Annotated in this window: 67 protein-coding genes and 3 pseudogenes (1 of these 70 running past the window's edge); 47 read left to right on the top strand and 23 right to left on the bottom strand. The window is 70.8% G+C overall.

Going from position 1 to position 54,283, the window contains the following annotated elements:
• The 7 genes and pseudogenes from HCK00_RS23335 to HCK00_RS23305 form a co-directional block, all read left to right on the top strand.
• Window positions 1-354: pseudogene (locus HCK00_RS23335) on the top strand (hypothetical protein); the annotation flags it as partial.
• Window positions 351-542 (top strand): hypothetical protein, encoded by a 192-nt coding sequence (locus HCK00_RS23330; RefSeq protein WP_168103982.1) that lies wholly within the window; start codon window positions 351-353, stop codon window positions 540-542. The pseudogene HCK00_RS23335 and the gene HCK00_RS23330, both read left to right, overlap by 4 nt.
• Before the next feature lie 148 nt (window positions 543-690).
• Entirely contained in the window at window positions 691-861 is a 171-nt protein-coding gene (locus HCK00_RS23325) for a hypothetical protein (RefSeq protein WP_311765444.1), read from the top strand.
• Complete coding sequence (locus tag HCK00_RS27960; protein WP_240966038.1) at window positions 858-1,484, top strand: plasmid mobilization protein; 627 nt, start codon at window positions 858-860, stop codon at window positions 1,482-1,484. The genes HCK00_RS23325 and HCK00_RS27960 overlap by 4 nt, the downstream gene beginning before the upstream one ends.
• Window positions 1,481-3,190 (top strand): relaxase/mobilization nuclease domain-containing protein, encoded by a 1,710-nt coding sequence (locus HCK00_RS23315; RefSeq protein ID WP_168103980.1) that lies wholly within the window; start codon window positions 1,481-1,483, stop codon window positions 3,188-3,190. The genes HCK00_RS27960 and HCK00_RS23315 overlap by 4 nt, the downstream gene beginning before the upstream one ends.
• 84 nt (window positions 3,191-3,274) lie before the next feature.
• Window positions 3,275-3,724: a hypothetical protein gene (locus HCK00_RS23310; RefSeq protein ID WP_168103979.1), complete on the top strand. Its 450-nt coding sequence runs from the start codon at window positions 3,275-3,277 to the stop codon at window positions 3,722-3,724.
• A 74-nt stretch (window positions 3,725-3,798) separates the two neighbouring features.
• Window positions 3,799-4,497, top strand: a complete 699-nt coding sequence (locus tag HCK00_RS23305; RefSeq protein ID WP_168103978.1) for a hypothetical protein — start codon at window positions 3,799-3,801, stop codon at window positions 4,495-4,497.
• Window positions 4,498-4,893: 396 nt separating this feature from the next.
• Here HCK00_RS23305 and HCK00_RS23300 read toward each other — a convergent pair whose 3' ends face one another.
• The gene (locus HCK00_RS23300) at window positions 4,894-5,715 is read right to left on the bottom strand and encodes an SPDY domain-containing protein (protein ID WP_168104001.1); all 822 of its coding nucleotides are present in this window, start codon (window positions 5,713-5,715) and stop codon (window positions 4,894-4,896) included.
• Between the two features lie 15 nt (window positions 5,716-5,730).
• Entirely contained in the window at window positions 5,731-6,021 is a 291-nt protein-coding gene (locus HCK00_RS23295) for a hypothetical protein (RefSeq protein ID WP_168103977.1), read from the bottom strand.
• A gap of 538 nt (window positions 6,022-6,559) precedes the next feature.
• Between HCK00_RS23295 and HCK00_RS23290 the strand changes: the two genes are divergently transcribed.
• Window positions 6,560-7,084: a hypothetical protein gene (locus HCK00_RS23290; protein WP_168103976.1), complete on the top strand. Its 525-nt coding sequence runs from the start codon at window positions 6,560-6,562 to the stop codon at window positions 7,082-7,084.
• 855 nt (window positions 7,085-7,939) lie between these two features.
• Here the strand turns inward: HCK00_RS23290 and HCK00_RS23285 are convergent.
• Entirely contained in the window at window positions 7,940-8,401 is a 462-nt protein-coding gene (locus tag HCK00_RS23285; RefSeq protein ID WP_240966037.1) for a TSCPD domain-containing protein, read from the bottom strand.
• Between the two features lie 486 nt (window positions 8,402-8,887).
• Here HCK00_RS23285 and HCK00_RS23280 point away from each other — a divergent pair, with 486 nt between their 5' ends.
• Window positions 8,888-10,171: an MFS transporter gene (locus HCK00_RS23280; RefSeq protein ID WP_240966035.1), complete on the top strand. Its 1,284-nt coding sequence runs from the start codon at window positions 8,888-8,890 to the stop codon at window positions 10,169-10,171.
• A 164-nt stretch (window positions 10,172-10,335) separates the two neighbouring features.
• Here the strand turns inward: HCK00_RS23280 and HCK00_RS28270 are convergent, their stop codons facing one another.
• The 20 genes and pseudogenes from HCK00_RS28270 to HCK00_RS23185 all read right to left on the bottom strand — a co-directional run bounded on the left by HCK00_RS28270 (window position 10,336) and on the right by HCK00_RS23185 (window position 24,579).
• Window positions 10,336-10,464: a hypothetical protein gene (locus HCK00_RS28270; protein WP_277348294.1), complete on the bottom strand. Its 129-nt coding sequence runs from the start codon at window positions 10,462-10,464 to the stop codon at window positions 10,336-10,338.
• 92 nt (window positions 10,465-10,556) lie between these two features.
• Window positions 10,557-11,585 carry a SpaA isopeptide-forming pilin-related protein gene (locus HCK00_RS23275; protein WP_168103975.1) on the bottom strand — a complete coding sequence of 343 codons (1,029 nt, stop codon included), beginning with the start codon at window positions 11,583-11,585 and terminating at the stop codon, window positions 10,557-10,559.
• A gap of 61 nt (window positions 11,586-11,646) precedes the next feature.
• Entirely contained in the window at window positions 11,647-12,141 is a 495-nt protein-coding gene (locus HCK00_RS23270; protein ID WP_168103974.1) for a hypothetical protein, read from the bottom strand.
• A 37-nt stretch (window positions 12,142-12,178) separates the two neighbouring features.
• Window positions 12,179-13,046, bottom strand: a pseudogene (locus HCK00_RS23265) (SPDY domain-containing protein).
• A 33-nt stretch (window positions 13,047-13,079) separates the two neighbouring features.
• Entirely contained in the window at window positions 13,080-13,715 is a 636-nt protein-coding gene (locus tag HCK00_RS23260) for an HAD family hydrolase (RefSeq protein WP_168103973.1), read from the bottom strand.
• The gene (locus HCK00_RS23255) at window positions 13,712-14,869 is read right to left on the bottom strand and encodes an MFS transporter (RefSeq protein WP_168103972.1); all 1,158 of its coding nucleotides are present in this window, start codon (window positions 14,867-14,869) and stop codon (window positions 13,712-13,714) included. Before HCK00_RS23255 ends, HCK00_RS23260 begins: the two co-directional genes overlap by 4 nt.
• Entirely contained in the window at window positions 14,866-16,089 is a 1,224-nt protein-coding gene (locus tag HCK00_RS23250) for an ATP-grasp domain-containing protein (protein ID WP_168104000.1), read from the bottom strand. The genes HCK00_RS23255 and HCK00_RS23250 overlap by 4 nt, the downstream gene beginning before the upstream one ends.
• 91 nt (window positions 16,090-16,180) lie before the next feature.
• On the bottom strand, window positions 16,181-16,504 hold the full coding sequence (locus tag HCK00_RS23245; RefSeq protein WP_240966033.1) for a hypothetical protein: 324 nt from the start codon (window positions 16,502-16,504) through the stop codon (window positions 16,181-16,183).
• Between the two features lie 32 nt (window positions 16,505-16,536).
• Complete coding sequence (locus tag HCK00_RS23240) at window positions 16,537-17,760, bottom strand: MFS transporter (protein ID WP_277348292.1); 1,224 nt, start codon at window positions 17,758-17,760, stop codon at window positions 16,537-16,539.
• Complete coding sequence (locus tag HCK00_RS23235) at window positions 17,760-18,242, bottom strand: hypothetical protein (protein WP_168103970.1); 483 nt, start codon at window positions 18,240-18,242, stop codon at window positions 17,760-17,762. Before HCK00_RS23235 ends, HCK00_RS23240 begins: the two co-directional genes overlap by 1 nt.
• Window positions 18,239-19,099 carry a winged helix-turn-helix transcriptional regulator gene (locus HCK00_RS23230; RefSeq protein WP_168103969.1) on the bottom strand — a complete coding sequence of 287 codons (861 nt, stop codon included), beginning with the start codon at window positions 19,097-19,099 and terminating at the stop codon, window positions 18,239-18,241. Before HCK00_RS23230 ends, HCK00_RS23235 begins: the two co-directional genes overlap by 4 nt.
• Window positions 19,100-19,140: 41 nt before the next feature.
• Window positions 19,141-19,509, bottom strand: coding sequence for a hypothetical protein (locus HCK00_RS23225; RefSeq protein ID WP_375781998.1), 369 nt, complete (start codon window positions 19,507-19,509; stop codon window positions 19,141-19,143).
• A 58-nt stretch (window positions 19,510-19,567) separates the two neighbouring features.
• Complete coding sequence (locus tag HCK00_RS23220) at window positions 19,568-20,014, bottom strand: hypothetical protein (protein WP_168103967.1); 447 nt, start codon at window positions 20,012-20,014, stop codon at window positions 19,568-19,570.
• Window positions 20,011-20,496 carry a hypothetical protein gene (locus HCK00_RS23215; RefSeq protein ID WP_168103966.1) on the bottom strand — a complete coding sequence of 162 codons (486 nt, stop codon included), beginning with the start codon at window positions 20,494-20,496 and terminating at the stop codon, window positions 20,011-20,013. The genes HCK00_RS23220 and HCK00_RS23215 overlap by 4 nt, the downstream gene beginning before the upstream one ends.
• Window positions 20,497-20,582: 86 nt before the next feature.
• A complete protein-coding gene (locus HCK00_RS23210; protein ID WP_240966031.1) occupies window positions 20,583-20,936 on the bottom strand; it encodes an SH3 domain-containing protein in 354 nt (117 codons plus the stop codon).
• 149 nt (window positions 20,937-21,085) lie between these two features.
• Window positions 21,086-21,808 carry a hypothetical protein gene (locus HCK00_RS23205; protein ID WP_168103965.1) on the bottom strand — a complete coding sequence of 241 codons (723 nt, stop codon included), beginning with the start codon at window positions 21,806-21,808 and terminating at the stop codon, window positions 21,086-21,088.
• Window positions 21,809-21,834: 26 nt separating this feature from the next.
• Window positions 21,835-22,533: a hypothetical protein gene (locus tag HCK00_RS23200; RefSeq protein WP_168103964.1), complete on the bottom strand. Its 699-nt coding sequence runs from the start codon at window positions 22,531-22,533 to the stop codon at window positions 21,835-21,837.
• 18 nt (window positions 22,534-22,551) lie between these two features.
• The gene (locus HCK00_RS23195) at window positions 22,552-23,031 is read right to left on the bottom strand and encodes a hypothetical protein (protein WP_168103963.1); all 480 of its coding nucleotides are present in this window, start codon (window positions 23,029-23,031) and stop codon (window positions 22,552-22,554) included.
• On the bottom strand, window positions 23,028-23,585 hold the full coding sequence (locus HCK00_RS23190) for a DUF4913 domain-containing protein (RefSeq protein WP_168103962.1): 558 nt from the start codon (window positions 23,583-23,585) through the stop codon (window positions 23,028-23,030). Before HCK00_RS23190 ends, HCK00_RS23195 begins: the two co-directional genes overlap by 4 nt.
• Window positions 23,586-23,823: 238 nt before the next feature.
• Window positions 23,824-24,579 (bottom strand): DNA-methyltransferase, encoded by a 756-nt coding sequence (locus tag HCK00_RS23185; protein ID WP_168103961.1) that lies wholly within the window; start codon window positions 24,577-24,579, stop codon window positions 23,824-23,826.
• 512 nt (window positions 24,580-25,091) lie between these two features.
• On the opposite strand from HCK00_RS23185, the gene HCK00_RS23180 reads away from it, so the two are divergent.
• The 38 genes and pseudogenes from HCK00_RS23180 to HCK00_RS23000 form a co-directional block, all read left to right on the top strand.
• Window positions 25,092-26,210 (top strand): C40 family peptidase, encoded by a 1,119-nt coding sequence (locus HCK00_RS23180; RefSeq protein ID WP_168103960.1) that lies wholly within the window; start codon window positions 25,092-25,094, stop codon window positions 26,208-26,210.
• 98 nt (window positions 26,211-26,308) lie between these two features.
• On the top strand, window positions 26,309-26,620 hold the full coding sequence (locus HCK00_RS23175) for a DUF6112 family protein (RefSeq protein WP_206320777.1): 312 nt from the start codon (window positions 26,309-26,311) through the stop codon (window positions 26,618-26,620).
• Window positions 26,620-27,309: a hypothetical protein gene (locus HCK00_RS23170; protein WP_168103959.1), complete on the top strand. Its 690-nt coding sequence runs from the start codon at window positions 26,620-26,622 to the stop codon at window positions 27,307-27,309. Before HCK00_RS23175 ends, HCK00_RS23170 begins: the two co-directional genes overlap by 1 nt.
• A 16-nt stretch (window positions 27,310-27,325) precedes the next feature.
• Window positions 27,326-28,690 carry an SCO6881 family protein gene (locus tag HCK00_RS23165; protein WP_168103958.1) on the top strand — a complete coding sequence of 455 codons (1,365 nt, stop codon included), beginning with the start codon at window positions 27,326-27,328 and terminating at the stop codon, window positions 28,688-28,690.
• Between the two features lie 84 nt (window positions 28,691-28,774).
• Entirely contained in the window at window positions 28,775-30,247 is a 1,473-nt protein-coding gene (locus HCK00_RS23160; protein ID WP_168103957.1) for an SCO6880 family protein, read from the top strand.
• A gap of 631 nt (window positions 30,248-30,878) precedes the next feature.
• Window positions 30,879-31,334, top strand: a complete 456-nt coding sequence (locus tag HCK00_RS23155) for a DUF6238 family protein (protein ID WP_168103956.1) — start codon at window positions 30,879-30,881, stop codon at window positions 31,332-31,334.
• A gap of 28 nt (window positions 31,335-31,362) precedes the next feature.
• The gene (locus HCK00_RS23150) at window positions 31,363-32,877 is read left to right on the top strand and encodes a VirB4 family type IV secretion system protein (RefSeq protein WP_168103955.1); all 1,515 of its coding nucleotides are present in this window, start codon (window positions 31,363-31,365) and stop codon (window positions 32,875-32,877) included.
• Between the two features lie 161 nt (window positions 32,878-33,038).
• Window positions 33,039-33,749: a ParB/RepB/Spo0J family partition protein gene (locus HCK00_RS23145; protein WP_446459021.1), complete on the top strand. Its 711-nt coding sequence runs from the start codon at window positions 33,039-33,041 to the stop codon at window positions 33,747-33,749.
• Complete coding sequence (locus HCK00_RS23140) at window positions 33,746-34,255, top strand: hypothetical protein (protein WP_168103954.1); 510 nt, start codon at window positions 33,746-33,748, stop codon at window positions 34,253-34,255. The genes HCK00_RS23145 and HCK00_RS23140 overlap by 4 nt, the downstream gene beginning before the upstream one ends.
• A gap of 228 nt (window positions 34,256-34,483) precedes the next feature.
• Complete coding sequence (locus HCK00_RS23135; protein ID WP_240966030.1) at window positions 34,484-35,173, top strand: hypothetical protein; 690 nt, start codon at window positions 34,484-34,486, stop codon at window positions 35,171-35,173.
• Window positions 35,157-35,705, top strand: a complete 549-nt coding sequence (locus HCK00_RS23130) for a hypothetical protein (protein ID WP_168103952.1) — start codon at window positions 35,157-35,159, stop codon at window positions 35,703-35,705. Before HCK00_RS23135 ends, HCK00_RS23130 begins: the two co-directional genes overlap by 17 nt.
• A gap of 210 nt (window positions 35,706-35,915) precedes the next feature.
• A complete protein-coding gene (locus HCK00_RS23125) occupies window positions 35,916-36,299 on the top strand; it encodes a hypothetical protein (RefSeq protein ID WP_240966028.1) in 384 nt (127 codons plus the stop codon).
• Window positions 36,296-36,775 carry a hypothetical protein gene (locus HCK00_RS23120; RefSeq protein ID WP_168103951.1) on the top strand — a complete coding sequence of 160 codons (480 nt, stop codon included), beginning with the start codon at window positions 36,296-36,298 and terminating at the stop codon, window positions 36,773-36,775. The genes HCK00_RS23125 and HCK00_RS23120 overlap by 4 nt, the downstream gene beginning before the upstream one ends.
• Window positions 36,776-36,791: 16 nt before the next feature.
• Window positions 36,792-37,580, top strand: a complete 789-nt coding sequence (locus HCK00_RS23115) for a hypothetical protein (RefSeq protein WP_206320776.1) — start codon at window positions 36,792-36,794, stop codon at window positions 37,578-37,580.
• A gap of 29 nt (window positions 37,581-37,609) precedes the next feature.
• Window positions 37,610-38,140 (top strand): hypothetical protein, encoded by a 531-nt coding sequence (locus HCK00_RS23110; protein ID WP_311765443.1) that lies wholly within the window; start codon window positions 37,610-37,612, stop codon window positions 38,138-38,140.
• A 96-nt stretch (window positions 38,141-38,236) separates the two neighbouring features.
• The gene (locus HCK00_RS23105; RefSeq protein ID WP_311765442.1) at window positions 38,237-39,235 is read left to right on the top strand and encodes a DUF8094 domain-containing protein; all 999 of its coding nucleotides are present in this window, start codon (window positions 38,237-38,239) and stop codon (window positions 39,233-39,235) included.
• Between the two features lie 2 nt (window positions 39,236-39,237).
• Complete coding sequence (locus tag HCK00_RS23100) at window positions 39,238-39,969, top strand: hypothetical protein (protein WP_168103950.1); 732 nt, start codon at window positions 39,238-39,240, stop codon at window positions 39,967-39,969.
• Between the two features lie 113 nt (window positions 39,970-40,082).
• Window positions 40,083-40,502, top strand: a complete 420-nt coding sequence (locus tag HCK00_RS23095) for a hypothetical protein (RefSeq protein ID WP_240966026.1) — start codon at window positions 40,083-40,085, stop codon at window positions 40,500-40,502.
• A gap of 123 nt (window positions 40,503-40,625) precedes the next feature.
• On the top strand, window positions 40,626-41,141 hold the full coding sequence (locus HCK00_RS23090; RefSeq protein ID WP_168103992.1) for a hypothetical protein: 516 nt from the start codon (window positions 40,626-40,628) through the stop codon (window positions 41,139-41,141).
• Between the two features lie 54 nt (window positions 41,142-41,195).
• The gene (locus HCK00_RS23085) at window positions 41,196-41,948 is read left to right on the top strand and encodes a glycosyltransferase family 2 protein (RefSeq protein WP_168103991.1); all 753 of its coding nucleotides are present in this window, start codon (window positions 41,196-41,198) and stop codon (window positions 41,946-41,948) included.
• Window positions 41,948-42,481 carry a hypothetical protein gene (locus HCK00_RS23080; RefSeq protein WP_168103948.1) on the top strand — a complete coding sequence of 178 codons (534 nt, stop codon included), beginning with the start codon at window positions 41,948-41,950 and terminating at the stop codon, window positions 42,479-42,481. The genes HCK00_RS23085 and HCK00_RS23080 overlap by 1 nt, the downstream gene beginning before the upstream one ends.
• A 448-nt stretch (window positions 42,482-42,929) precedes the next feature.
• On the top strand, window positions 42,930-43,271 hold the full coding sequence (locus HCK00_RS23075; RefSeq protein WP_168103990.1) for a hypothetical protein: 342 nt from the start codon (window positions 42,930-42,932) through the stop codon (window positions 43,269-43,271).
• Between the two features lie 89 nt (window positions 43,272-43,360).
• Window positions 43,361-44,458 (top strand): hypothetical protein, encoded by a 1,098-nt coding sequence (locus HCK00_RS23070; RefSeq protein ID WP_168103947.1) that lies wholly within the window; start codon window positions 43,361-43,363, stop codon window positions 44,456-44,458.
• A gap of 52 nt (window positions 44,459-44,510) precedes the next feature.
• Window positions 44,511-45,011, top strand: a complete 501-nt coding sequence (locus HCK00_RS23065) for a hypothetical protein (RefSeq protein ID WP_206320775.1) — start codon at window positions 44,511-44,513, stop codon at window positions 45,009-45,011.
• Window positions 45,012-45,113: 102 nt separating this feature from the next.
• Window positions 45,114-45,551: a hypothetical protein gene (locus tag HCK00_RS23060; protein WP_168103946.1), complete on the top strand. Its 438-nt coding sequence runs from the start codon at window positions 45,114-45,116 to the stop codon at window positions 45,549-45,551.
• Window positions 45,552-45,723: 172 nt separating this feature from the next.
• Window positions 45,724-46,590, top strand: coding sequence for a relaxase/mobilization nuclease (locus tag HCK00_RS23055; protein WP_168103945.1), 867 nt, complete (start codon window positions 45,724-45,726; stop codon window positions 46,588-46,590).
• 384 nt (window positions 46,591-46,974) lie between these two features.
• The gene (locus HCK00_RS23050) at window positions 46,975-47,748 is read left to right on the top strand and encodes a hypothetical protein (RefSeq protein WP_168103944.1); all 774 of its coding nucleotides are present in this window, start codon (window positions 46,975-46,977) and stop codon (window positions 47,746-47,748) included.
• Window positions 47,748-48,149, top strand: coding sequence for a hypothetical protein (locus HCK00_RS23045; protein ID WP_240966057.1), 402 nt, complete (start codon window positions 47,748-47,750; stop codon window positions 48,147-48,149). The genes HCK00_RS23050 and HCK00_RS23045 overlap by 1 nt, the downstream gene beginning before the upstream one ends.
• A gap of 91 nt (window positions 48,150-48,240) precedes the next feature.
• On the top strand, window positions 48,241-48,402 hold the full coding sequence (locus tag HCK00_RS23040; RefSeq protein WP_168103943.1) for a hypothetical protein: 162 nt from the start codon (window positions 48,241-48,243) through the stop codon (window positions 48,400-48,402).
• Window positions 48,403-48,425: 23 nt separating this feature from the next.
• Complete coding sequence (locus tag HCK00_RS23035; RefSeq protein WP_168103942.1) at window positions 48,426-48,806, top strand: hypothetical protein; 381 nt, start codon at window positions 48,426-48,428, stop codon at window positions 48,804-48,806.
• Entirely contained in the window at window positions 48,803-49,606 is an 804-nt protein-coding gene (locus HCK00_RS23030; protein ID WP_168103941.1) for an SPDY domain-containing protein, read from the top strand. The genes HCK00_RS23035 and HCK00_RS23030 overlap by 4 nt, the downstream gene beginning before the upstream one ends.
• Window positions 49,607-49,637: 31 nt before the next feature.
• Window positions 49,638-49,994: a hypothetical protein gene (locus HCK00_RS23025; RefSeq protein WP_168103940.1), complete on the top strand. Its 357-nt coding sequence runs from the start codon at window positions 49,638-49,640 to the stop codon at window positions 49,992-49,994.
• A complete protein-coding gene (locus HCK00_RS23020) occupies window positions 49,985-50,812 on the top strand; it encodes an SPDY domain-containing protein (RefSeq protein WP_168103939.1) in 828 nt (275 codons plus the stop codon). Before HCK00_RS23025 ends, HCK00_RS23020 begins: the two co-directional genes overlap by 10 nt.
• A gap of 81 nt (window positions 50,813-50,893) precedes the next feature.
• A complete protein-coding gene (locus tag HCK00_RS23015) occupies window positions 50,894-51,442 on the top strand; it encodes a hypothetical protein (protein ID WP_240966020.1) in 549 nt (182 codons plus the stop codon).
• Window positions 51,439-51,702, top strand: a pseudogene (locus HCK00_RS28565) (SPDY domain-containing protein); the annotation flags it as partial. The gene HCK00_RS23015 and the pseudogene HCK00_RS28565, both read left to right, overlap by 4 nt.
• 113 nt (window positions 51,703-51,815) lie before the next feature.
• Window positions 51,816-52,223 carry an SPDY domain-containing protein gene (locus tag HCK00_RS28560; RefSeq protein WP_240966017.1) on the top strand — a complete coding sequence of 136 codons (408 nt, stop codon included), beginning with the start codon at window positions 51,816-51,818 and terminating at the stop codon, window positions 52,221-52,223.
• Between the two features lie 35 nt (window positions 52,224-52,258).
• Window positions 52,259-54,052, top strand: coding sequence for a type IV secretory system conjugative DNA transfer family protein (locus HCK00_RS23005; RefSeq protein ID WP_168103938.1), 1,794 nt, complete (start codon window positions 52,259-52,261; stop codon window positions 54,050-54,052).
• Window positions 54,053-54,150: 98 nt separating this feature from the next.
• A protein-coding gene (locus tag HCK00_RS23000) for a hypothetical protein (RefSeq protein WP_168103937.1) crosses the window boundary here: on the top strand, window positions 54,151-54,283 show its 5' portion. It continues 347 nt past the right edge of the window; the window shows 133 of its 480 coding nt (coding positions 1-133); its start codon is at window positions 54,151-54,153; the stop codon falls past the right edge of the window.

Genomic DNA, 54,283 nt, shown 5'->3' with positions numbered 1-54,283 from the left:
GACACGGGGACCGACCCCACCGGGGACCGGGAACACAAGGTCCCCCCTCTCCGGCGGAAGCCGACCAAGAAGGCCAAGAACAAAGGCCGGCGCGGTGGCCGAACGCGCAGCCCGCAGACGCAGCGCCCTTCGCACGAGCTGGAGCAGTCCGTGGACCAGCTCGTCCAGCAGGTCCGCCCCCACGTCCCCGCCCTGCTCGCACGGGACGGCAACGAGGCCATCACCCGGGTCCAGCTAAGGGAGATCATCCGGCGCGAGGGCCTGACGGGCGGCCGGAACGAGCGACTCGGCCTCGTCCTCCAGCGCCTGCGGAGCGAGCAAAGCACCACGACAGCAAGGAGCACCACCCGATGAAGACCTGCAAGCAGTTCACGGCCCTCCGTGAGGAGTACGAGCGTGAGATCGGCTACCTGAGCGCCCACTCCGAGCGGCATGCCGGCAAGCCGGCAGCGAAGTCCAGCGCCACGACCGCCGCATCGACGAAGGCACGAATGGCCAGGGCGCTCAGCGGCCACGTCGGGCGCTGCCCCGAGTGCGGCTGACAGCGAAGCAGCAGCTCAAACCCCCTATCCGCTACGGGTGGCCCCGCTCCCTGCCGGGCGACCCCCTCTAGGAGGAACCCCTTTGCTCCCTCGTACCCCTCGCTCGTCTCTACCCACAGCCGACGAGGCCAGCGCGTGGGCGGACGTCTTGGTCCACCGACGACTCCTGCACACCGCCGTCCTCGCCCCGACCGGCCAGTGGCTCGTCCAACACACGGCCAACGGGCCCGTCCACGTCCTCGACGATCCAGCCGACATCGTGGAGCTGGCCGCCGCCATCCAGCACGCCATCCGCTCCGCGAGGCCCGAAACCCGATGACGAACCCGAACGAGAACGGCACCGCCCCGGGACCTGCGGCTGACCTCAACTCGGTCTCGGAGCGAGCAAGTTGGGGCGGAAGCGTAGCTTCCGCCAACCCCGCCCCCAAGGGGGACGGGGAGGACCTGCACCGGGGGGCGCAGGTCCAGGAGGCTTCGACCGAGGGTGGATCGAAGCCGGGACAGGAGGAGCAGCCAACCACACGTCGCAACCTCCGTGAGCGCGCTGCCCGCGCTCGTCAGCGTCCGCGTCAGCCGCGCGCCACGAAGCGCCTGCACCAGCCCAACACCCGTTTCAACGAAGAAGAGTTCGCTCTGATCAAGTCCGCCGCCGCCCGGTGCAACCTGTCCGTCGCCGGTTTCCTCGCCCGCGCCGCGCTCGCCGCAGCCCGTGACCTCGACCGCACGAGCGCCGAAATCGCCGACGAACGTGAAGTGATCACGGCGCTGTTCGACAGCCGCCGCAAGCTCGGCTGGGCCGGCAGCAACCTCAACCAGGCAGTCAAGGCACTCAACTCCGGTGCGGACGCCCCCCAGCTCGAAGCGGCCGTCGCCGCCGTACGGCGGGCCGCCGACACCGCGCACGAAGCCGCCACACGGCTGATCGAGCACCACAGCTCATGATCCCCAGCGTCAACAACACAGGATCACGGACCATCGGTCTCCTCACATACCTCTACGAGACCGGCAAGTACGAGGACCACACCGACCCCCACCTCGTGGCCTCCTTTGACGGCATGTCCCCGGACCCCGGCCGCGACCCGAACGCCACGCTCAAGGACCTCCAGCAGCTCCTGGACCAGCCAGTGATGGCCCTCCCGGAGCACAAGCGGCCGGCCAAGCACGTCTGGCACACCTCCGTACGCGCGACCGCGGACGACCGGATCCTGTCCGACGAGGAGTGGGGTGAGATCGCCCGCCGGATCGTGGCCGCCACCGGCATCGACCCCGGCGGCGGCCAGCCCGGCTGCCGCTGGGCCGCCGTACGCCACGCCGACGACCACATCCACATCGTCGCCACCCTGGTGTGCGAGGACGGCAGCCGGCCTGACGACTTCCGCTCCGGCAAGCGCGCTCAGGCCGAATGCCGTCTCATCGAGAAGGAACTCGGCCTCCACCAAGTCGCCCCCGGCGACGGCACCGCCGCCCAGCGGCCCACCAGCGCCGAACGCCACAAAGCCGAGCGCCAGGGCCGCGAGCGCACCGCACGGGAAGAGCTGCGCGAGACCGTGCGCCGCGCGGTGGCCGGCGCGACCAGCGAGGAGGAGTTCTTCGACCGACTAGCCGCCGCCGGTCTGCTGATCCGCAAGCGGCACGCCCCATCCGGGGACCTGCTCGGGTACAAGGTCGCCCTGCCTGATGACCGCAACGCCCAGGACGAGCCAGTGTTCTACCCCGGCGCGCGCCTCGCGCCGGACCTGTCCCTTCCCCGCATCCGGGAACGCTGGTCCGCCGACAGCCACACCCCGGACACCGCGCCGAGACAGTCGGCACCGGGCGGCCCAGCCTCCGCGCGCCGGCGTACGGCCTCGGCCGCATGGGAAGCGGTGCTGGTCGTCGAGCACGGCGACGACGCGGTGGCCGCCGCGTACATCGCGGCGGCCGGCGAAATCCTGGACGCGCTGGCGAAAACCTCCGCCGCCCACACCCGCCGCGAACTGCGCGAAGCGGCCTGGGCGTTCGAGCGGGCCTCCCGCTCACACGTCAAGGCCCGGCGCGGGCACGACCAGGCCCTGCGGCAGGCCGCACGCGACCTCGTCCACAGCGGTCCCGCGCTCGGCCGTGGCGAGGACGGCGCGACCACCGCGATGGCGATCGACATGCTGTTCTTCCTCATCACCGCCGCCATCCACTGGCACGCGAAGAAGGGCCACGCACAGCAGGCCGCCGCGGCCCACCAGGCCGCCGAACATCTGCGCGCCGCATACCAGGCCGCCGCAGCCCAGCCCCTCGGCGCCCTCTACCAGCGCGGCCGACGCCTCAACCGCCCCCTGCAGCAACGGCAGACGGCCGTACTGCGCGAGGCGCTGCCGGAGCTGGCCGAGCAGATCCTGGCCGAACCCGGCTGGTACGCCCTCGCCGCCACCCTCGCCGACGCCGAGAGCGCCGGCCACGACCCAGCCGTCCTCCTCACCGAGGCAGCTGGGCGACGGGAATTGGAGAGTGCGGAGTCGGTCAGTGACGTGCTCGTGTGGCGGCTACGCCGCGCCGCTGGCCTCCCCGCAGACACCACCGACATGGCACTCGGCGATCACCCAGCAGACCGGGGCACGCACCGCGCGAAGCGGTCCGAACAGGGGCGATCCGGATCTCGTAGCCGCAGGCAATAACTACAGACTTTTTGAATGGAAGCTGGTCCTGCCGTTGCGAGACGATCATCGTGTGTGCAGGGACGAGACGAGGGAGGACCACGGTTGTTCCACCGGATACGGCGCCGTCGCGCGGAGGCAGAGATGGCCGAGATACTGCGCAAGCACGCGGAGTTCGAGGCGCGGATCATCGCGAACCAGAGGCCCCCGCACCCCGCGGCCATCGCCCCAGAGTCGGTCGCTGAGCCGGCACCGGTGGTGGACGACTTCCTGCCGGCGGATTTGCGGGTGCCCAGCCACGACCAGGTCGAGGGCCGGATGATGCCGTGGCCCTGGCCGATCGTCCTCGACAATGAGGTCGTCGCCTGCGCCGAGTGCGCCACGTACCGGGACTGGCTCATCATCTCCACCCGCGGCCAGGTGTGGCTGCGCTGCCGCGCCGGACACCAGCAGCTCGAACCACGGCTCGACACCGCTTGGTTCAACCGGCACTCCGGCCCCTCGGACGCGACGCACGCGACGTTCGAGGACTGCCTGCGCCATCTCGGCCACTGACCCCCTCCCCTGCGACCCCTCCGGGCCCACGGGCCCGCACTGCCCAACCGTCACCTAGCACAAGGGGTCTCTCCGTGCGTGTTCGCGTCGCCACCACCGCCCTCGGCCTCACGGCCGTCACCGTCCTCGCCCTGCCGGCCTGCTCCACCCCCTCCAGCCAGACCAAGCCCGCCGCCTCATCCGCCACCCGCACCGGCACTGCGGTGAACGGCGAGCGGCAGACGGCGCCGCTGTCGTCGGCCGCGCTGGAGCGTCTCCTGCTCGACGAGAGCGACCTCGGCAGCGGCTACACCCGCAGGCCCCAGCGCCCCGCCCGGCATGACGACGTCACCGTCCTCGGCTGCCCCGCCCTGGACAACCTCGGCGGCGACGCGGTCACCGGAAGCTCGCTCGACTTCCCCCACAAGGCGAAGGCGTCCTTCACCTACAGCGGCGACGGCGACTCGGCAGTGTCCGAGGGGCTGTACAGCGACACCGCAGGCAAGCTCTCCGACAGCACCAGCCGGATCTTCGCCGCGATAACCGGATGCCCGGATTTCCAGCTCCTTTCCGGCAGCACCGCGATCGACGTCACCACGCAGCGCTTGTCCGCGCCCGAGCTCGGCGACGAGCGGTGGAGCATGCTCCTCACCTTCTCCGCCGACGGGCGGGACAGCGTGGTCAAGCAGACCGCGATCCGCTCCGGGAACGTGCTGCTGACCGTCTCGGGAGCGCCGGCCCTCGTCGACCAGCACCTCGACAAGGCTCTCACCAAGGTGACGGCAGCCCGTTGACGCCCTGCCACGCCACAGCGCCCCAGGCCAAGCGAATGGCCGGGGCGCTGTTGGTGTATCTGCGCCAGGGCCCTTCAGGGGAAGTGGCTGAGGAGAGGTTAGGAGCCAGCCGGTAACAGCAAACTGGCCGTGACGTTGTTCAGCGGCCCCACTGTGACGGCTTCGGCCGGTCCCATTTTGTGAAGGGACGGTTTGCGATGGCCCCACCCTCTTATGCTGCTGATCTGCGCCGACTCTCAAGTGGAGCCACCTCAAGCCGTTATCGATGTTCACGATCCGGGTCCAGTGCTGGCCGTCACGGCGGGGCCGGAGAACGACGTCAGAGCCAAGCAAACAGCCCGGTCTCCCGAATGACTCGGGAAACCGGGCTGTCGGATGCAAACGGTGCGCCGGCACTCAGCTGGCCGGGGCGCGCAGGAGTCGGTCCCGCGTGCTCTCGGGCAGCACCCGGCGCAGGACCGGTGCGGTGGAACTGAGGGATGCGGCGAAGGCGGCGACGAGGTCGTGCGGCACGCTGGCGCTGAAGGACCCCGCCCACAGGCACGGCGCGCCTAGCACAGGCTCTGCCCATGCCTGCCATCCGACAGGCCCCGCCTCGTCCGCCTCGACGGTCAGGGCACGGGGATCACCGTCCTGGATGAGGGGCGGCACCTCGCCGAGGCTGAGGTGGGAGGTGAAGGTCGGATCCGTCGCCCCGGCGTCGAGCTGGTCGACGTCGCGGAGCCAGCCGTGCGCGGTGACGGCGTCGAGAACCAGCTCTGGCCCGGTGAACGCGGCGGTGGGCTGATCGCGGGCATCGAGCGCCACGAGGAATTCGGCTAGGACCTCGCCTGGGACGTCGGGGGTGAAGTAGGCGGACCACTGCGCGAGCGGCGTGGTCACGTCCTGACGGGCACAGACCTGCCAGGCGATCGGCAGCCCGCCCAGGTGAAACGGCTCGTCCGGCAGCACCCATTGAGCCCACCGCAGGGTGTCGGGGCTGACGTGGAGCACGGTGCTGCGCAGGACCTGGCGGTCCTCGGGTGCCTCGTCAGGCGCCTGGCGTCCGCGGACGATTGCCAGGCTCGTCCAATTCAGGCCCGCCAGCGTGTCGGCGACAGCGTCGTAGAGACGTCCGTCGTCACCGGCGAGGTGTCGAGGGCCGACCCAGTACGCGGGCTGAGCGCGGTTCGGGGTAGACGGGCCGAGCGAGTGGCTGGGGTTCAGGGGCGCCTCCAGGGGCTGGGTGCGGATCTACTTTCCGCGGGCGGTACGGCGGGGGCGGCGCGGGGGCGCCTGGACAGGGGCCTGCCAGGTCAGGGCCACGGCTACCTCGGGCGGCAGATGCCCGAGCTGGCTGTCCGCGTCCCGTCCCTCGGCCACGTAGACGACGGGCCGTCCGGCCTCATCGCACGCTTCGACGACCTGCGCCGGGCGATGGGCCATGGGGAAGAACGGGTTCATCGCCAGCCGCAAGGGCGCGGTCCGGTCGCAGGCGGACAGGCGGTCGATGAGGTCACCGACGGTCATCTCCGAGGGCTCCACGGGAAGTCTCCTTACATGCAGGGAGGGGGCGTACGGGACGGCGGAGGTCGCGCCGCTCAAGGTTGGGCAGAAGGAGCGCGGTGCCGTGTGGAATCTCCTGGCGCCTACTCGACTTTGTCCTTCACAGGGGCCGGGGGTCTCCAGCACGCGTGACACGACGGGACGATATCGGCAGGCGTCTCCGTGGCTCACGGGAGCCACAGCCACGGACAATCACCTCTCTGACCTGGCTGTTTCCGGGAAGGGTCGTCTACGTTGACATAGGTCTACGCGCGTTGGCCAGTCTTTCCCGGCTCTTTCCTGTCTGCCCCGGGCGAACTGTGGTCCGTGGACATCGCACCCAGTCGTTTTGCCATCTGTCCGTTGTCACCCAACTCAGTCGTCATACCACCGCGACTGACGCTCCGTGTCAGCCAACCCAGTCGCGGTAGTCACGGACGTGGAGTTCCCTCCGTCCACACATCGAGCACACTCCGGCCCCGTCCTCGGCTCGCGATGTACGCTCGCGCGCACAACGCGCATTAGGGGGAAAAGCACCGTGGACGTCATCAGTACTTCGGACCTACTCGTCTGGCGTAACGAACACCGAGGGCGCCAGCTCAAGCAGCTTCTCGCGGATCGGGAAGCCTACGAGCTGCGGCGCAGTCAGGCAGCGCAAGCTATCCGCGAGCGGTGCATGACTCACGAGACCGACGCCGACCGCCTCCTGTTCCAAGACAGCGGAGAGAGTCAGCGCGTTCGAGGACTGGCACGCGCGGACTTCGCTACCGCCCTCGACCCGATCCCCAGTGAACGTCAAGCCCTCGAAGCACGGGAGGCAAGCCTAAGGGCCCATTGGAACGACCCCGTTGTCTGGACCCGGACCACCATCGGCGCTGCCCTCAAGATCTACCACTACAGCATGAGCTGCGGCCGCGTCTCCGGTGCCGGGCGGCATCCTGACTCGTTCCACACGCAGTTCGAGTCCGAAGCCGAGGCGCGTGGTCTGACCCCCTGCGGTGTGGACCACTGCCGCTGGGCCCGTGAAGAGCTGGATCGCCTGCTCCCGCGTGCGCGAACCTGACCACGGCGTTTGACATTCAATCCAGTCGTCGCAGATCAGAGAGTCGCCCCCGACTAACTTCGCTGTCCAAGGACACCATCGGACCGAGTCGTGCCGCATCCGGCGTGCCCAGAACCACGACACTAACGAGGGCCAACGGGAAGCCGTCGGCCCTCTGGCCAGCTATCCCACAGCACAGCACGCCCTGCTACCCATCAGCCGCCGAGAGTCCCCATGCACGTCATGCACCGACTCGTCGCCCGCAGCCGCGCGTTCCCCCCAGTGGCGATCGCTGGGCTGCTTTCGCTGATACGGTCCCAATCTCCGGGCGCCGGATCGAGGATCCAACCCCACTTCGGGGGCTGCACCTCGTCTTCTGTCATGTGATCGCAGGCGCCCGGAACGTGCGCCTTACCATTCTGTTTGATCAAGATGGCGTTGCCGGGGAACCGCCGCCACTCCTGTCGAACACGCCTTTCCTCCGGGTGTGCCTTGGGCACGCTGCCATCAGGAGGACAGGCGCACCCCATGCCGATGATGTTGTCGCACCGCTCGCAGCGCACCTCTTTCATGTGAACAAGTCTCCCATCCGAGAGTGCGCAGCCCACGCGTAGCGGCATGGCCACGGTGTCCATTGCGGCGACACCGAGAGATCACCGCTATTCGACTGGGTTGGATGGCAGAGCGGCTGGCTTCGCTGACAACAGACGACTGTCCCTCGTCATCCGATCGAGGCGTTTGGCAGCGAACCCAGCTGTCCCGTCTCGAAAGATCTGGCTTTCCGTCTCGAGTGGTCTGGCCCGATTCGATTGTGGTCTCAGGCGATCTGGCGCAGTTCGTCCGTTCCACGGCTGCGTTCGGGCCGGGGGGGGAGGGTCAGCTACGGCGTGGTCGTGCCACGAGGGGAGCGGACATGGACAGGCCCACCATGTCGGTCCACACGGCGTCGCCGACTCCGTCGATGGCTTCCTTGGTGGCCCGCTCTTCGGTGGTGAGGACGTTGAGTTCCACCCGGAGGTCGTAGGGCAGGTAGTCGAGGGCCAGGCGGCGGCCGACGTAGTCCATGACGGAACTTGCCTGCTTGACCTCTGGGTCGTTGGTGAGGCCGGCGGGCTCGAAGCGCATTCCGACGTAGTCGGTGACGAACGCCCTGAGCGGAACGCCATGCCGGAGGCCCTGGGTGATGGTTGAGGAGAAGGCGTCCATCATGCCCGCGAGCGTGGAGCCCTGCTTGGCCATACGGATCAGCACTTCGGCGGGGGCCCCGTCCTCGGTGCATGCGACGGTCAGGTACCCCTTGCCCTCGCCGACCGTGAACGACCGGGTCGTCGACTGCATGCGCCGCAGAGGATGCTGCTGGGTCGGCTCGACAGCGTGCTCCCCGCTGCGCGTTCGCGTCGTGCTGTCACCGAACCGTTGGGCCATGGAATGATCCCCATCCTTACTCGCGAATCTGAGCAGAGCGCAAACGAATACACAAACTGTGGGCATCAAATCGATGTTGACCACAACATGTTGGGGTTACCGTAAAGGTGGGAGGCAGACAGCGCCAAACGCGGCACGCCGAGCGAGCCCCCTGAAGCCACGAGAGGCACACTGACTCCAACACATCGAATGCACAGGGGAGTTGGGGTTCTGCGATCGTGCCGGTAACCCAGGCTTCCGGGGCGGTACCGTTGCCACGGGCCGTCTCCCGTGCTGCGAGACGCGAGCGCGTGACAGCAACGCACGTGCACGGGCTCACGAACAACGCCCGCAGGCTCATATCCGCAGGCGCCGGAAATCCCCTGGGGCGTTGTCGGTGCCGGCCTCTAGCGTCGTCCCATGAGCTACCGCGACGTCGCCTCGAGGCAGGTCCTGATCTGGTCCTGTACCACCGTCGGCGCCCGCATGCCGGTGGCCATGGCTCCGTTGGCCCTGGTCTTCCTGGTGCGCGAACGCCCTGGCGGCTACTCCCTGGGCGCGATCCTCGCGGCGGCCTACGTCATCGGCGAGATCATCGGCGCCCCCGTCCTCGGGATGCGCCTGCGCCCCGACCGCGCCCGTGTTCACCTGGCCGTCGGGCTCGCGGTCGGAGCCGGCGCCTTCACGGGCCTCGGGGTGTTCCCCGGCGTGCATCCGGCGGTCCTCGCCGGGTTTGCGTGTCTCGCCGGTGCCGCCCCGACCGCTACCACCGGTGGCCTGCGCACGCTGCTCACCGTGCTCGTCCCGGAGCGTGCGACAGCGCAGGCGCTATCCATCGAGTCGATACTGACGGCCGGCATCTGGGCCGTCTCCCCGGCAGCGGTTGCCGGTCTGGCCCTCGGTGTAGCATCACCCGCCCCGCTGATCCTCGGTGCCGCCCTGATGGCGTCGTCGGTCGCGGGCCTGTGGCTGCTTCCGGCCAGCTGGGGCGCGGACGACACGGGCGGCGAGGACCGGACGAGTGCGTCGCTGCTGCGACTCCTGACCGGCGCCTGGCCGGTGTACGTCACGGGCGCGGCCAGTCTGGCCCTGCTCGGTCTGTCCGAACTCGTGCTGCCGGCCCTGCTCGAACAGCGCGGCGTCGGCGTCGGCTGGTCCGGTCCGCTGCTGACCGGGATGGCGGTGGGCGGGGGGCTCGGCGCCTTTGTCCACGGTCTTCGGTCCTGGCCCGGGCGGCTGCGCACCCGCAGCCTGGTGTTGATGGCCGGGACATCGGCGTGCGTAACCCTTGCGGCACTGACGCATCACCCGGCCGGGATCGCCGCCGCGCTGGTCGTGGGGGGCACACTTCAGTCGTGTGCGATGCTCACCCGCAACCTGTCTCTGCGCGAGGCGCTTCCGCCGGGCGCTCTGGCCGCAGGTTACTCCGTGATGTACGCGGCGGCGGGTGCAGGCTACGCGGCGACAGGGTCGCTCGCCGGGGCCCTCCTCAAGGCGGTGGCACCGTCCACGGCCATCCTGGCCGGAGTCGGCCTCACCCTGGTGCTGACGGGGGTCGGCTGGTGGGGCGAGGCGCGCCGAGCCGGCCGTTCAGTGCCGGGAGCCGACACCGCCGTAGCTCTCGGCTCTGCGGCTTGCAATCCCGTCGCCCCCGGCCCGCAAGGTCCGGCAACGGGCGGTCGAAGTGGTGCCGAGCGCCTTTAAATGCTGCCGCGTCGACTGGGCCAGCCGTGCCGAACACCAGCAATCAGGCCCCCAACAGAACACAGTCGAGGTTCCGTCGCGCCTGACCCCCGCTCGTACGGCCTGTGGGCCTACGAGTGTGGAGGGGCTCCGCGGGGGCGTCCGACGTGTCCAGCCGCGGTTGGTCACTCGGGACGGCCCTGCTGGTCCGGTGGCGGAACAGGCAGGCGCCAGTGCTCGGTGTCTCGCTTGCCCTCCAGCGCGGCGAGCAGGACGTCCTCGTCGTCGGCCAGGTCCCAGAAGGTGCGCGCCACATCCCGGCGGAAGGCGTGGCCCTGGCCGTCGCCATGGATGCGCGCCAGGCCCCCGGGACTCGGTCCCAGGGGCCTGGCATGGGGAAGACCAGTTAGTTCGTGTCGGCGTTCTCGTCCGGCTCGGGCTCGGAGCCCGTACGGCGGCGCGCGGCGGCAATCGCGCCGATGCCGCCGACGAGCATGAGTCCGGCACCGCCGAGGATCCACGGGGTGGCGTCGGCGCCGGTGTGGGCGAGGGAACCGCCCGGAGTCTTCGGTGACGTGGGATCCGTCCCGTCCGCTGACGAGATGACTGAGGAGTCAGTGTCCGGTGTGCCGGTGGCCGGCGGATTGGACGCTGACCCGCCAGAAGTGCTCCCGGCCGGACTGTCCGTGGGCATCGACGGGGTAGCGGTCGGCTGGTCCGTCGGCTTCTCGGTGGGCTTGGGCGTGGTGGCGGTCTTGGTGTTGGTGACGGTCACGGTAATCGGGGCGCCGGGTCCGGCGGTGAAGGTCTTCACGGGCTTGGAGAGTTCGTAGCCCTTGGGGGCCTTGACCTGCTTGACCCAGAACTCGGCCTTGCGGCTGGGCACAGCGAGTTCGCCGGTGGCGGTGCCCTTCGGACCGGTGGTGAGGGTGAGCAGGGTCTTCTCGCCGCTGCCGATGTTCACGGTGGAGCCGGGCAGGAGCTTGCCGGTCTTGTTGTCCTTGGTCTTCAGCAGGACCTGGGCGGGCTTGAACGGGTCGACGATCGTCAGGCGGGCGGTGGCGCCGGGGGTGACGATGACGTCCTGGTCGGCGACGACATCGTGGAGCGGGCTGCCTGAGGTCGTCTCCTTCAGCCGGTACACGCCGGGGGCGAGACCGGTGAAGGTCAGCTGCCCCTGGGCGTCGGTGGTGCCGCTGCCGGCTTCCTGGCCGGTGGCGTCGAAGAGGAGGAAGGCGGCGCCTTTAAGGATGTCGCCGGCTGGATCCTTCTTGACAATGCCGATGCTGCCCGCGTCGGGCTGGGGTGTGTCGGTGACAGCAGCGGAGGGCGTCGGCTCGGTCGGCTGGGCAGTCGCGGTCGGGGCCCAGGTAAGGGTGCCGGTCACCGCCGCGGCAACGGCGACGGGAAGGCGGCGGGCAGGGGTGATGCGCAAGCAGGAACTCCTGAACGAGGAAGAGGATGACGAAGGGGCGGCAGCGCGGGGCTGCGACGGTTCAGCGGGAGCGAGTGCCGCTGCGGGCGGTCTCGGGTGACGGGGCCTTCCGGACGGTGCGGCCCGAGGTACGTGACGGCGCGGGCGTCTTCCAGGCACCGGGGAACCAGACGGAGACGTACTGCTCGATGGCGTTGCGCAGTCCGTCTGTGTGGGCGTGTTCCCAGGGCACCCAGTCGGGACGGTCGCGAAGCTCCTGGAAGGTGCCGTACCCCGATTCCCTCGGACTGCGGCCCTGAGATGCGTCGCGGTGGTCGAAGGTCTTGTGGTCCTCGAAGCGCAGCACCGCGGCGTCGAGTTCGCCTCTGTCCTGGTGGATGACGGCCAGGCGCAGGCCGTTGTACTCGTCTGCGCGGATGGTCCGGGCGAAGTCGATCCGCAGCCTCAGCGGGCCAGCGGGAACGGGGGTCGCGTAGTAGGTGCTGCCGACAACGCCTGCCTCGGTGAACGGGAGCTTCAGGTGCTCCATGAAGAACTCGCGGGCGTGCAGGGCCAAGCGGATGCCTCCGGTCGGACGGTGAAGTGGCGGGTGGTCAACGGCCGGGGCCGGGCAGAGCGGGCCGGCTGGTGGTACTCCAGCGCGGGACACTGGAAGCGGGAAGGGCGGCGGGGCTACGGGCGGCGGCGCGCTGGACGTCGAGCGGTGTCGGGGCCGAGGACCGGGGTGGGATGACCGGGGTGAGCTGGGCCATGCCCTTGACGTAGCTGTACGTTTCCTCCCTCCAGCGGGGCAGCGGCGCGGGATCGGACACGCACTCGGTGACGGCCTTGATCAGGGCCACGGGGGTGTCGGTGCTGGCGGTGGCGTACCAGGCCGGGCGGTCGATCGAGGTGCCGGCCCACAGCTGCCAGCGGGCGTCGCGGGTGGTCAACTCGGCTTCCGGGTCGAGGCGTCCGGTGGTGAACTCCAGCCCCGCATATCCGTCGGGCGACTGGATCGCGAAGACGCCCCACCGGGGGTGGTCGATCTGCCAGCCGCGGTTGATGAGCGGTACGACCGCGAGGAACGGGTCACGGTCCGCGCTGCCCGGCTTCGGCGTCGCGAGGTAGGCATCCGGGCCCTGCTGGTACGCCTTGGCGAGCGCGGTGGTGAACGCGGTGACGAACTCGGTCGGGCAGGAGTCGTTGAAGCAGACGCCCCAGGGCCGGCGGTCCGAAGGGATCGCTGTAGGCGTTGATGTGCCACAGGCCGTCGTCCTCGCCTTCGGGCAGGTAGCCGAGGCGGACCTTGCGGTCGGGTGCGTGGACGTAGGCGTTGCCGAGGTCGTCGTTCTCCAGATTCCAACCGAGGTCGCGGAGGGGCGCGAGGGCGGGGTCGCCGATGCCGGTGGTGCCGGCGAGGTAGCGCGGGCAGACGTAGACGTCTCCGTCGATGGTGTGTAGGTCGTCGTGGGGTGGCACGCGGGTCCTGAGATGTAGGTGTTCGGGGTTGGGTCAGCTGGTGCGGGGCAGCAGTGCTGCTTCCAGGTGGGCGGGCTGGCCGGTGTAGTGCAGCGTGCGCAGCCCGAGGCGGGTGGCGGCGCGGCAGTTGTCCGCCCGGTCATCGACGAACAGCACGCGCTGCGGGTCTGCGACGCCGGTGGCGCCCAGGGCCAGTTGGTAGGCGGCCGGGTCCGGCTTGCACACCTGAAGCCGGGCGGAGTACAGGGCCCGGGTCATCAGCTCGCGGCACCAGTCGTGGGTGTCGAGGACGTCGCTGAGCGGGTGCGGGGCGTTGGACAGCAGCACCATCGGCAACCCGAGCTGGTGGGCGCGCCGTAGGACGGCGATCATGCGGTGGTCCACCGTGGTCCACATGGCGGTGTCGGCGGTGCGCAGTTCGCGCAGCATGCGCGGGCCGGGGTGGTAGCCGAGTACGCGGGCCCAGTACGCCAGGTCGCTCAGCTGGCCGGCGTCGTACGCCTCGCGGGCGCTCCAGAAGGCGCTCTGGAACGAGGCAATGTCGCCGTCGGGCCAGTTGGCGAGGTGGGCAAGGTGCTTCCACTGGTCAGCGTCGGGCTGCAGGCCGATGACGCCGTTGTAGTCGAGGATCACAGCGTCGAGGGCCGGGTTGGCGGTGGTGAGGGTCAAGGGGAAGGCTTCTCCAGGGCTCGGTGAGACAGGGCGGCGACGGCTGCTGCGAGCAGGGCGGGCAGCAGCAGTGCCGTGGACAGGGTGGTGACGGTGGCAAGGGCGCCGATGAGGGCGGGCCCGGCGAGCAGGCCCAGGTAGCCGGTGACGGCGACCGTGGCCACGGCCCGTGGGCCGCCGACTCCGGCAGCCGTGATCAGGCAGGGAACGGTGATGGACAGGCCCAGCCCGAACAGGGCCCAGCCGGCCAGAGCCAACGGCATGCTGGAGGTGACGGCACCGGTGGCAAGTCCGGCCACGGCAAGGATCGCGCCAACCCGTACGACGCGAGGGGCGCCGAAGGTGGCGGTGAGCCGGTCGCCGGTCTGCCGCCCCAGAGCCATGGCCGCGCTGTAGAGGGCGAACGCGGCTGCGCTCACGGCCGTAGAGGCATCCAGGCTGTGCAGATGGACGGCAGCCCAGTCGGCGGCTGCCCCTTCCCCCAGCAGGCACGAGGCGGCCAGTACGCCCAGCAGCCACAGCTTCCCGGAGGAGAGTGCCGGCCGGATCTCGCCATGCGCGAGGCCCGCGGGTGCAGCTGGTTGATCCGTGCCGTTCAGGGAGCGGGTTACGGGCGCGGCAGCGAGCGCGGCGCATGTGAGGGCCAGGCCGGTGGCGAGGAAGAGGGTGCTGTGCCTGATGTGGGCGGTGACGGCGGCCAGGGCGGCTCCCGCGAGGGCGCCGATGGAGTAGGCGGCGTGGAGCGAGGACATGATGGGTCTGCCGGCGGCGTTCTGGCAGCGCACCGCCGCGGAATTGAGAGCGACGTCCAGCACACCGTGCGCGATACCGAACGCAAGGGCGGCGGTGAGCAGGGACGGCAGGTTGTCGCACTGGCCCAGGAGGGCGAGGCATGCGGCGATGCCGGTGGCGCCCGAGGTGAGTAGGGCAGGAAGGCGCTCTGGCTGGGCGAGCCGGCTCCCGGCCTGGAGTCCTGCGACCATGCCGAGCGCGGCGGCCAGCAGTACCAGGGCCAGGTGGGCGGTGCTCAGGTGGGCGGTCTGCTGAACGGCCGGCATCCGGGCGCCCCAGATGGCCATCACCACCCCGAGGCCGAGGAAGTAGCCGGTCAGCAGGCCACGGCTGCGGCGGGCCGTGAGGGGTGCTGTCTTCATGCGAGGGGATCCGCCCCCGCGCCCTGGCCGACCTGGTGGGGAGCCATGTCGAAGGTGAGGACGCGCAGCGCCTCCTGGCCGCGGTGCCGGGCGTCTTCGGCGCAGGCGCCTGTGGTGATCAGGAAGCCGATCCGGGCGGAGAACATGTCTCCCTCGGGCGGGAGTAGCAGCCGGTCGCCGACGCTGCGCTGGAAGGAGATCTGCTCCAGCCACGGCTGCCGGGGACCGTCGAAGCGGAGGGCTGTAAGGGTGCCGGAGGTCTCGGGGTAGATCATGTGGATCGCGGCGGCCGAGTGCCGGGTGGGGGTGAGGTCGGGGGCGCGGTCGCAGGCGATGTCGGCCGCCGCACGGGGCAGGTCGATGCCGGTGGCCAGGCGCACCAGGTATCCGATCAGGTCCCCGGCGATGCGGCCGTTGACCTCGATGAGCCGGGGCCGGTCGTGCACCAGGCGCATTTCGACGTGGCTGACGCCGTCGGTGATGCCGAGCGCGCCGATCGCGGCTCGCGCCGCCGGGGCGACCACGTCGATCAGCGGGTCGGACGCGTCGACCGAGTGGGCGAGTTCTTCGAAGAACGGGGGTGCGCTGACGGTCTTGCGGGTGACCGCGACCACGGTGGTCTCGCCCCGGTAGGTGACGCATTCGACCGAGACCTCGGGCCCGTCGAGGTACTCCTCGACCAGCACACTGGTGCTCTCCGTCCCCAGGCCGGCGGCCCGGGCGGCGAAGTCGTAGCCAGCAGCGACCTGTTCGGGGCCGTCCACGCGGATCACGCCCATGCTCGCCGCGTGCGCGGCGGGCTTCAGAACAACCGGGTAGCCGATCCGCTCGGCCACGGCCTGCGCCTCCCGACGCGTGCGCACGCTCACCGATGCTGTCGACGGGACACCATGGCGGGCGAACAGGCTCCTCGCGGTGGCCTTGTTACGGCATGCCTGCATCACCTCAGGCGCCGTGGTGGGCAAGCCGAGCTGGCGGGCGAGGCGGGCGACCGGGACGAGGTACCACTCGGTCCAGGTGAACACGCCAGCCAGTTCGTAGCGGTCGGCCAGAGTCCGGCCGGCGGCGGACAGCGCCGCCTGGTCGGTGGGATCGGGCACGACCACGCAGTCCCGGATGAACGGCACCTCCCACGAGGGTTCATCGCTGGTGATCAGGACGACGTCGTAGGAGGCGGCCACGGACTCAAGGCAGTACCGGCGATACGCCTCGGCTTCCATGTCGGCCGCGGCCACGACCAGGACGACAGGACGGTCGGACAAGAAGGCTCCTCGGAGGATGTGGTGGCGGATGGGTTGTGCCGGCCGGTGGTCACGGGCTGCGCCGACGGCGGACCTCGATGGCGCAGGCCCACTCCGGGTGCGCGTCGAGCAGCCTTCTTGCGTAGAGGGCGGTGTAGTTGTTGTTGAGGCCCTTCACGCCGTGAGGGTGGCGCCAGCGCAGGGCCTCGAACAGCGCCTTCATGCCGACCCGTGTCGCGCCGGTCGCGAGGCGCGCGGCGACGAGCTGCTCCAGGGCCCGGTACACCCAGGGGTGTTGGGAGTCGAAGGCGTGGAACTGCTCGGTGATCGTCGGCCGGACACCGTGGTGCGGGAGGTCGAGGCCGGGCAGTCCGGTCTGCGTGATGGTGGACATGAGCGACGAAGGGTCCTCTCGTATCGGGAGGGTCAGGCCGACGATGTGCGTAGCGCTGGGAGGGTGCGCAGGCGGGCGAAGGCGACGGCGAAGCCGAGGGCTTGGCCGACGGCGGCGACGGTGATGGCGTGTCCGAGCTGGGCGGGCGGCACGGCAGCGACGAGCAGGCCGGCGGCGGGGAAGGGCAGCAGGAGCAGCAGGACCGTCACGGCGAGGGTGCTGGCGAACACCTCGGGCGGGATCAGGCGGGAGCGCAGGGTACGGAAGACGACTGTGAGGCTGCCTTCGCCGGCCATCACGATGGCGATCAGCAGCAGGTAGCTGCGGTAGGTGTCGGCCTGGGCGACGGCGAACGTCGCTGCGGCTGCGACCGTGGCGGCCCCGGCGCCGACCGGCCACAGGCCCCAGCGGTCGATCGCGCGGCGGGAGGCGGTGATGGCGAGCAGGGAGGCGATGGCTGCGGCGGACCAGATGAGTCCGGCGTCCGCGCTGGAGTGGTCCAGCTCGGTGACGATGACAACCGGGACGGCTGCTTGCAGGAGGGCGATGGCTCCGTTGGAGACGACCAGGCCGCCCACCAGCCAGGCCAGGGCCGGCAGTGAACCCAGTGTTGCCCATCCCGCTCGCAGCCCTCGCTTCGCGGAAGCCACACCGGGCGGCGCGGTGCGTACGCGGGGGCCGAGGGCTGCGGCGAGGAGGGACAGGCTGGCGAGCGTGCCGAGCATGGCGGCCGGTCCGCCGTGCTCCAGCAGCAAGCCGGAGATTGCAGGCCCGGCCAGCGTGGCGGTCTGATCGATCCCCAGCAGGACGGACTGCACCCGGTGCGCCCTGTCGCCGGCCTTCCGGCTGGCCTCACTGCCGGCAGTTTCAGCCGCTACGAAACTGAACTCGGTGAGTACACCGGTCGAGGCGGCGAGCAGCATCACCGTGACCGTCGCAGCCGGCGTCCGGGTTTCAAGGACGGTGAGAACGGCGGCGGCGGCGAGCACGACCAGGGCCCGCGCCAGGCAGGCGGTACGGAAGACGCGGGCCGTGCCGTAGCGGTCGACGAGAGTGCCGGCCACCGTGAACGCCCCGATACGGGGGATCCACTCCAAGGCGAAGGCCAGCCCCGTAAGGGCCGCCGATCCGGTGGTGGCAAGGACGAGCAAGGGGATGCCGTAGGTGGTCATCGCGAACGCGGCGGCATCCGCCCCGCGCGGCAGATAAATCCTGCGCCTGAGGCTGGCGGTGGAACGCGCAGCCGCATCCGGCATCACGCGGCAACGCCGTGGTCGCCGCGGATCTGCTGGGGTTGGTGCGTGTGGATCCATTCGGCCAGCAGCCGGTGGACACGGCCGAGTTCGGCGTCGGCGCCGCCCTCCGTGGGGCGAGGATCCGCGGATGCCTCGCCCAGCAGGGCGAAGGTGCGGCGGATCCGCCCGGCGAAGTCGCAGATCGGCGCCGGGTAGTTGTTGCGCCGGGCCCAGCGGGCGGTCGCGTCGTAGAGGTCGGCAAGGTCTGCTCCGGCTGGGGTGAGCCCGAGGCCGGAATGCGAGCGGTCGAGGAGTCCGAATGCATCCGCCTCCTCGGTGGCCTGCCGGATCTGGTCCCTGGTGAGGTCGTTAAGGGTGCATGCCAGCGCGCGGGGCGGGATGGCCCCGTGGTCATCGATCTCGCTGATCAGGCGAATCAGGCCAGCCGACGACAGCGCCGTGCACGCGGCCTGCAACTGCTGGGGAGAGAGGGCGGGGATCACCGGCGGACTCCTCCGGCCAGCAGGGCGGGTATCGGGCGGGCCGGTGTGGCGTGGGAGAATAGGTCGCCGTTCTGCCAGGCCGGGCGATGGACGGGCTGGGTCTGCACAGCGGGTGCCGGCCGGGCGGAGGGGACCAAAAGCCGGGACGGGTGGCTGACCCACGTCCCAGGCGCGGTCATGGTGCTGGGATCCGGCCGGCCCCAGAGCGGGTGCCTCGGCGCATGGTCGACCGGTCGTCCGGCGGCCCACATGGACAGCGCGCCGAAGACGTGGCCGAGTCCGTCGCCGGACGGTGAGAGGCGGTAGGGCTGGCCCTTGCCCGCGGTCACCACGAGGCCGTCGTCGATGAGCTGGCGCAACGGGGGGTAGATGCTGGTCCAGTAGCCGTCGGGGATAACGAGGCGGGCCAGGGCCCGGGCGCTCGCCTCCTGGCGCGCCTTGAGTACCCAAAGGATCGCCGGGGCTTGTCTGCGGGTGAGGAGGGTGAGGCTGTCCTCGATCTGCTCGATCGCGGACAGCGGCTGCTCCGGCTGCTCCAGGTGTTCCTCGGCCCAGGCGGCGATCGCCGCCAGCACCGGCAGGAGCTGCCTGCCGCGCTGGGTGAGGCCGTAGGTGACGTAGTGGGCTGAGTGCTCGGTGCGCTCGAGGAGGCCGGCGTCGCACAGCGAGCGGATCTTGGGGTGCAGCTGGCCGCTGTGGAGGTACGGCAGTTTGGTCGCGACCTGCGTGTAACGCTGCGGAGGCTCGTTCAGGACCAGCAGGATCCGCACGTTCCAGCGCGGGGTGATCATGTGGAGGGCTTCGGTGACCCGGGCGATGTCGGCATCGGCGGCGGGCGGCAGACCGGTGGTGGCCAAAGGGGGAACTCCTGGGTGCAGACGGGCAGGGGCCCGATAGGTCAGCGGCTCGGGGCGGCGCTGGCGGCCGGTACGGGCGGAGTGGGAACGGCGGCAGCCGCACAGGCGGCAGGCGGCTTGGGAGCGTCGGTGCGGCCGAGGCTTTGCAGGACCGCTTGGGTGGTGGCGGCCTGGGTGTCGCGAACCGCGACGGCTTCAGCGAGGCGGCGGGCGCAGTCGACGATGTGCGACACCTCAAAGGTGCCGATCTGCCGCTCGGGGTGGATGAGCTGCTCAAGGCGTTCGCGGTGGACGGTGATGCTCTGCTCGGCGAAGGCGAGCGTGTGGTGGCTGGCGAGGAGGGCGGCGAGCATCCCGGGCGGCTGGTCCTGGGCGTGGGCTTCGAGGTCGTTCAGCGAAGCGCCGTACAACTCCTCAATCCGTGCGGCGATCTGGACGGACGTGGGGTGGGGCAATCGGCGGGGGCTTTCACGGTCGTCGGTCCCGGGCCGCCCCGGCACGCTGGGGTGCCGGGGCGGCGCTGGCAGGGGGCCGGGTGGTGATCGTCTGCTGGGTCGTGCGGGCCGGGTGGGTCCGCTGGCCGGGCGGCGGCATGGTGCGCAGCAGGTCGCCGAGGGCGGTGCGGTAGCCGTTGCGGGCATCCAGCGCTGCCTCCAGCCACCGCGCGTCCATCCGCAGCTGGTCCGCGGACAGCTCGTCCATGTCGCGCCCCGGTGCCATCGCCTCGTGCACGCGTTTGCAGATCCGGGTGACCTGTTCCTCGGCCAGGGCCAGGAACGAGCGGATCTCAAGCGCCCGGGTCAGCGCGGCGGAGGCGTCCGGGCCGGCGGCCGTCTCGTACAGCTCGGTGACCGGGGCGCCGAAGACTTCCCGGAGCCGGCCGTCTTGAGTGCAGGGCTTGTTGCGGACGTTCACCGCAGGACTCCCCGGCCGGTGGCGGGCGCCGTCGCGGGCCGGGCGGGCGCGCTGGTGGGCACAGCCGGGCCCCGGCGTGACCCACCATTGAGGCGGGCCAGACGCTCGGCAGCGAGGTCCTTCTTCCCCGGAGCGTCGGGGTCAAGGAGCCAGCGCACGACCAGGGCCCGTCCGTCACGCGTGGTCACGGCCGCATTGACGCGGTGAGCGAGGTCCAGCGTTGGGTCGTCGACCTCGCTGTGCTGCCTCTGAAGCGCGGCGAGGAGGTCGTCCTCGGCACGCCCGAGCGCCGCCTGGGACTCGGTGAGGAGCCCGTGCCACTTGACGATGTCGGTGGCTTCGGGGTTCGCGTCCGGCGCCGCGTCGACCGCGGCGGTCAGTTCGTCCATGCTCATCTCGAAGCGGCGCTCGATCTGTTCGGTGAGCACGCCCACGACATCCTCTATGCCGTCAGGCACAGAGAACTCCTTTCTAATAGGCATGGGAAATGCTGGCCCTCCATAGAGAGGAGCAGCGAAAGGGGACGGATCAACTCGTCTATCGCTGCGTAGAGTTGAGGGGGCTTTGCTCAGTCGAGGCACATGCGGACGTCGCGGTAGACGTAGGTGCCGGAAACCCAGCCCTTCACACCGGTGGTCTTGTCGGTGATGTAGTGCCAGTTCCCGCTGGTCTTGTGGACGGTGAACTTGTGACCGCGGTAGAGAATGCCCAGGCTGGTGGACTTCACTGACGCCTTGGAGCGGATGGTCACGGCCTTCGTGTGGACCGTGTAGGGCAGCGGCGGGCTGGTCCGACAACTGCTGGCGCTGGAGAGGGTCGCTGCGGTGGCGAAAGGTGTCGCACCGGCGGTGGGGGCGGACAGCAACGGCAGAGCGAGTGCGCCGAGCATCGCGGCGGATATCGCTATTCGGGTGGAGCGCATGCGGAAGTAACCTCCGTGCGGGGAATGGGAATGCTGAGAGAGGCGGACGGGGCTTTCGCCCCGTCGGCGGTATAAGAGTCCACGGATTCGCCGGTTTGGCTAACCGGCGATCGTCGGCTATGTTTCGCCCCGCTCAGCGGATTTGCCGGTCAGCGGTTTCGGCCTGGCGGGCGCTGCGCGGGAGCTGCCGGCACCGTGCCCGAGGGCTCCGTGGAGCGGGCCGTGAGCCGTACGGGCGGCAACGGCGCGGCCTCTCGGCCCAGCCGGTTGTGGCACCACTGAACTGCCTCGGCGACGGTGGCAAAGCCGCCCTCGCGCAGCGTGTGGGTCCCCGCCTCGGTGTCCGCTTCCTCGTGCAGCACACGGAACGGCGCGGGACTGCGCTCATCGAGTGCGCGAAGGACCACGACGGTGGTCACGTCGTCAGGGTCGTCCCGGGTGTAGCTGTGCAGGAGAGCGAAGTGATCCCCGTCGCCCATGAGCCGCTGCTCCAGCGCGCGGGTCGCTTCATCCGCAGGCGCGGTTCCCATGCCTGGCATGAGGCCGATGGCATCTGGTGGGCAGCCGCGGTGGATGAGCCAGGATTGCGCCATTGCGGGCAGGGGCAGTTCGGCGTGCTCGAAGCGGAACGTCCGTCGCTCCATGTCCCGCTGCAGGTGCAGGGCGACGAGCTGCGGTTCACCGGGGATGCCCCAGGTGACGGCGCCGTTGTGCAGGACGTAGTAGCTCTGCGCCCCGTCGGGGGTGTGGTGCTCGGCGAGTGCGGTGAGCATGTCCTGCTCTATCCCGATCGCGTGCGAGAACGCCTCCGCGGTCCGCTCGTCGGCGGCCTCGAAGTCGTCTAGCCGAAAGTCCAGTTCGGGCGGGGGCATAGGGCCTTTCGCTAGGTGGGCGGGGGTCAGCGGCGGCGCCCGGGGGCGGTCGGCCAGGCCCCGGGCCGGGCACTGGCCGGGGCAGCGGTCGGGGTCGGGCGGCGGCTGTCGGCCAGTGCGGCGCGGGCGGCGTCGGTCAAGGCGACCGGCTGGCCGGCGTGGACCGGATGGCTGGCGTCGCGGGAGACCAGGCCGGCCGCTTCGAGCCGCTGCAGGTGGGTGTACGGGATCCGGGTGCCGGAGGCGGTGACCACGGACATCCGGCCGGATACAAGATGCTCATGCAGCTTGGCGCCGCCGGCGATGGCCAGCAGCGCCGCCTGGTCCGCTGCCGGAAGCGGTCCGTGTCCGTCCGGCTGAGTGGCGCGTGCGGCGGTCTCGATCGGCTCCAGGGCTGCGATCACTCGGGCCGTGGCAGCGTCGCGTTCACCAGCGGCCTCCTCCAGCTGATGCACCGCGCGGTCGATCCGAGCGAGCAGCGCGGAGTCGACGGGGAACTCGCCGCTGGTGAGCCGGTACAGGAGTTGTCGGTGGAAGATGACGCTGCTCTCGGCCTTGACCAGCTCGCGGTGCCGGTCGACCAGGCGCGCGTGCGGCTCGTCGAGGACGCCGCGGTCGCGGTAGTCCCAGAGGGTGCCTATGTCGTGGCCGGTCGCGGCCTCAACGCGGCGGTCGAGTAGGGAGATGGCGCGCCGGGCTGTTCCCGGCGTGGGATCAGAGGACATAGGCGGCTGCTCCTGGTGTCAGCGGGCGTGGTGCGGCGAGGAAGCGCGGGCCGGGCCGGGCAGGCCCGGCATCGCGGAGGGCAGCGGTCCCGGCTTCGGCACGGGCCCGCGAGCGGTGAGCTGCGGGGAGCGGGCGCGGGCAGCGTGGGTGCGGGCGCTCAGGGGCCTGCGGGCCATGCCCAGACGTTGCCCGACGGTGTCGTAGACGTCGTTGCCCGCCCGTGGCCGGACGGCCACGACGTGGATGTCGTTGCGGTGCACGGACGTCGGCGGTGCGGGGCGCACGGCGTAGACGACCCGCCACTCCTTGCGGGAATCCACGAACAGCTTGCGGTAGCCCTCCAGGTCACCGGTCAGCTTGATCCCGAACCGCTCGGCGTTCACCACGTCCTGCAGGTACGCCAGCGTCAGGTCGCGAATGTCGCCGGGGGCCTGGAGAAGGTCGGTCAGGGCCCGGGGATCGAAGCTGAGGCCGAAAGCCGGCTGCCCCGCGCTCATGACGTCGGCTCGCCCGGCTCACCAGAGCCCGGTGTCCCGGTCTCGGTCGTATCCGTCTTCACCGTGCGGGCCGAGGGCGGCGGGCCGGGCAGGATCCGGTGCGCGGGCCTCTCCGGAGAGGTCATGCACGCCGACAGCGGACCACCGGGCGCCCGGATCGCCGCGATGGCGTGGGTGAGGAAGTCCCGGTGCCACACGAACAGCCCGCTCAGACCGGCTTCAGAGTCCTTGTGCTGCTGGTAGGCGAGCCACAGCGCGTGAAGCCACGCGACGACATCCTCGTGCTCCTGCCACTGCAGGCACCAGGGCGCCGCCGTGGTGACCTCGGCCCCATACACCGGCATCAGGAAGTCGTCGACCCAGTCGCTCAGGGTGTCCAGTTCGTCCTCGTACTCCTCGCCCTCCAGCTCCAGAATCGGGCGCGGCTCGGGCGGAACGGATGGAGCGGATCCGCCGAGTCCCGGCATGCCGAACGCGGCGAACGGTGACGGACCTGGAGTCGGCCCGGCGGCGAGGTGGTCGAGCTGCTGGGCCTGCTGGGCGGACTGCTCCATCAGCTTCCGGACCCTTGCCTCGATTCCTTCGAGGTGAGGATCCGGGATCCTTATCGGCTCCAACTCCCCATCACCATGGGTTTCTACGGATTCAGGCATGAAAAAGACGGGCCTCCTTGAAGCCGGGGAAGAAATGGGGAGGGGGGCGACCGACGTTGTGATGGCCGCCTGGGAGCACCCCAGCGACGGGCCGCTGGAAGGGCCCCCATAAGCACTTCAGTGAAACGGCCTTGATGACTCAGGCGGTCAGGACGACGTCATCCTGGGTGAGGGTCTGACGGACAGTCTCCGTGAGCCGGTCAGCCGCGATGGAGGCGTAGTGCTTGGTCTTCTCCACACCGATGAAGTCGCGGCCTTCCAGGAGCGCGGCGACGCCCGTGGAGCCGGAGCCGGCGCAGAAGTCGAGCACGGTACCGCCCGGCGGGGAGATCTTGACCAGCTCGCGCATCACCTCGACGGGCTTCTGTGTGATGTGCTGGCGCTTGGCACCCGATGGCTGCGAGGCGCTGTAGAGGCCCGGCAGATAGACGGCGTTACGGGATGCGTCGATCGGCCCGTTGGACGCCCAGACGATGAACTCGCAGTTCTGTGTGAACCGACCTTTCTGGGGCCTGGCCTGCGGCTTGTGCCAGGCCAGCACCCCGCGCCACAGCCAGCCGGCCGCCTGGATCGCGTCCGTGGTGATGGGCAGCTGGCGCCAGTCGGTGAACAGCAGCGCCGTCCCGCCGGTCTTCGTCAGCCGCTGGGCCTCTGTCATGATCTGCGTGAGCCAGAAGCCGTAGGAGCGCTGGTCCATGTTCTCGCCGGTGAAGTCGGCCAGGCCGTGACCGGCGTCGGCGGAGGTGTACTTCTGCTTTGCGCTGCGGGAGGTGCGCTCCTTCGCGGTCCGACCGCCGGAATTGTACGGCGGGTCGGTGATGACCGAGTCGACGCAGTCGTCCGGCAGGGTGGCGAGAACGCTCAGCGCGTCGCCGTGATGCAGGGAAAAAGGCAAAGAGGTACCCCGATTCCGGTGGGAGAGTGTGGGAAAACCCCCGTCGCGCACGCGGAACCCCGCGGGCATAACTCGGGCATGCAGAAGCCCAAGGCCACAGACCAGGGAAGAGCGAAGGGAGTCCAAAAACTGTAGAGGCATAACGCCGGTCAACCAAAAAGTGCACTGACAAGGGGTCGGAATCCGACCCCTCACGCCGACTTTTTGGTCGACCGGCGATCCGGGCCTACAGTTTTTCAACCGCCCGGCGCACACCGCCGCTGGCCCATCCCCACCACGCCTCGCGGAGGTTTCCCCTGCCCCGGCATACCTAGCTCACGGCCCGGCCCGTTCAGCGAGCGGCAACTCGCCCGCGCCGGCCCGCCCCCATCGCCCACCGCCGGCCTGCCGCGTTCCCTTCCACCACGCCTCGCGTACGCGGCAGTCCGGCACCGCACCCCGAAGGACACGTCCATGACGCCTCGTTCCCCGTCCCTGCCCCGCAACGGCGCCCCGCGAGCGGGCCGCACCGGTTGAAGGCGCTCGCCGCCGGTATCGGCGTCGTCTTCCTCTCCCCCTTCCTCCTCGGCGGCGCGGCCATGATGATGGCCTCCTCCAGCGAAGCCGCCCAGGCCAGCAGCAGCGCGTTCCAATGCATGACCGACCTGGACACCGACGCTGTCGCCGATCAGGTCACCAAGATCCTCGACGGCGCCTCCGCCAAGGACGTCCACATCGAGGGCCTCACCCTGCCCGCTGAGCAGATCCCCAACGCTCAGACCATCGTCGCCACCGGCATCAGCCTCGACGTGCCGAAGAAGGGCCAGATCATCGCGCTCGCCACCGCGATGCAGGAGTCCCGGCTGCGCAACCTCGGTGCCGGGGACCGCGACTCGCTGGGTCTGTTCCAGCAACGCCCCAGCCAGGGGTGGGGCACCGCTGAGGAGATCCACGACCCGGTCTACGCCTCCGAGCAGTTCTACAAGCACTTGCTGAAGGTCGACGGCTGGCAGCAGATGACCCTCACTCAGGCGGCTCAGGCCGTGCAGAGGTCCGGCTATCCGGACGCGTACGCGCAGTGGGAACCGCTGGCGACCGCGCTGCAGAAGGCCATCGCCGCAACCTTCCCCGGCGCCGGCAAGGACCGTGCCGGCAAGAGCACTGAGGCCACCCCCTCGACGTCCGCCTGCAGCACCGACGACGGTTCCTCGTTCGGTCCGATCCCCGAAGGCGCCGTCCCGAAGGGCTACAAGATCCCCGCGGGGACCGACCCGCGGGCTCGCAAGGCGATCGTCTGGGCGATGCAGCAGCTCGGCACGATGTATCAGTGGGGCGGCAGCTGCACCGCGCCGCATGGCCCCGACCCGATGGGCCGCTGCGACTGCAGCTCGCTGATGCAGCAGGCATACGCCCACGCCGGCATCCAGCTCACCCGGACCACGTACACGCAGGTCAACGAGGGCAAGGCCGTCTCCGCGAAGGCTCTCAAGCCCGGCGACCTGCTCTTCAGCCGCGGCAGTGCCGCACGCCCCGAGCACGTCGGCATGTACCTCGGCGAGGGCCTCGTCATCGAGGCCCCGCGCACATCCAAGCCCGTCCGGATCACCGCGATCAAGGACTGGGACGTCCTCGCCGCGCGCCGCGTCGTCTGACACCAGCCCTTCTCGCACCCGTCACGCCCTCCCCTTTCCTCTCTCGTCCCCTCTGCCGGGCCCTTTGGCCTGCGCACGCAAGGAGCCTCGTCATCCCCATGACCCCACTCGCCGACCGCTTCATCCAGCTCGCCTACGACCCGGGCATCTCCCCCAAGGGAGGCGGCCTGCCGGGCCTGTCGGTGCTGAAGAACGTCGTCAACAGCATCAACCTCTTCGGCATCGTGGCCGTCGTCGGCGCGCTCGCCGTCTCCCTCGGCGTCTGGGCATGGGGCCACCACTCCGGTGGCCACCAGGCCGAGGCGAACGGGAAGAAGGGCGCGGTCGTCGCGGCCGGCGCCGCACTCGGCCTCGGTGCCGCCAACGGCATCGTCGCGTTCTTCTCCGCGCTCGGCTCCCAGGTCCGCTGATGCGCACGGGCCTCTTCTCCCCGTCGGGATACGGCGTGGGCTGGTCTGCACGCCGCCGCCTCACCCTGGTCGCGATCGCCCTGGCCTGCCTGCTCGCCATCGCCGGCGCGACCGCCTACTTCACCGGCCACGGCCAACAGCGACACCCCTCCTCCAGCAGCCCCGCAGCGTCCTCATCACCGAGTACGGCGCCGACGGGCGGTACGCAGAAACCGAAAGCTAAGACAGGGTCGGTTCCCCAGCCGCCGCGGATCTCCGATCCCCTCGCGTTCGCCCAGGCCGCCGCGGCGATGCTCTGGTCCTACGACACCCGCACCACCAGCCACGAGCAGCAGCTCGCCGGCATGCAGGCGTGGATGACGAAGGAGAGCGAGTACGGCGACTGGGCGTCGGTCTCCGTGCAGATGCCGGATCCGACGCTGTGGTCGCGGATGGCCGATCAGAAGCAGTACGCCACCGCGACCATCGCCGAGGGCCATTACCCGGCCGCGTTCAAGCAGGCCCTGGCCGATGACCCTTCGGCGATCACCAAGGCGTACATCTACGCCGTGACCGTCACCGGCAAGCAGACGCTCGCCTGGGCCGAGGGCGGCCAGGGGGCGGAGGACCGCTCCATCACCCTCGCCGTGCAGTGCCGCCCCTCGGCCGACTGCTCACTCGTCGCCATCGCCCCGCGCGTCGCGCCCTGACCGATAGGAGTCCTCCATGGGGTTTTGTGACCTCCCCCTCGCGGACACCGTCTGCACGGTCGGCGAAGCCGTGGATTTCGCCTCCGACCCCGGCAAGGCGATCGGCGACTGGATGGCCAAGAGCGCCGGCGAACTCGCCGCCGCCACCGCCGACCTCGCCTCCAAGGCCGTCGACGTCACCACCCGCGTCGACCTCAACGCGGCGTGGTTCCGCGACAACTACGAGACCATCCTCCCCATCGGCCTGGTCGTTCTCGTGGCCACGTTCTGCGCCCAGCTCGTCCGCGCCGCGATCAGACGCGACGGACAGGCCCTGAGGCAGGCGTTCACCGGCACCGCATCCGGCGTGATCTTCGCCTTCGCCGCCATCGCCCTGACCACCGTCGCGATCGAAGTGGTCGACGCCCTGTCCGCCGGACTGTTCCAGGCCGCGAACACCGACATCGCCACCGCGGTCCGCCGCATCGTCAAGGTCAACCAGCTTCCCGGACTCGCCGGACTCGGCTGGCTCGTCGCCGTGTTCGCCGCCCTGGGAGCCTCCATCGGCGCCGTCCTGTACTGGTGCGTGATGATGGTGCGCAAGGTCGGCATTCTCGTACTCGTCACCCTGGCCGTGTTCGCCGGCGCCGGCGGCGGCTGGGAAGTCGCACGCCGCTGGCGCAAGGGCTGGGTCGAGGCCACCGCCACCCTCATCGTCTCCAAGCTCCTGATGACCATCATCTTCGTGCTCGGGATCGCCGCCATGGGCAAGACCGAGGCGAAGGACGGCCTCGGCGCGCTCGCCGACGTCCTCGCCGGCATCGTGATCATGATCCTCGTTCTGCTGTGCCCGTACGCGACCTTCAAGTTCGTCCACTGGGCGGCCGAAGGGTCCGACGGAGAAACCCTTCACCGGGCCGGCGGCGCCGGTGCCCAGCTCGCCAAGCAGCACGCCGAGCGTGCCGGGAAGAAGGCAGCCGCGATGGCGGCCACCGCCGGGACCGGCGGCGCAGCAGCCGGAGCCGGTGCGGCCCCGCAGGGTCCGGACACCATTCCAGGTGGCGGTTTCCCTGGCGACATCGCATCCAGTCCGGCAGGCCAGGCAGGTTCCCAGAGCGGCGGGAGCGGTGCCTCGCCCGGGGGCGGCGCCGTCAAGTCCGGCCTGGAGAAGGCTGTACAGCCGCCGCCGACCAGCGTCACGGACGACACAAGCGGCCAGGTGGGCGGCGCCCCGGGTACGGGCGGTCCCGGATCGGGCGTTGCAGCAGACCAAGCCGGCGGATGGCGGTCAGCCCTGCCGACCACGAGCCCTCCGCCGCAGGGGGCCCCGCCGTCCTCCGGCACGCAGAGCGCCGGGAGCAGCGGCACGGGATCCCCGCCGCCGCCCCCGACCGGCCTCTGACCATCTGACCGATTCCCCGGGGGCGGGACGTGCCCGTCGCCTTCTCGCCCCCGGGCCTCGCCCGCGCCCTCCAGGACCAGCCCCTTGTCTGCTCTCTCCGTCGCCCCGGTCACGGTGAAATTCCCGCACCGCTCCCGCCGCGGCATCCTCCTCGGCCTCTCTCTCCCGCAACTCATCCTCGTATCAGGCGCGTTGGCGCTTGCGCTGGTGACGGTCGTCTCCACGGGTCTCCTTGGCGTCATCGCGCTGACCCCGCTGTGGGCGGCGGTCGCCGCAGCCGTCGCGATCCGTCGGCACGGCCGCTCCCTCATTGACTGGGCGCCGATCGTCGCCCGCTACGCCAACCGCCGCCGCACCGGGCAGACCCTCTATCTCGCCCGGCCCGTCACCCGGCCCCGCCAGGACGGCCTTCTCCACCTGCCCGGCACCGCCGCCGCCCTCAAAGTCGTCACCCCCGGCGACTCCGCCAACGGCGCCGCCGCCGTCCACGACCCGCACCAACAGACCCTCACCGCCATCGCCCGCGTCACCAGCCGGGCCTTCGCCCTGCTCGACCCTGCAACGCAGAACCACAACGTGAACGGCTGGGGGCGTGCGCTGGCGGGCATCGCCCGCACCGGGCACGTCGCCACCGTGCAGGTCCTGGAACGCACCGTCCCCGACTCCGGCGACACCCTCACCCGCCGCTGGGCCCAGCACGGCCAGCCGCAGACACCCGTCGCCGGGCAGATCTACTCCGAACTCGTCGCCTCCGCCGGCCCCGCCGCCGCCCCGCACGAGACCTACCTCGCCATCTCCCTCGACCTCAAAGCCGCCAAGCGGCTGATCTCGCAGGCCGGAGGCGGGCTTCCGGGCGCGTTCACCGTCATGGAGCAGACCACCGCCTCCATCGCCCAGGCCGCCCGCAACGCCGGCCTCATGGTCACCGGATGGCTGAGCGCCCGGGAGATCGCCGCCGTCATCCGCACCGCCTACGACCCCAGGGCTCTCGCCGCACTCCAACAGTGGTCCCCCACCGGCCGCGCCGAAGCGGACCCCGCAGCCGCCGGGCCCGTCGTACAGGTCGAGGAGTACGACCGGCTCGCCACCGACACCGCCCGCCACGCCACGTACTGGGTGGAGAACTGGCCGCGGACCGAGATGGGGGCCGGGTTCCTGCACGGGATCATGTTCACCGCCGGCGTCCGCCGCAGCCTGTCCCTTGTCTACGTGCCGCAGGGGCTGGAGTCCGCGCTGCGGGACGTCCAGCGCAAGAAGGCCGCGATCATCGCCGACGCCAACGAACGCGCCCGCCGCGGCCAGGTCGACAGCGAGGAAGACTCCGTCGAGTACGCCGACGTCAAACAGCGCGAGCGCCAGCTCATCGCCGGGCACGCCGACGTCGCCCTGACCGGCCTGGTCACCGTCACCGCCGACACCGACGCCCTCCTGGACGCGGCCTGCGCACAGATCGAGACCGCCGCCGTCACCGCCGGCGTGGACCTGCGCCGCCTCAACTACCAGCAGCCAGACGCCTTCGCCCTCGCCGCGCTGCCCCTCGCCAGAACCGCTCTGTAACCCCCCTTCCAGACTCCGGGACATGCGCTGACATCCATCAACGACACCGATGAGCTCAGACGCGAACTGCGCGTCCTGCTCACCTCCTGCCAGGAACTGGCCGCCCGCCACCGCGCCACGCTCGACCAGTTCCGCGACAGCGACGGCAACGTCACCGAGGAGAAGTACGCCGACTATGACGAGGCCAGGATCAGTACGGCCCTTGAGGCCAGCGACCGGTTCGACACGGTGCTCGAACGCCTCGCCGACCTGGTAGGCCCGCCGACTCCCCGTGCGTTCACGCTCACCTTCGCCGGACGCGAGCGGCACGACGGCCAGGCTCCGACGAGCTTCGTCGTCAACGCCGCCAACCTCGACGACGCTGCCCGCATACTGGCCGGCCTCCCGAACTGGCACGAGTGGTACCAAGCCGACGCCGCATGCTCCGAGGGAGGAGCGGACGTCATCTCCATGCCGGAGCAGAGCCATGTTGGCCTGCCTTCCTCGGACCACTTCGTCGACCTTCGCGGCGAACAGCGCCCGCGCCCGTCCCCGGCCAACGCCACAATGCCCTCCGCCGCATGCCCCGCCGCCCCCGTCACCGGTCCACGACCGGCCCCTGCCCCCGCCTCTCCGGCGGCAAGGACCCCCATTGACCCGACCCCGCGCCACTGACCTCGACGCGCACCCCTACCTTCGCGCCGCCAGCGCCGGAGTGCGCCATCACAGCCGGGCCCTGGCCCGGTCAGCACCCGCCTGCCCAGCGCCGGTGGATCGCGTGCACCTCGACGTGCTGCACGCCCACCTCACCGTCCTGCACCAGCTCCTCGACCAGCTCGCCGAATCCGCCCGCCCCCCGCATCCCGCCGCAGGCCGCCACCTCGCCGCCGCACACACCCGTTTGTGGCAGGCAACCGCCGCCGTGCACGACGCCTTCCACCTCCTGCCCGCCTCGGCGGACGCCACCGAGTGTCATCCGGAACGGCTCCCGGAGGGACCGCCGGTCCTCACCATCTGCCAGCGCCACCTGGCCGCCGGACACATCGTCCGCCGCAAGACCACCCCCACCGATCTCAACCGCACGCACACCACCGCATGCGTGCGATGAACACCACCCGCCGAATGGAGGGCCTCTGATGAGCCACCGGCCCGACCGTCGCGCCCACCGCGCCTCCGCCAGCCCGGTGTTCACCCCCCACGGCACCGACCGCGCTGCCCGCCGCGCGGCCCGGCGGCAGCTCACGGAGGCCGCGGCCAAGGCCCGCGCCGAAGCCAGCGCCCACCCGGCAAGCCCGAGCGCATCCGAGCACGACATGCCCACCGCCCTCTACCCGCCGACCGGGCGGCCCGGACCTGCCTCCGCCCGCGGCAACCGGCTGAAACTGCCGGCCCACCGCATGACCACCGCCATCGCCGCGGGCGCGTACCCGTTCCTCGCCGAAGGAGGGCTCGGCGCCGAGGGCATCTACATCGGCCGCGACGTCCACGCCGAAGCCTCCTTCGTCTTCGACCCGTTCGCCCTGTACGGCAAAGTCGAGGGCTTCACCAACCCCAACCTCCTGCTCGCCGGCGTCATCGGCCAGGGCAAGTCCGCGCTGGCCAAGAGCTTCGCCCTCCGGTCGATCGCCTTCGGCTACCGCATCTACGTCCCCTGCGACCCCAAGGGCGAGTGGACGCCGGTCGCCGACGCCCTGGGCGGCACCTCCGTCGCCCTCGGCCCCGGACTGCCCGGCAGGCTCAACCCGCTGGACGCAGCCCCCCGGCCCGCCTCCGTCGCCGAAGCCGACTGGGTCGGAGAGATCCGCAAGCGCCGCCTCCTGCTGCTCGGATCGCTGGCCCGGACCATTCTCGGCCGGGACCTGCTGCCGATGGAGCACACGGCTCTCGACGTCGCCCTGGACGTCGTCGTCACCCGCGCCGCCGACACAGGCCGCACGCCGCTCCTCGGCGACGTCGCCGCCGCGCTCAACAACCCCGCCCAGCTCGACAAGGCTGCCGGGATGATGTCGGGGCGCCTCGGTGAGGCTGCCCGCGACCTCGCCCACGCCATGCGCCGCCTGGTCCACGGCGACCTCGCCGGCATGTTCGACGCCCCCTCCACCGTCGCCTTCGACCCAGGCAGCCCGATGCTCACCATCGACCTCTCCCGGCTCGGCGGGTCCGGCGACGACACCGCCCTCGTCCTCGCCATGACCTGTGCCTCCGCCTGGATGGAGTCCGCCCTCACCGACCCGAACGGCGGCCGGCGCTGGATCGTCTACGACGAGGCATGGCGCCTGATGCGCCACCCCGGCCTGCTGCAGCGCATGCAGGCCCAGTGGAAGCTCTCCCGCGGCCTGGGCATCGCGAACCTCATGGTCATCCACCGGCTCTCCGACCTGCTCACCGCCGGCGACGCCGGCTCCCAGGGCCGCGCCCTGGCCGAGGGCCTGCTGGCCGACTGCTCCACCCGCATCATCTACCGGCAGGAGACCGACCAACTCCACGCCGCGGCCTCCCTGCTGGGACTTACCTCGGTCGAGACCGACGCCATCGCCCACCTCAACAGAGGACGGGGCCTGTGGAAGGTCGCCGGCCGGTCCTTCATCGTCCAGCACCTCCTCCACCCGCACGAGCTGCAGCTGTTCGACACCGACGCCCGCATGCACTGAAACTCCCGCGAGTTCCGGCGGCCCACCACCCCAGACGATCAATCAGTTAGGAGCACACCATCCAGTTCCATCCGACCATCCTGCTCTTCCCCGCACTCGACGAGGACGACCTCAACGCCCTCGCCGAGGACATCAAGGAGCAGGGCCTGCTGTACCCGGTCGTGCTGGACCGCAGCGGCCGAGTCATCGACGGACGCAACCGTCTGAAGGCATGCGAGATCGCCGGCGTCGAACCCGCGTACACCACATACGACGGTGACGACCCCGACCGCTACGCCCTGTCGGCAAACGTCCACCGACGCAATCTGACCAAGGGCCAGATCGCGATGATCACAGCCAAAGCCTGTTCACTGAGTGAACAGAGCGGCCGTTCACCGAGTGAACAGTCCTCCCGTTCACTGAGTGAACAGCTGGGCATCTCGCTGGGCACCATAGGCAAGGCGAATGTCGTGCTCCAGCACGCGCCCGACCTCGTGGACCCGGTCATCAGCGGCGCCACCGGGCTGAACGAGGCGTACGCCGTCGCCCAGGAGAACAAGGCCAAGGCCAACAGCGCCGAGGTCCAGCTCGCCCGGCTGCGGGAGGAGGATCCCGAGCTCGCCGACCGGGTCGTCGAGGGCGACCTGACCCTGGCCGGCGCGTGGGCGGAGCGCACCGAACGCGTGGAGGAGGACAAGCGGCAGCGCCGGGTGGCCACCCGTCTGCTGGACGAGGTCGTACCGCCGCTCGCCCAGGCCCGCGGAACCCGGACGTTCAGCCGCTACGACCCCCAGTACGCCAGCGGAACCCCCATCACCCGCGAAACCATCGCCCACGCCATGACGGCGCTGACCGAGATGGACCAGGTCTGGCAGGAGCGTGACCTGCCGTGACGACCACCGCCGAGATACGGCTGCGGCACATCGTTGAGCAGACCGCGCTCAAGCTCACCGACGCCGACGGCCGATTCCACAAGCGCCAGCTCACCGACGCGGTACGCGAGCAGATCGCGCGCGAAGACCTCGACCCGCACGTCAAGGCCGCCGCCCTGGACAAACTTGCCCAAAGCCTCGTCACCGGGTTCGGCGAACAGCGCAACCCCCGCCGCCACAGCCGAACCGGCCGCTTCTTCCACCCCGAGTTCGTCTTCAAGCTGGGCAACGGCGTCTGGGTCTGGATGAACCGCGCCACCGACTCCGACGTCGTGCAATGGCGCCGACTGTCGAGGAATAACCGAACGCGCGTCGACCAGGCGGACAACGAGATACAGGACTACGCGGACGAAGTCCTCGACGCCTTCCGCGCCCATCGCGACGTCGTCTACCTCGGAGACCTGGAACGCGTGGTCTTCGGCTGGACCGAAGACAACGCCGAAAAGGGCGACTTGTTCGGATCGTGACCCCCACGAACTGCGGGCCTGGGCGTCCCGGGCGGCCAGCAGCAAACCCACGGACCACCGGCAAGACGTCCTGGACTGCCGTCTCCCGCCCCACCCACCCCGGCGGCTTCACGAGGGTTGGCCCGATGACGGCCCGCTTCGCCGTTCGCAAGGGGCAGCGTGCTCTACCTCGGCACTCCCTCAGGGCCTGAGGTGCGGGCAGCGATGAGCGCCGGACGGCTGGGCTGCATGACGACTCCGGCCCAAGGCAGCCGCATCCCGGACGGCGCCCTGTATGCCTGCGACAACTCGAAGTTCGGCAGCGACGGCAAGGGCCGCTACTGGCCAGGCGCCGATGCGTGGTTCGCCTGGCTGAGCCGGACCGTGGAGCGCTACGGGCCGGACCGCTGTCTGTGGGCGCTCGCCCCGGACCAGCCGTTCGACGCTGCCGGCACCCTCACCGAGTCCCTGCCGTGGCTGGCCCTTATCCGCGAGCTGGGCGTCCCGGCGGCCTACGCGGCCCAAGACGGCTGTGATGCACCCGGGTTGCTGCCGTGGGACGCGTTCGACGTTCTGTTCCTGGCCGGATCAACCCAGTGGAAGCTCGGCCCGGTCGCCGAGCGGCTGTCTCGCGAGGCGAAGGCCCGCGGCAAGAACGTGCACATGGGCCGCGTCAATTCGCGGATACGCCTGGGCATCGCCGAGTGGTTCGGCTGCGACACCGCCGACGGCACCTACCTGGCGTACGGGCCCGACAAGAACCTGCCCCGGCTCCTGAGATGGCTCGACGAACTCGACGGCCGCCCCTCCCTGGTCGGCGGCACGGAAGCTTTCGGCCCGCCCGGTTCAGTGCCGGCAACTCCATCCCCGCCCACGGTAGCAAGCAAGGCCGCCCCCGTGATGCCGGTACCACGAGGTTCACGTGTCCGACCCCGCTGAACAGTCCCTGCCGCACCGGTTGCAGCAGTTGTCCCTCGAACTGCGCAGCGCCAGTGAGTATCTCGAACTGCTCGACGGCACCGGCCACGTCCCCGACCCCCTGCCCGTGCACACACTGCTCCAGCACACGGTCACCGCCCAGCGCCTCTCCGCCCGTACGGCACTGCTGGCCGACGAGTTCGTCGCCCACATCCGTGCCAGGCCCTCCGAGTACCTGTCCAAGGGCCTGATGGAGCTGGTCACCGCCGCCACCCACACCTGCGCAGCCGCGAGTCTGTTCGCCCAGACCGCGCACACTGCGGCATCTCCCCAGCCCACCCCGGGGACGCCAGACGCAGAGAGCCGGAACTGGCGGACAGTCCTGGACCATGCCACGGGCCGACGCGAACTGCGCCGTGCCTATGAAGCCGTCCACGCCGCCGGACGTCACCTGAAGACACACCGCGACGTGGAGCGCTTCGTCGCCGGCCTGCGTGCCCCGGCCCCTCGCACACCTCAGTCCTCCGCGCCCCGCACGACACCACGTCCCTGACAACTCCGGACGATCGCCGTCCCCACCACCAGACAGGAGACCGCACTGCAGCACCCCGACTTTGAGCTGTACGACAACGTCGGTCGGACCGCCGAACAGATCCACGCCTACCACACACGATCCGCCACCACGGATGACCTGTACCGCTGGGCGAAGCGAGACGCCGAAGGCTTCCGCGCCCAACACCCATTGCCCGGCAATCCGTTGCCCGTGCCGGACCTGGACCCGTACCTGACGGCGCTGGCCGCAGCCGAGACTCCCGCCGAGTTCAGCGCGGTCACCAACGCCCTGCTGGATGCCGCCGAACCCCTCCTCAACGCGGTCGTCGACTACCTGGCCGCAGCCGCGCAATGGCGCCGGCAAAACCGCGGCGCCGCCCCCGGCTCCCCGCCCAAGCTGCTGAGGGATGCCGCCAGCCGGATCAAGACCGCCGTGGCCATGGCCGCCGACGCCGACCTGCAGATCCTGCGCGCCCACTACGACCCGCCCCCGGACCTCGACGCGCTCACCAAGCAGGCCCGCGCAGCACACGACACGCCACCGGCTCCCCCACCGCCCGTGCAGCAGCCAGGTCCGGGTGGGCCACGGCGGTGACCGAAGCATCATCACCGACCGCCGCTGAAACCGGAGAAACGCCCCTGCCACCCCAGCCCGACACCCCTGCCGCCCAGGACTGGGCGGCCGAAGCCGTACGTCGTCTCACCGACCGGCTGAATGCCGCCCGCTCGTACGACGAAGCCGCCGGCCTCCTCGATGAGGTCCTGGAGCCGACCGAGGGACTCCTCGCCGGCCTCGAAGACTTCTTCAAAGCGGCAGCCAAGACGGCCAAGGCAGCCGAACGCCAGGACGGCTTCGACCTCTACCACGACCTCCAGACGGCCGCGCTCACGCTGCGTCGGCTCGGCGAAGACCTGCACGTCGCCGTCGACCGCATGCATGCCCTCGCCGTCCCCCGTCGCCGGAGCTGGCAGGAAGCCGTGACCGACTACTACGCCACCGCCCCCAGCAACCCCAGCCATTCGGCACCGGCGCCCCCGCCCGCCGGACCTCCCCCCGGCCGCACCCGCTGACAGCGCTCAGGAACTCATGACCGCATCCCGCACCGACCTGTACGCCTTCGCCACCGCCCTCGCCCGGCACCTGCCTGGGCAGTGGTACCGCAAGTACGAAGGCTTCCCCGCTCCCCAAGACCACCGGCCGGTCGCCGACCGGGTCTGGGACTGCGGTCCCGCCCACTCGGCCCTCCTGGACTTCCCCGACGCCCCCGTCGCACTCCTCCACGGACGAGACGACGAACAGCTCTGCGTCACCGAACGCCCCCGTTACCCCCACCAGTACCTCATCGCCCCACTCGAGCCCGAGGGATCCAAGCCACACCACTTCCACCACGTGGACGAGCCGAACGGCATCGCCGTCCCCGACGATCCGCTCCGAGCCGCCGCCGCGGTCGCACGCCGCGTGCTGCCCCGCTACCACCGGGCCCTGGAGGCGGTCCACCACAACGCCCGCGTCCAGCCCGAGCCGCCGCACCGTCCCGCCGCACCAGAGGTCGCCGAGACCCTCACGCTGGTGTGGTACCCGGACGGCGTGGTGGGAGCGCCGTATAGGTCGGTGCCCGAAGACGCCCGCATGGTGCTGTACGGCTGCCGATTCCAGTACAGCCCGCACGAGGTTGCGTTCGTGCTGCCCGCCTCCTACAGCACCAGCGACCGCGCCCTGCTCATCCAGAGCGCCGTCCGGCTGCTCACCGCCCAAGGCATCGGCGTCAACTTCCGCCACGCCGCCCCCACCTCCGCAGGCCCAACAAGCCGCCCGCCCACAGCAGCGCTCGGTACACGGCCAACAGCGGGCACACCGTCCTCAGCACGACGGTAGACACCCCGCACATCCTGGAGTTGCCTCTGGTGTCTGATCTCGACCAGCGGATGCTGCTGCACGACATGGCCGACCGGCTCAACACCGTGGCCGACCACCTCCCGCTCCCCGACCAGATCCACCCCGATCCAGCTCTGAGCGAGATCCTGGACGACGAAGTCCGCCACCTGGCCCGCCTGCTGGGCTACCTGGCCGGAGAGAGCGCCTTCCGCCACCGGGCCGCCACCCGCTACCCCCACCAGCCCACAGCCACCGACCGCCGCACCACCCTCGCGCTGGCAAGCGCCGCCCAGCCCGCCGGTGCCGCGCTCGCCGCCCTCGGCGCCACCGTCCACCAGCTTGGCCTCCTGGCCCACCTCGCCCACCAGCAGCCCGGCCCCGCCCGCGACCGGTCGATCGCCGCCGCACACCAGCACCTCGTGGACCGCCTCGGCGACGCCCGAACGCACCTCGCCCACGCCGCGAAACAGCTGCGCGCTACCGCGGACACCCAGGTGACACCCGCCGTGACCGTGCCGCGTCCGCCCGCAGCTTCCGCTGCCGCATCGCGTAACCGCTGACCCACCCGCATTCTTCGGAGAACCGTCATCCCCCTGCACATTTCCGCCCGCCGTACCGCCCTCCTGCTCACCGCCGCCGCGTCCGTCGCGCTGACCGTGTCCGCCTGCGGCGCTCCCGGCAGCGCCGACAACGACGCCACGGCTCGGGTCACACGTACCGCTTCCCCCGCGCCGACCGCCGAGCCGGCTCTGACGAAGAAGGAGGCCCTCGCCCAGATCGCCCACTATTCCAAGATCAACAACGAGGCCAACTCGCACAACAAGCGCAAGCTCCTCGACACCATTGAGGACGGCCCGCTGTATGCGATGTCGGTCGCGGACTACGAGCAGGACGAGGGCCTGCCCAAGGCCGACCGCAAAAAGTACAAGCCGTGGTCGTACGACCTTGCCTCCACCGACGTCTACATCCCCCGCTTCACCGCCAGGCAGCAACGCTGGTTCGCCGCCGTCACCTACAGCGGGAAGAACGACAAGTACGCCCGCGTCCTGGTCATGGCCGAGCAGGCGACAACAAGGCGGTGGGAGATGGTCGCCGCCGTCGACCTCGACGACAAGAAGCAGCTGCCCAAGATCGCCCTGGACGCCGACGGCTACGCCACCGCGGTCGACGCCACCTCCACCAAGAACGTGGCCGCCCCGGTCGACGTCCTGCGTGACGCTGTCCTGGACAACTTCGCCACCGGAGGCGACCTGACCGGCAAAAAAGTCTTCACCACGACAAAGACGTCCACCCGGCAGATCAAGGTCCATGACGACACCCTCCACAAGTTCGGCAGCCGCGGCACCACCCAGTTCTCCGCCGCCGCCACCGAGTTCACCGGCAGCTACGCTCTCAGGACCGCCGACGGTGGAGCCCTGGTCGTCTTCGCGCACACGCACACCCAGCGCGATGCTGTCGCCCATTCCGGGCTGCAGATCGTGCCGGACAAGGACGACCGGGCCTGGCTGGGGGACAAGCCGAGTCCGTACTTCACCTACACCTTCACTTGCTCCGACGTCGCCACTGTCCCGACCACGCCGGACAAGTCGAAGCTGATCGGCTACACCTGCCGCCGCACCGCTGCCGAGGGCCTGTCCACTTCCTCGGCAGCGTGAGCATGAGCCACGCGCATCAGCAACCGCCCCCGCCCGTGTCAGGCTTCGCCGCCTCGCTCGCCGAGCACCTGCCTGGCCGCTGGCAGGCTGGAGAACCCACCAGCCTCGTGGCGCAGGAGGCCGGCAGCCACCGGATCTGGCACAGCGGCCCGCTGGCGTACACCGCTTTCGACGCAGCCGATGTCCAGCGGTGCGTGCTCACCTCCCCCTACGGCCTGCAGCTGTACGTCCTGACCCGGCCGCACCGAGCCGACCAGTTCCTTGTGCTGCCGATGCTGCCCGCCGGCTGCCAGCAGGAGCACGTGATGGGCCTGCCCGGTCCCCGCGGCATCGCGGTGCCTGCCGATCCCGTCCGGGCCGCAGCGGCGGTGCGCCGGCGGATGCTGTTGGAGTACCGCTTCGCCTCGCCGCCCGCACTGCGCGCGGCCAGCCCCGGCCACCTTCAGGTACGGGTCTCCTTCGACACCGAGCGCCGTCCGCGCATCCGCACCACGTACATCCGTGCTCTGACCGAGCTGCTGGCGCGGGACGGCTTCCTGCTCGATGCCGCCACGGGCGAATGCCACCTGCCGGACACCCTCACCGAGGCGCAGAGCCGCCGCCAGCTGATCAAGAGCCTCGAACGCCTCCGGCACCTGGGCTTCCACGTGTCCGTACGGTCCAGCCTCGCCCTCGGCGCCCCCTCGACCGAGCCCGTCGCGACGGCGAATCTGCCGAAGGGGCCGAGCCGATGAGCCGTCCCCACGCCGACTTCGTGTCCGCACGCCTGCGTCTGTGGCAGCGCCGTGTAAAGGAGACTGCCGGGCTTGTGGTCCTGCCGGAGGTAGGCACTGCCCAGGCGGGCTTGGTGCCCGTGCTCGACCAGCTCGTCGCCGTACACAACCTGACCTCCGGTCTTGTCTCCGACCTGCGCCAGACTGCCGAGAGTTCCCTGGCCGGCACCGACGTCGGACGTCAGTACCTGTCCCGTCTGGCCGCCGCGCTCGCGCACAGCAGCCGCGCCGCCTCGCACCTGAGCACGGCCGTGACCGGTCTTGCCGACGCCCACCGGCTCACCTCCCACCCCAGGGGAGGCGAGCCGGTGGAGAGCCGGCTGAACGCGACGCTCGGGCACTCCGCCGCCCTGCGCAGTCTCAACCGGGCCCTGCACGCCGTCACCACGCCCGACGACCCACTGGCCGGCGCGGTACCCCTGTCAGTGCTGGCAGCAGAGCACGGCCGCGCCCCCGACACCGGTGGTCCGCACCTCACCCGTCGGCGTCCCTGAGTCTCAGCGAACACCCCGCCGCATCCGCCCGTGCCCACTGGGAGACCCGCCTTGTCGACCCGCTCTTTCGTCGCCCGCCCCACCGAAGGGGGCTACAGCGGCATCCACGTCCATCTCGACGGCGTGCCGAGCCATCACCTGCCCCTGCTCCTGGCCGCGTTCCAGCACCGCTTCCGCCGCGACCTGGAAGCCATGTCCCGGTTTCTCATGGACGATGTCGCCGTCGGCTGGGAGGAGCTGGGCACCGATCTCCTCGACGGCGCCCCGCCCGCGCTCGTCGCCGCGCTGACCGGCGGCGAACACTGGCCCAGCCGCAGCCTGGACAACCTGATCACTTCGGACGGCTCCCCGCCGGTACGGATGACGGTCACCGATGCGACCGCCAGCGAGCAGGACCTGCAGTGGGGCTACGTTCTGCGCCCGCAGGGAATGGAAGTGATCAGCCTGCTCCACGAGGACGCCGGTTTGGTCGTGGTCTGGAACACCGACCCGCGCACTGTCTTCAGCGACAGCCCCGCGCACTGGTCCTCCACCGCACCAGCCCCCGTCCTCACTCCCGTGCGCGCCGCCCCGCCCCAGGCCAGCCCCACCACGCGCCCAGCGATCGGCTCCCCGGCCCGCCCCGCCGCTCGCCGCTAAACGCTCCTCGCCTGCCTTCCCGGAGGAATTGCCCTGCCCACTCCCGCACCGCCCCTGATCACGGTCGTCATCGCCACCCGCCTGCGCGAGGACCGGCTCGGCTACCTGGAATCCATGCACGCCAGCCTCACCCGGCAGAGCGTGCCCTGGGAAGCCGTGATCGCCATCGACGGCGCCGATCCCGAGCTTCTGCCCGCGCCGCTCGCGGGTGACCCGCGTGTCCGCACCCTCGTGCTGCCCCGCCCGGTCGGCGCGGCCTGCGCCCGCAACATCGCCCTGAACGAGGTCCGCACCCGTTACGTCAACTGGGCCGATGACGATGACGAGTTCACCGACGACGCCATGGCCGTACGGCTGCACACCCTGGAAGCGACCGGGGTGGGCTGGTGTGCCGGATACAGCCAGGACCTCCACCCGGACGGAACGACAACGCTGTGGCGCTGCCCGACACCGCCCGGCCGGCACGAGGCCGGCGACGTGTGGACGTACTGGAAGTCCCCGTCCGACACCATCCCCATCGGGCCGACCACCCTCCTGGCCCGCACCGACCTCGTGCGCGCGGCGCCGATGGGTGGCCTGGTCCAGGGCGAGGATTACATGGCCGCCGTCGGCGTCACCAGCCTCGCCCCTGGGATCCTGCTTCGCCTGCCGGTCTACCGGTACCGCAAACACCCCGGCCAGATGACCCGCCAGGACGCCTATGACGTCCTGGAGCCGCAGGCTCGGTGCCATGCGTGGAACTACGGACGCAGCCTGCGAGCCGCCCTCTGTGCCCGGGAGACGAGCGATGCGGCCGGGGTGGTCTGATGTCGTCCTCCGTCACCCCGGCAACGCTCGATCACTTGGCCCGGCGTCTGGATGAGCTGGCCGCCCAATTCCCCAGCGGCCCCGATGCCGTCGACCTGGTCACGCTCACCGACGACATCGGCGTGCTGGCCCACCATCTGCAGTACGCCATCGAACGCGCGCAGGAACGGTTCACCACACCGCAGACGGTCTACCCGCCCGAACGCGCCACCCTCACCCGGCTCGCCTGGGCCGCCGCAGGTATCGCGCGAGCTCTGGACGCACTCGCCGAGGCCCTGGCCTACGCCACGACCGGCTTCCAGCGCGAGGCCGTGGAGGACCTCGCCCACTCGCCTCTGCGTAACGACCCTGAAGTCCTGCGGATCATGACGGCCGAGAAATACGTCGCGGCCCGCGCCCGTCTGCGGCACACCGCCGCCGCCCTGCGCGCGACCTCCACACCGGCACCGCCTGGGCCGTCCACACCGCGAACGACCGGCCTGCGAACCCAGCCGGCTGCCGTCCAGCAGCCACGGCAGCCGAACCGCCACTGACCGATAAGGATCTCTCTCTGTCCGACCACTTCCACTTCCGCGCCCATCCCGAACACGGCTTCGTCGCCTCCGCCGACGCGAACTTCACCCCCCACCTCGCCGAATGGTTCCTCCTGCGCGAGCAGTTCGAGCCCGTCCCCTTCTCGCCGGGCCTGTACCGGCTCACCGAGCCGGAACGCGACGGGCTGCGCCGTACCCGCCAAGCCGCCCACGACCTGCGCAGCCTCGGCTACCGCGTGCGGGACGACAGCGCGCTCGACCCCGCCCGTGCATCGGCTCCTGCCCGGCCGACGACCAGCAACAGCCTGGCTGAACGGCGCTCCCGCATCGCGCAGGCCGCCACCGTTCGCCCCTCCCGCATCTCCGCCCTGGCCAACGCCGCGCCGGCGGCACCCCCTGCCACCGCCAGCCACGCGCCGACTGCCGGTCAAGGACGGAGCCGGTGAACATGACCAGCGAGCCGATCCGCATCACCCGGGGCGAAGGCGGCGAGGTCGAAGTCGAAGGACCGTACGACGCGTTCGCCGCGAGCATCCTGGCCCGCGCCGGTTTCGAGACCTATCCGACGCTGCGCGGGCAGTGGATCCGGCTGCCCTTCGACCTCGGCCGCACCTGGGAGAACGAACACGCCAGCTGGGCCGCCGAGATGCTGATGGCCGCCCGCTACTCGGTTCACCTCGACCCCGACCTGCGCGTCTCGCGCCCCGGCCAGTCCGCCCCGTCCGCCCCGACGCACCGGCCGGCGATGACCGCACAGGCACCGCCGGCAGGACGCCGGACACGCCACTGACCGCAACCGCCAGGAGCAACCGATCCCCAACACCCCGACTCCCACCGGGCGCGAACTGGCATGGAAGGCGCGGGACTTCCTTGATTCGTATGATTCGCATCGGCCGTGAGGTCGAGACCGCGCTCGATGCCACCCGGGACCGCCACGGGCAGACCGTCCACCACCGCGCCGCCGCAGCAGCCCGCGCCCATCGCGACCAGGCAGCCCTCCAGGCGTACGCCACCTACCTGCTCCCGCACGCAGGCGAACTCCTCGCCGCTGCCCGCCGCTCCCTCGACGCGCTGCCGCCCGCCCGCCACGCAGCCGCGTGGCGGAGCCTGCTCGACAGACTCGCCACCTCCCACAAAGAGATTGCGAAGGTCCTGGACCAGCCCGCCGCACCCGGCTCTACCGCCGAGCGTGAGCAGCACACGGCCGTGTGGCCGCACCTCGCCTTCTGGGCGGAGTACAGCTACCTCGCCACCGACCTCGCCGATCAGCACCAGCAGCGCGAAATGCCGCTGACCGACGAGGAACAGCAGATGTGGACCGCCATGGCCCACGCGGCCCAGCGGCGGGGCGAGCTGGATCTGATCGAGTCGTGGTACGCCGCCGACGGCCGACTCATCACGCTCGCCTACCTGATCGAGGACGACACCTCGACTGTGATCGCTCTGGCTGGCGATCCCGACGCGCCGGGCTGGCAGGTGATCGGGCACTACGCCAACGAATACATCGCCGGGCAGGCACTGCCGTGCGCGGTCCCGCCTGGCGTGCTGCGGCCGGAGGTCTCCCGGTTCAACCGCCCGGAGGCCCCGCCTGAGGTGTCGTTGCAGGAACTGATCCGGGACGTCATCGAAGCCCGGGCGGCAGGTGACGTTGCCGAGGTCCTGCTCAGCGCCACCCAGAACGGCTACAACGCGGGCCCGCTGGTCCGCCTCCAGGAACTGTTGGAGGCCGCAGGCCAGTTCGCCCAGGCCCTGGAAACCGTGCGGGGCCAGCAGGTCGCCGCCCGGCTCGCCGCGCTCGGCCGGCACCTCGACTTCCTCACCCGCGAAGTGCACGAGGCGGCCGAGGACCTCGGCGCGAGTGTCGCCGTCCTGCCGCCCCATCGCACTCCCAGGCCACAGGTCCGCCCGCGCCCGGCCCTGGACACAACGCCTCCAGCGCCTCCCGCCCGTGGCTCGTCGCCCGCGCGCCACCGCTAGAGCCACGACCCCAACCCGACTGCACGACCACCTACTTGAGGAGATCCAAACCATGGCAGTCCGTACGAGATGGACGATCGAGCATGCTCCTTGCGGCCATGAGGTCGTCCATGACCTGTCCGACCGCCCGGCCGACCGGCGTGCGGGGTTCGCCCGCTGGCTCGCTGGACGGGAATGCTCTGACTGCTGGAAGGCCGCTCGCGACGCCGACACCGAGTCCAAGGAGCAGTGGCTCGCGGCCAAGCGCGCCGAGGAGCAGCAAGCCGCGGCCGAGTGGGCCGAAAAGTTCGACATGCCGCCACTGGAAGGGCCCGAGAGGGCGCTGGAGTGGGGCGAGCGCTCCCGCCACCAGCTGATGACCGCCGCACACACCGCCCTTGCCATCGAAGGCACCTGGAGCGAGGCGGACTGGGCGGAGCTGGAAGAGAAGGCCCGCACCATCACGAGAGCGGGGTGGTGGATCGACCAGAGGGATGCAGAGGGCTCTGACCTGGTCGAACTCCTCGACGCCGCCAGCGAGTCCGACCGCGCAACGGAGAACCCGTACCGCTGACGACGGCGGGAACATAGCCGGTGATCGCCGGTTAGCCAAACCGGCGATCCTGCGGACCATTGATCCTCCCACCGCCACCCCGCACCGCGTGGAAGGACCTGCATGCTCCCGCCCTCTTGGACCCCTCCGCCGACTCCGGCCCTCACGCCGCCGCCCGATCCGCTCACTCCCGCCCGGGACATCACCCACCGGCACTTCCAAGCCGGCGAGCAGGTCGTCGTCCTCAAGGGCGTGGCCGGCGGGGAACTGTGGGGAGATTCCCTGCGCGTGGTCGCCTCCTCATGGCACACCCCGACCGACGAGGACGGATGGCGGCTGCGGGATGCGACCGGCGGCCAGCAGTCCTACCTCACCGCCCACCCCCGCTACCTGGTCCACCTGAAGCGCCGGTGCCCGGACTGCCTGATCTACCTGCGCGCCATGGAGGACTACCTCCTGCCGAAATACGCCTCCCGCGAGCAGCTGATCGACTGCGGCTGGTACACCACCACGGCCCTCGGCCAGCTCGTGCACGTCAACGACGCCCGGGACGGCCGGTGACCCTTCCCGTCCGCCGCCCCGCCCGCGCCCTGGCCCTCCTTGGCACCCGGAACCGGGCCACCCTGACGCCGGGTGATGCCTCTGTGCACACGGACCTGGTGCGCGAGCCTTCCCTGATCGCCTCCGCAAGCGAGCTGCCGCTGTCCTCACGAACCAGCGGAGGCACACCGACGTGATCCCACGCGTCAACGAGCGCAGCATCTCCGCCCAGCACCCGCTCAGCCAGGCCCTGAACCGGAACGTGTCGGCGGAGGAGGGCCTGACCGAACACACCGTCGTCGCCTACTGGCCTGGCCTGGAGTTTTACACCCTGGACGACGAACAGACGGTCTGGTCGTCCGCCCAGTGGGCCGAGCACCTCGACGACCCGCTGGTGGAGCACCCGTTCGCCACCGGCCCGCAGGGCGATCGGCGGGCGATCTTCCACCTCGACGTCCGTCTCCACCCCGACGACCGTGATCTGACCGGTCCGGAGTGGACTGAAGCCGCCCACCGCCTCGCCCGTGCCGCCGGAATCGAGATCCCCGGCGACGAGAGCGGCTGCCGCTGGATCGGCGTCCAGGCCCAGCCCGGCCGTCTCGACCTGATCGCCAACCTGATCCGGCTCGACGGCACCTGGCAGTCGCAGCCCGCCAGCCTGCTCCGACGGCTCTCGGATGAAGCCCGCCGCATCGAGAACGAGCTGCACCTCACCCCCGTACGCACAGCCCCTGAGCGCCAGGCCGTCGCCCGGCCCGTCCCGACCGCATCGACTCAGCTCGCGACGGTCCTGGCGCAGCTCGCCGACGAGCAGTCCGGGCCGCTGGCCACCGTGCGCGGCCTCATCGAGCACACCGCGCACCGACTCGCACGCCAGCCGGGTGCCGGCAGCCCCGGCACGGCGCACCGCCTGGAGCTGATCGCTCACCGGCTCCTCGGTATCCAGCAGGACCTCGACGCCAGCGCCGCTCACCTCGCGGCCCGCCCAACAGGCGCCGTCCCTCGGCACGGCATCGCCACCGCACCGCCGGAGGTGCGGCACACACGACGATCACCGTAGCAAGGCCCCGCTCTTACCGCGTGCCGACCGCTTCCTGGGCCTGCGCCGCAATCCCCACTCCGGTGAGGTCCTCGCTCGCGGCGCAGACCGAAGCCCAGAGCATCCTGCAGCGCCGCGGCTGCGGCCGTCGGTTATCACGTCGACTGCGACGAATCGTTCGATACCCACCAGCGCCCACTCCGCTCGGCGCCCAGGTCGCCCAGCTCGCCGACCGGCCCGCCCGCACCCCCGGCCGCAGCACCTGCACCGGGCAGGTGCCCGGCGCAGAGCGCGAAGTGTCCGCTGGGTGCGCCCACCCGCCACGGCAGCGCACGTGCAGACCCCGCCTCCGGTCATCGCGCGTCTGCGCCCCTCACCCCCGCCCGCTCCATTGCTAAGGAAGACATGCACGACCACGACTCCGATCCCGGTCGCCTCGCCTCGTTCGCCGACGTCCTCGCCGGCGAACTGCCCGGCACGTGGAGCAGTACCTACCACCCGCCCGAGCGCAAGGACGATCTCGCCGAACTGGCCGACCACATCTGGGACATGGACCTCGTCGCCGAGTCCCTCGCCGCGCACCCGATCCGGCACGCGGCCGTGTTGACCCGCAAGGACGGCGCCCAGCTGGTGGTCCTCGACCGGCACGACGAGCGGGACGGCTTCCTCATCGCCGCCGTCGCCCCCCGTGACGTCCCCGGGCAGGCGTTCAGCGGGATGCGCGAGCCGGACGGCATCGCGCTGAGCGACGACCCGTTCCTGAGCGCCGAGACGGTCGCCGGTGACCTGCTGGCCCGCTACGACGCCGCGCTCGCCCAGGTCCGCCACAATGCCACGGGCCTGTCCCACAAGGCCGACGCTACCCAGCCGTCCCAGGCGGAGCGGGTCGTGCTCACCTGGCAGGCCGACGGCAGCCTCGCCGCCGCCCCAACCGGTGACACGGTCGCCGCCGTCCTGGTCGCCAACGGCTTTCTCCATGACGAGCAGACCGGCACCTACCGGCTGAGCGGGGACGACACCGCCGTCCAGGCTCGAGCCGTGCGCGCCACGGGCGAGCAGCTCGCTGCCCAGGGCGTCACGACCGCGCTCCAGCACCCTGCGGCGCGGCCCGCGCCCACGGCCACCGCACCGGCGGCCCCGCCGCCCCAGGCGCGTACCTCGGCCACGCGGGCCCGGTGATGGGCAACCGCGCCGACGACGAAGGTACCGACGTCGAGATCTACCGCAAGCCCTTCACCGACACCGTTCACGCCGACACCCCCACCGGTGCGCCCGAGGAGCTCCTCGCCCTGCTCGACCGTCTCGGTTTCGAGCGCAGGAGCGCGGTGACGGCCGGGCCCGTCTACGTCTGGCACGAGGCGCCCGCGCACCTCACCGAGGACGAGAAGAAGCAGCTCGCCACCCGCGCCGTCCCCGCACTGATCACGGCTGGATACGAGGTCTTCCTTCCTGACTACCTCTTCGACCCCGTCGTCTATCAGCAGGCCGTGCACGACATACGCACCCGCCAGGTAAGGCCCCAGCCCCCGAAACCCGCTCCAGCAGCCGCAGCCACCGCTTCGCCTCGACGTACCCCCTAAGCCTGAACGGCGGCCCCGGCACGTGCCGGGGCCGCCCCGGCCCCCGCAGCACCGACCGGAGAAACCCGTAGGCCCCCGCACACCACCGCCGATGTCCCGCCGCCTCACACCCCGCCTCGCCACCGCCCTGTTCCGCCGCTATCTGCGCGCCTGCATTCCCACCGGCCCTCACCGGCTCGTTCCACCGGCCGACGCACGTCCCGGGGCCGGTCTCGACGAAGCCCGGCGGATCGGCTGCCGCCACCACCACTGACCTCAAGCCCGCCCAGGAGGGCCATGCCCCACCCCGCTCCGAATCCGGACCGGCTGGCCGACGAGATCGCCCGTCAGCTCGGCCAGCTCTCCGACCACCTCGCGATACTCCCGGCAGGTGAGGCCACCCGCGTCATCGCACGTGTCCTTAACCCCGAAGACGGAGTCCTCGGCCGTTTCACCCACCTCGTGGCCACCGGCAGCGTCTTCGCCAAAAACCAGGCCGAACGCGGCGTCCTGCCCGCGGAGGTGTGGCTCGCCCTCGGCCGGGCCGCCAACGAACTGCATGACATCGGCCTGGATCTCGACGAGCACACCGACACCCTCCAGCGCCTCCACGCCCGCCCCGCCGTGACGGCCAAGCCCCCGACCGCTGCTCCGCTCGTCGTACGGCGGCGCCGGTGAAGCGAAAACAGTGGCAGGGCTGGGGGCCGGGCGAGCAGGCAGAGCAGCACTACCTCGTCCAGCCCCGTGCTCTCGCCGGTGGCGGCGATCTGAGGCACGTCTCGGAGTTCCTGCGCGCCTGCGGGTGGCAGGACAAGTCCAAGCGCAACGGCCCGCTCGTTCTCGACAGCCCCGACCGCACGATCCGGGTCGGCTACGACCCCTACGTGCTGCCTGGCGGTTGGACGATCCACAGCAAGGCCACCGCTCACCAGGACGAATGGACGGTGTCGTTGGGCCGGCAGACGCCGGTGGAGATCGTTGCCGGATTCACCGATGCCCTCACCCGCCCCCGCAGCGCGCACGCCCCCAACGTCTGGGCGCCGCTGAAGGAACAACGCTGGAAGACCGACCGTGGCGACGAACACTTCATCGCCACGAGCCCCGACGGGGCAGCGTGGATGCAGTTCCACCACGACCGCAGCGGCCAGGCCATCTGGTGGTCCGGGGCACAGGATGAGCAGGGCAACGGCTGGACCGCGACCTTCACTGCCTCCACCCCCATGCATCTGGTCCAAGCCTTCTCCGAAGCGCTCGCCAGTCCCGACCCCGTGATGCGCCCGCGGGGCCGTGTCCCGCACAGCACGCGGATCCGCACCACCTCCGTCTCCGTTCTCCCCTCCCAGCTCAGCGCCTGGCAACAGGCCCGCGTCCACGCCGCCCGCGCCGCCACCTGGGCCCGCAACTCCTGGTCTGCCAGCCAGCCCCGCACCACGACCCGCCCCCACGCCACCGCCGGCCGACCCCGCGCCCGCCGCTGACCGGCCCCCTTCTCCCTTTTCAAGGAGCCCTGTGCCCGCACTCACCCCGGACGACATCCACACCGCCACCGAAACCCTGTCCCGGCTCACCGAGTACCTGCACGACGCCCCCGACCCCGGCGAGGCACTCGCCCTGGTCGAGCCGCTGCTGGATGAGTACACCGGCCTCCCCGTCCAGCTCGGCGACACCCTGCGCGCCCTGGCCCGCGCCGTACTCGACCACCCGGACACCCCGCGTACCCCCGAGACGCACCTCCTGATCGCGGAGCTGCGCACCGCCGCGTGGGAGCAGACCGACCAGCACACCCTCCACTACCTTCTCGACGACCTGCGCACGCTGCTTGCGAACGACTCCCCGAGCACGCCGGAGTGCAGCCGATGCCGGTGAGCGAGCGGCAGCTCGCCGAGTTCGCCGACAAGCACGCCTGGCAGATCCCCTTCGATACCAGTCCGCGCCACCTCGCCGGCCCCGGCGACGCCCGCCACGTCACCCACGACCTCGCCGCCGTCGGATGGACCCGCACATCCGACCCGCTGAGCGCGGAACTCGTCCTGCGCAGCCCCGATGGCCGTCACAGCCTGCAGCTCGACCCGCAGTCCGCCACCTCGGCCTGGTGGCGGCTGCGGGCGGAGCCCACCGACACCGAAGCGGGCTGGTACGCCGAGTTCGGCGAACTCGTCCCCGCCGAGATCCTGGCCGGCGTCACCGACGCCCTCCTCTGCCCGCCGCGCGCCGAGCCCCCGGATCCCTGGCGGACGCTGTCCTCGGCCGGCTGGAAGCTCGACCAGCAGAACGGCGCCCACTCGCCGGACGGCATGTGCCACATCGAGCTGCGTCCCCTCGGCGACCGGGATACGCCGTCCTGGCACATCGAGACGCGTGAGCACGGACACGGCCATCCCGTGGGCCCGAGGATCTGGCACGCCTGGTTCGACCACCACACGCCGTCCCACCTGGTCAGCGCGTTCGTCACCACGCTCACCGACACCGCCCCGCTCCAGCGCGGCATGTTCGAGCGCACCGCCCACTACAGCGCCGTCAAGGAGCCGAGCCCGCTCAGCCCGCAGCAGGTGGTCGACGCGCACACCGCCCGCCTCGACGCCCTGCGCACCCAGGCACGCGCCGCGCGCCGCCGCCAGCGGCCGGCCACCATCCAGCCCCTCGCGCCGCCGTCCAAGGCCGCAGCGCCTCCCGTGCGGCGCTGACCCACCGGCCGTACTCGGCCGAACCCCCATCGCCTCCCCAAGGAAACCGCCATTCCCGCACCCTCCGATTCCCACCGCGCGTTGCTCAAGCAGCTCGGCCGCTTCCTGCGCGACAGCCAGAAGATCCTCGACTCCTGGGACGCGTACTCCGACGAGCACACCGACCTCGACGGCTGGCCCTACGACGAGGACGCCTACGGCCGGCGCGCGAGCCTGCGTGACGCAGCGACCGCCGAGGCGTTCGAGAGCGTCCGCGACGGCGCTCACCATCTCCTGGCCACCGCACAGATCCAGCTCACGCACCTGCCTGCCCGTACGGTGCAAAGCCGCTGGGTGTGGCAACTCGGTGTTCTGCACGAAGCGCTCGACCGCCTCGATGCCCTGCACGAGAAGTGGCTGGAGACCCGCGACAGCCTCCCCGCCGACGCCCGCCCCGGCACGGAGGCGTTCGACGACGCCCTCGCCGCTCACCACGCCGAAGCGTGGAGCTCCCTCGACGACTGGGCCACCCACGGCCACGCCATCTGCGACATCAACACCACCGCCCGGCACGCCCCCTCACCCCTGGCCCCGCCGCCAACCACGACCGCAGCCCCAGGAACCGGCCACGCGAGCACGGTGCGCAGATGACTGAGCCTCAGACGCCCGAGACTGTGGAGGTCGACTTCGTCGCCCCGCGTCACCTGGCCGGCGCCGGCGATCCCGCATGGGTCACCGTCCCCCTGCACCGCGCCTGCGGCTGGAGCTACGGCCACGACCCCCTGATGCCCCGCGTGATCCTCTCCAGCCCGGACCAGAAGGCCCGCTTGCGTCTGGAGCCCGACCCCGACGGGCAATGGTGGACCCTGCATCACGCACCCGAGCGGGACCGGCCTGCCTGGTACGCCAGCTTCGGGGCCCGCACCCCGGTCGAAATCATTGCGGCCCTGACCGACGCCCTGACCGACCCGGGCAACATCCCAACCGCCCATGTCGCCCCGTACGAACCGCTCCTGATGGCAGATTGGAGACCGTTCCCGGCAAGGACGGGCTCGTTTCACCCGACGGCACGGCCCACGTCGAGTACTGCGTCAGCGCAACATCCAACTGCTGGTGGGCCACCACCACGCTCAGTGAGCCCCAAGGACCGGTGTGGCAGGCCCGCTTCGGTGAGCACACCCCACCGCACCTGATCACCGCGTTCGCTGCCGCGCTCGCCGACCCCAGCCCCCTCCCACGCACCAGCAACCCGTTCAGCATCCCCGGCTACGGCACCAAGCTCATCGCCCGCACATACCGGGAACTGCCTGCCGTCCAGGTCGCCTTGGCCCTGGAGGAGCGGGTGCACGCCCTCGCCGCCCGACGTCCCGCCCCGCCGACGGCACCACCTGCCCCGCGACGTCCTCCGGCCAGCCCGGGCCCCGCCCGCTGATCGCCGTCGCCCCCTCCCGGAAGCGCTCATTCCCTTTGCCTTCTCCCGCCAACAGCTCCTCCAACGACGGCTACGACGTCGCCTTCCGCCTCCTTCTGGCAGTGCTCGGCGTCGTCGTGCCCCTGTCTCACCTCGCCTGGCTCAGCGGCAACATCACCGCTTGGGCCACCGGACACAACTGGGCGCCCTACCAGCCGACCACGGCCCTCCTCCATCCCGGCCGGCTCTGGCCGCAGGCCGGAGAAACGTCCCTGTTGATCGGCGCTCGTATCGTCCCGATCACAGCCCTGCTCGCGCTCGGTGGCGTGGCCGGCGTGCTGTTCTCCCGCCACAACAATCGCAGTGGCGGTCGTAAGAAGAAGATCGCCGGGATGGCGAAACCGAAGGACATCGAGCCCCTGATGGCCAAGGCGATCACCGCCAAGGCCCGCTCCCTGCGTCCGAGTCTGAAGACCGCCAAGCACATCGACGCGAAGGACACCGGCATCCTCCTCGGCAACCTGCAGGGGACCCGGCACGAGGTCCGCATGGGATACGAGGACGTCGCGGTGGCGATCATGGCTCCGCGCTCCGGCAAGACCACCAGCCTCGCCATCCCCTCGATCCTGGCCGCGCCGGGCCCGGTCCTGCTGACCTCCAACAAGGCCGCAGGCGATGCCTACACCGCCACCCTCGATGCCCGCGCGGCGGTGGGGCGTGTCTGGTCCATGGACCCGCAGCAGATCGCACACGCCGAACGCCAGATGTGGTGGAATCCCCTCGCCGACGCCAAGACGCTGGACGGCGCAGGCAGGTTGGCCGGCCACTTCCTCGCCGCGTCCGTGGACGCGAGCCAGCAGGGCGACTTCTGGTCCAAGGCCGGATCGAACATCCTCTCCCAGCTCTTCCTCGCCGCAGCCCTCGACGACCGCCCGATCACGGATGTCATGCAGTGGCTCGCCTTCCCCGCCGACCGCACCCCGCTCGACATCCTCCGAGACCACCGCTTCACCGCCGTCGCCGCACAGCTCAAGGGCACCGTGGAAGGCCCGCCGGAAACCAGGGACGGCATCTACGAGACCGCCCGCCAGTACGCCGCCGCCCTGCTCAACAGCGAGATCGCCGCATGGGTCACCCCACAGACAGACCTTCCGGAGTTCCAGCCGTCGGCGTTCGTCAACTCCACCGACACGCTCTACCTGCTCTCCAAGGACGGCGGAGGAGGAGCCTCAGCGTTGATCGCCGCATGCGCGGACTCCGTGATGCGGGCCGCGACCGCACAGGCCGAGCGCGCCGGCGGACGGCTCGACCCGCCGATGCTCGCGATCCTCGACGAGGCCGCAAACGTCTGCAAGATCAGCGACCTCCCCGACCTGTACAGCCACTTGGGCTCGCGCGGCATCATCCCGATTACCATCCTGCAGTCCTATCGCCAGGGCCAGAAAGTGTGGGGCGACGCGGGCATGGACGCAATGTGGTCCGCCTCCACCGTCAAGGTCATCGGCTCCGGCATCGACGACCCCGACTTCGCCGACAAGCTGAGCCGGCTGATCGGCGACCACGACGTGGAGACCACCTCCACCTCCCGCTCCGAGTCCGGCACATCGACCTCCGTGTCGATGCGGCAGGAGCGGATCCTGCCCGCCGACGCGATCCGCGCCCTGCCCAAGGGCACCGCGCTCTGCTTCGCCACCGGCATGCGCGCCGCCATGCTCGACCTGCGCCCCTGGTACCTCGAGCCCGGCGCCGACGAGCTGGCCACTGCATCCGCCCGCGCCTCAAAGGCCATCACCGCCCGCGCCATAGCCAAGGCAGCGCCGAAACAGAGCGACTTCGGCACCACGGCCTAGGAACGGTGGCCCGGTCCTGAGCGTCCTGTTCTTCCTCAACTTCCCCCAGGAGACGGCTCATCGCCCCGTATGAACCCAGCGATCTCGACGATCTGACTGTGCACGATGCACTCGACGCGGTCATCGCCGACATCCGCGAACACCGCATCGCCGGCGGCCCCGGTGGGTTCTTCACCGCCCTGCGCCACATCGAGCTGCTCGGCCACCTCGCCATCCGACTCGCCGCAGACG

This window comes from Streptomyces zingiberis (genome assembly GCF_012034935.1).
GTDB classification, from domain to species: Bacteria; Actinomycetota; Actinomycetes; order Streptomycetales; family Streptomycetaceae; genus Streptomyces; species Streptomyces zingiberis.
The sequence above is the reverse complement of the archived record's forward strand: the minus strand, read 5'-3'. Positions and strand labels throughout refer to the sequence as shown.

Bases quoted from the DNA above. Each gene is read 5' to 3' on its own strand.
- HCK00_RS23330 (WP_168103982.1), top strand. From the start codon at position 351: ATGAAGACCTGCAAGCAGTTCACGGCCCTCCGTGAGGAGTACGAGCGT.
- HCK00_RS27960 (WP_240966038.1), top strand. From the start codon at position 858: ATGACGAACCCGAACGAGAACGGCACCGCCCCGGGACCTGCGGCTGAC.
- HCK00_RS23315 (WP_168103980.1), top strand. From the start codon at position 1,481: ATGATCCCCAGCGTCAACAACACAGGATCACGGACCATCGGTCTCCTC.
- HCK00_RS23285 (WP_240966037.1), bottom strand. From the start codon at position 8,401: ATGCAGTCGACGACCCGGTCGTTCACGGTCGGCGAGGGCAAGGGGTAC.
- HCK00_RS23280 (WP_240966035.1), top strand. From the start codon at position 8,888: ATGAGCTACCGCGACGTCGCCTCGAGGCAGGTCCTGATCTGGTCCTGT.
- HCK00_RS23255 (WP_168103972.1), bottom strand. From the start codon at position 14,869: ATGAAGACAGCACCCCTCACGGCCCGCCGCAGCCGTGGCCTGCTGACC.
- HCK00_RS23250 (WP_168104000.1), bottom strand. From the start codon at position 16,089: ATGGAAGCCGAGGCGTATCGCCGGTACTGCCTTGAGTCCGTGGCCGCC.
- HCK00_RS23245 (WP_240966033.1), bottom strand. From the start codon at position 16,504: ATGTCCACCATCACGCAGACCGGACTGCCCGGCCTCGACCTCCCGCAC.
- HCK00_RS23240 (WP_277348292.1), bottom strand. From the start codon at position 17,760: ATGCCGGATGCGGCTGCGCGTTCCACCGCCAGCCTCAGGCGCAGGATT.
- HCK00_RS23215 (WP_168103966.1), bottom strand. From the start codon at position 20,496: ATGCCTATTAGAAAGGAGTTCTCTGTGCCTGACGGCATAGAGGATGTC.
- HCK00_RS23210 (WP_240966031.1), bottom strand. From the start codon at position 20,936: ATGCGCTCCACCCGAATAGCGATATCCGCCGCGATGCTCGGCGCACTC.
- HCK00_RS23205 (WP_168103965.1), bottom strand. From the start codon at position 21,808: ATGCCCCCGCCCGAACTGGACTTTCGGCTAGACGACTTCGAGGCCGCC.
- HCK00_RS23200 (WP_168103964.1), bottom strand. From the start codon at position 22,533: ATGTCCTCTGATCCCACGCCGGGAACAGCCCGGCGCGCCATCTCCCTA.
- HCK00_RS23195 (WP_168103963.1), bottom strand. From the start codon at position 23,031: ATGAGCGCGGGGCAGCCGGCTTTCGGCCTCAGCTTCGATCCCCGGGCC.
- HCK00_RS23190 (WP_168103962.1), bottom strand. From the start codon at position 23,585: ATGGAGCAGTCCGCCCAGCAGGCCCAGCAGCTCGACCACCTCGCCGCC.
- HCK00_RS23175 (WP_206320777.1), top strand. From the start codon at position 26,309: ATGACCCCACTCGCCGACCGCTTCATCCAGCTCGCCTACGACCCGGGC.
- HCK00_RS23170 (WP_168103959.1), top strand. From the start codon at position 26,620: ATGCGCACGGGCCTCTTCTCCCCGTCGGGATACGGCGTGGGCTGGTCT.
- HCK00_RS23165 (WP_168103958.1), top strand. From the start codon at position 27,326: ATGGGGTTTTGTGACCTCCCCCTCGCGGACACCGTCTGCACGGTCGGC.
- HCK00_RS23150 (WP_168103955.1), top strand. From the start codon at position 31,363: ATGAGCCACCGGCCCGACCGTCGCGCCCACCGCGCCTCCGCCAGCCCG.
- HCK00_RS23135 (WP_240966030.1), top strand. From the start codon at position 34,484: ATGACGACTCCGGCCCAAGGCAGCCGCATCCCGGACGGCGCCCTGTAT.
- HCK00_RS23115 (WP_206320776.1), top strand. From the start codon at position 36,792: ATGACCGCATCCCGCACCGACCTGTACGCCTTCGCCACCGCCCTCGCC.
- HCK00_RS23100 (WP_168103950.1), top strand. From the start codon at position 39,238: ATGAGCCACGCGCATCAGCAACCGCCCCCGCCCGTGTCAGGCTTCGCC.
- HCK00_RS23080 (WP_168103948.1), top strand. From the start codon at position 41,948: ATGTCGTCCTCCGTCACCCCGGCAACGCTCGATCACTTGGCCCGGCGT.
- HCK00_RS23075 (WP_168103990.1), top strand. From the start codon at position 42,930: ATGACCAGCGAGCCGATCCGCATCACCCGGGGCGAAGGCGGCGAGGTC.
- HCK00_RS23070 (WP_168103947.1), top strand. From the start codon at position 43,361: ATGATTCGCATCGGCCGTGAGGTCGAGACCGCGCTCGATGCCACCCGG.
- HCK00_RS23065 (WP_206320775.1), top strand. From the start codon at position 44,511: ATGGCAGTCCGTACGAGATGGACGATCGAGCATGCTCCTTGCGGCCAT.
- HCK00_RS23060 (WP_168103946.1), top strand. From the start codon at position 45,114: ATGCTCCCGCCCTCTTGGACCCCTCCGCCGACTCCGGCCCTCACGCCG.
- HCK00_RS23050 (WP_168103944.1), top strand. From the start codon at position 46,975: ATGCACGACCACGACTCCGATCCCGGTCGCCTCGCCTCGTTCGCCGAC.
- HCK00_RS23045 (WP_240966057.1), top strand. From the start codon at position 47,748: ATGGGCAACCGCGCCGACGACGAAGGTACCGACGTCGAGATCTACCGC.
- HCK00_RS23040 (WP_168103943.1), top strand. From the start codon at position 48,241: ATGTCCCGCCGCCTCACACCCCGCCTCGCCACCGCCCTGTTCCGCCGC.
- HCK00_RS23035 (WP_168103942.1), top strand. From the start codon at position 48,426: ATGCCCCACCCCGCTCCGAATCCGGACCGGCTGGCCGACGAGATCGCC.
- HCK00_RS23020 (WP_168103939.1), top strand. From the start codon at position 49,985: ATGCCGGTGAGCGAGCGGCAGCTCGCCGAGTTCGCCGACAAGCACGCC.